The 53364-nt window shown below is 72.7% G+C and carries 57 protein-coding genes, 1 tRNA gene and 1 riboswitch (1 of these 59 cut by a window edge); of the genes, 27 read left to right on the forward strand and 31 right to left on the reverse strand.

Annotation, left to right across the window (positions count from 1 at the left end; genetic code table 11):
* Positions 1-124: 124 nt before the first annotated feature.
* From ABZY57_RS05460 to ugpC, 3 genes are all read right to left on the reverse strand, one after another.
* Positions 125-886 (reverse strand): nucleotidyltransferase family protein, encoded by a 762-nt coding sequence (locus ABZY57_RS05460; protein WP_356508385.1) that lies wholly within the window; start codon positions 884-886, stop codon positions 125-127.
* A gap of 42 nt (positions 887-928) precedes the next feature.
* A complete protein-coding gene (locus ABZY57_RS05465) occupies positions 929-1342 on the reverse strand; it encodes a hypothetical protein (protein ID WP_356508387.1) in 414 nt (137 codons plus the stop codon).
* A gap of 197 nt (positions 1343-1539) precedes the next feature.
* Positions 1540-2628: a sn-glycerol-3-phosphate ABC transporter ATP-binding protein UgpC gene (gene ugpC, locus ABZY57_RS05470; RefSeq protein WP_356508389.1), complete on the reverse strand. Its 1089-nt coding sequence runs from the start codon at positions 2626-2628 to the stop codon at positions 1540-1542.
* A 196-nt stretch (positions 2629-2824) separates the two neighbouring features.
* On the opposite strand from ugpC, the gene ABZY57_RS05475 reads away from it, so the two are divergent.
* Together ABZY57_RS05475 and ABZY57_RS05480 are read left to right on the forward strand one after the other, a co-directional pair.
* Positions 2825-3493: a hypothetical protein gene (locus tag ABZY57_RS05475; protein WP_356508390.1), complete on the forward strand. Its 669-nt coding sequence runs from the start codon at positions 2825-2827 to the stop codon at positions 3491-3493.
* Between the two features lie 103 nt (positions 3494-3596).
* Positions 3597-3671 (forward strand) — tRNA-Thr (locus ABZY57_RS05480).
* Positions 3672-3949: 278 nt separating this feature from the next.
* On the opposite strand, the gene ABZY57_RS05485 is transcribed toward ABZY57_RS05480, so the two are convergent.
* Positions 3950-5341, reverse strand: coding sequence for an FAD-dependent oxidoreductase (locus ABZY57_RS05485; protein ID WP_356508392.1), 1392 nt, complete (start codon positions 5339-5341; stop codon positions 3950-3952).
* A gap of 160 nt (positions 5342-5501) precedes the next feature.
* Here ABZY57_RS05485 and ABZY57_RS05490 point away from each other — a divergent pair, with 160 nt between their 5' ends.
* The 3 genes from ABZY57_RS05490 to ABZY57_RS05500 all read left to right on the forward strand — a co-directional run bounded on the left by ABZY57_RS05490 (position 5502) and on the right by ABZY57_RS05500 (position 7409).
* Positions 5502-6227, forward strand: a complete 726-nt coding sequence (locus tag ABZY57_RS05490; protein ID WP_356508394.1) for a thioredoxin domain-containing protein — start codon at positions 5502-5504, stop codon at positions 6225-6227.
* A 463-nt stretch (positions 6228-6690) separates the two neighbouring features.
* Positions 6691-7167 carry a GNAT family N-acetyltransferase gene (locus ABZY57_RS05495; protein ID WP_356508395.1) on the forward strand — a complete coding sequence of 159 codons (477 nt, stop codon included), beginning with the start codon at positions 6691-6693 and terminating at the stop codon, positions 7165-7167.
* Entirely contained in the window at positions 7164-7409 is a 246-nt protein-coding gene (locus ABZY57_RS05500; protein WP_356508397.1) for a hypothetical protein, read from the forward strand. The genes ABZY57_RS05495 and ABZY57_RS05500 overlap by 4 nt, the downstream gene beginning before the upstream one ends.
* 9 nt (positions 7410-7418) lie before the next feature.
* Here the strand turns inward: ABZY57_RS05500 and ABZY57_RS05505 are convergent, their stop codons facing one another.
* On the reverse strand, positions 7419-8411 hold the full coding sequence (locus ABZY57_RS05505; RefSeq protein WP_356508498.1) for a zinc-binding dehydrogenase: 993 nt from the start codon (positions 8409-8411) through the stop codon (positions 7419-7421).
* 125 nt (positions 8412-8536) lie between these two features.
* Here ABZY57_RS05505 and ABZY57_RS05510 point away from each other — a divergent pair, with 125 nt between their 5' ends.
* Positions 8537-9217 carry a pentapeptide repeat-containing protein gene (locus ABZY57_RS05510; protein ID WP_356508399.1) on the forward strand — a complete coding sequence of 227 codons (681 nt, stop codon included), beginning with the start codon at positions 8537-8539 and terminating at the stop codon, positions 9215-9217.
* A 9-nt stretch (positions 9218-9226) separates the two neighbouring features.
* Here ABZY57_RS05510 and ABZY57_RS05515 read toward each other — a convergent pair whose 3' ends face one another.
* Positions 9227-10045, reverse strand: coding sequence for a hypothetical protein (locus ABZY57_RS05515; protein WP_356508401.1), 819 nt, complete (start codon positions 10043-10045; stop codon positions 9227-9229).
* Between the two features lie 95 nt (positions 10046-10140).
* On the reverse strand, positions 10141-10644 hold the full coding sequence (locus tag ABZY57_RS05520; protein WP_356508500.1) for a hypothetical protein: 504 nt from the start codon (positions 10642-10644) through the stop codon (positions 10141-10143).
* A 176-nt stretch (positions 10645-10820) separates the two neighbouring features.
* Here ABZY57_RS05520 and ABZY57_RS05525 point away from each other — a divergent pair, with 176 nt between their 5' ends.
* Both ABZY57_RS05525 and ABZY57_RS05530 read left to right on the forward strand, forming a co-directional pair.
* Positions 10821-11558: a histidine kinase gene (locus ABZY57_RS05525; RefSeq protein ID WP_356508403.1), complete on the forward strand. Its 738-nt coding sequence runs from the start codon at positions 10821-10823 to the stop codon at positions 11556-11558.
* On the forward strand, positions 11555-12187 hold the full coding sequence (locus ABZY57_RS05530) for a response regulator transcription factor (RefSeq protein WP_356508405.1): 633 nt from the start codon (positions 11555-11557) through the stop codon (positions 12185-12187). Before ABZY57_RS05525 ends, ABZY57_RS05530 begins: the two co-directional genes overlap by 4 nt.
* 29 nt (positions 12188-12216) lie before the next feature.
* Here the strand turns inward: ABZY57_RS05530 and ABZY57_RS05535 are convergent, their stop codons facing one another.
* From ABZY57_RS05535 to ABZY57_RS05545, 3 genes are all read right to left on the reverse strand, one after another.
* Positions 12217-12834: a nuclear transport factor 2 family protein gene (locus ABZY57_RS05535; protein ID WP_356508407.1), complete on the reverse strand. Its 618-nt coding sequence runs from the start codon at positions 12832-12834 to the stop codon at positions 12217-12219.
* Positions 12835-12980: 146 nt separating this feature from the next.
* The gene (locus tag ABZY57_RS05540) at positions 12981-13697 is read right to left on the reverse strand and encodes a response regulator transcription factor (protein ID WP_356508409.1); all 717 of its coding nucleotides are present in this window, start codon (positions 13695-13697) and stop codon (positions 12981-12983) included.
* Complete coding sequence (locus ABZY57_RS05545) at positions 13694-14827, reverse strand: sensor histidine kinase (RefSeq protein ID WP_356508502.1); 1134 nt, start codon at positions 14825-14827, stop codon at positions 13694-13696. The genes ABZY57_RS05540 and ABZY57_RS05545 overlap by 4 nt, the downstream gene beginning before the upstream one ends.
* Before the next feature lie 606 nt (positions 14828-15433).
* Here ABZY57_RS05545 and ABZY57_RS05550 point away from each other — a divergent pair.
* Complete coding sequence (locus ABZY57_RS05550) at positions 15434-15982, forward strand: heme-binding protein (RefSeq protein WP_356508411.1); 549 nt, start codon at positions 15434-15436, stop codon at positions 15980-15982.
* A gap of 35 nt (positions 15983-16017) precedes the next feature.
* Positions 16018-17475 (forward strand): M1 family metallopeptidase, encoded by a 1458-nt coding sequence (locus ABZY57_RS05555; protein WP_356508413.1) that lies wholly within the window; start codon positions 16018-16020, stop codon positions 17473-17475.
* Between the two features lie 15 nt (positions 17476-17490).
* Here the strand turns inward: ABZY57_RS05555 and ABZY57_RS05560 are convergent, their stop codons facing one another.
* Both ABZY57_RS05560 and ABZY57_RS05565 read right to left on the reverse strand, forming a co-directional pair.
* On the reverse strand, positions 17491-18009 hold the full coding sequence (locus tag ABZY57_RS05560) for a GNAT family N-acetyltransferase (protein WP_356508415.1): 519 nt from the start codon (positions 18007-18009) through the stop codon (positions 17491-17493).
* Positions 18010-18094: 85 nt separating this feature from the next.
* A complete protein-coding gene (locus tag ABZY57_RS05565) occupies positions 18095-18670 on the reverse strand; it encodes a TerD family protein (RefSeq protein WP_356508417.1) in 576 nt (191 codons plus the stop codon).
* A gap of 165 nt (positions 18671-18835) precedes the next feature.
* Between ABZY57_RS05565 and arfB the strand changes: the two genes are divergently transcribed.
* Entirely contained in the window at positions 18836-19261 is a 426-nt protein-coding gene (gene arfB, locus ABZY57_RS05570; RefSeq protein ID WP_243339524.1) for an alternative ribosome rescue aminoacyl-tRNA hydrolase ArfB, read from the forward strand.
* A 124-nt stretch (positions 19262-19385) separates the two neighbouring features.
* Here the strand turns inward: arfB and ABZY57_RS05575 are convergent, their stop codons facing one another.
* Positions 19386-19871, reverse strand: coding sequence for a flavin reductase family protein (locus ABZY57_RS05575; RefSeq protein ID WP_356508504.1), 486 nt, complete (start codon positions 19869-19871; stop codon positions 19386-19388).
* Positions 19872-20307: 436 nt separating this feature from the next.
* On the opposite strand from ABZY57_RS05575, the gene cdgB reads away from it, so the two are divergent.
* Complete coding sequence (gene cdgB / locus ABZY57_RS05580) at positions 20308-22026, forward strand: diguanylate cyclase CdgB (RefSeq protein ID WP_356508420.1); 1719 nt, start codon at positions 20308-20310, stop codon at positions 22024-22026.
* A gap of 68 nt (positions 22027-22094) precedes the next feature.
* Entirely contained in the window at positions 22095-23129 is a 1035-nt protein-coding gene (locus tag ABZY57_RS05585; RefSeq protein WP_356508422.1) for a carbohydrate-binding protein, read from the forward strand.
* Between the two features lie 33 nt (positions 23130-23162).
* Here ABZY57_RS05585 and ABZY57_RS05590 read toward each other — a convergent pair whose 3' ends face one another.
* The 3 genes from ABZY57_RS05590 to ABZY57_RS05600 all read right to left on the reverse strand — a co-directional run bounded on the left by ABZY57_RS05590 (position 23163) and on the right by ABZY57_RS05600 (position 26273).
* Positions 23163-24083, reverse strand: a complete 921-nt coding sequence (locus tag ABZY57_RS05590; RefSeq protein ID WP_356508424.1) for a 1-phosphofructokinase family hexose kinase — start codon at positions 24081-24083, stop codon at positions 23163-23165.
* A 91-nt stretch (positions 24084-24174) separates the two neighbouring features.
* The gene (gene nagA / locus ABZY57_RS05595; RefSeq protein ID WP_356508426.1) at positions 24175-25341 is read right to left on the reverse strand and encodes an N-acetylglucosamine-6-phosphate deacetylase; all 1167 of its coding nucleotides are present in this window, start codon (positions 25339-25341) and stop codon (positions 24175-24177) included.
* Positions 25341-26273 (reverse strand): ROK family protein, encoded by a 933-nt coding sequence (locus tag ABZY57_RS05600; protein ID WP_356508506.1) that lies wholly within the window; start codon positions 26271-26273, stop codon positions 25341-25343. The genes nagA and ABZY57_RS05600 overlap by 1 nt, the downstream gene beginning before the upstream one ends.
* 250 nt (positions 26274-26523) lie before the next feature.
* Between ABZY57_RS05600 and ABZY57_RS05605 the strand changes: the two genes are divergently transcribed.
* The 3 genes from ABZY57_RS05605 to otsB all read left to right on the forward strand — a co-directional run bounded on the left by ABZY57_RS05605 (position 26524) and on the right by otsB (position 29136).
* Entirely contained in the window at positions 26524-27840 is a 1317-nt protein-coding gene (locus ABZY57_RS05605) for an extracellular solute-binding protein (RefSeq protein ID WP_356508428.1), read from the forward strand.
* A 40-nt stretch (positions 27841-27880) separates the two neighbouring features.
* A complete protein-coding gene (locus ABZY57_RS05610) occupies positions 27881-28132 on the forward strand; it encodes a DUF3263 domain-containing protein (protein ID WP_243339532.1) in 252 nt (83 codons plus the stop codon).
* Between the two features lie 143 nt (positions 28133-28275).
* The gene (gene otsB / locus ABZY57_RS05615) at positions 28276-29136 is read left to right on the forward strand and encodes a trehalose-phosphatase (RefSeq protein ID WP_356508430.1); all 861 of its coding nucleotides are present in this window, start codon (positions 28276-28278) and stop codon (positions 29134-29136) included.
* A 73-nt stretch (positions 29137-29209) separates the two neighbouring features.
* On the opposite strand, the gene ABZY57_RS05620 is transcribed toward otsB, so the two are convergent.
* The 3 genes from ABZY57_RS05620 to ABZY57_RS05630 are packed head-to-tail and all read right to left on the reverse strand — an operon-like array spanning position 29210 to position 31892.
* Positions 29210-30673 (reverse strand): trehalose-6-phosphate synthase, encoded by a 1464-nt coding sequence (locus tag ABZY57_RS05620; RefSeq protein WP_356508432.1) that lies wholly within the window; start codon positions 30671-30673, stop codon positions 29210-29212.
* Positions 30674-30682: 9 nt separating this feature from the next.
* The gene (locus ABZY57_RS05625; protein ID WP_356508434.1) at positions 30683-30916 is read right to left on the reverse strand and encodes a hypothetical protein; all 234 of its coding nucleotides are present in this window, start codon (positions 30914-30916) and stop codon (positions 30683-30685) included.
* Positions 30906-31892 (reverse strand): glucosyl-3-phosphoglycerate synthase, encoded by a 987-nt coding sequence (locus ABZY57_RS05630; RefSeq protein WP_356508508.1) that lies wholly within the window; start codon positions 31890-31892, stop codon positions 30906-30908. The genes ABZY57_RS05625 and ABZY57_RS05630 overlap by 11 nt, the downstream gene beginning before the upstream one ends.
* A 186-nt stretch (positions 31893-32078) precedes the next feature.
* A riboswitch (SAM riboswitch) is annotated at positions 32079-32237 on the forward strand.
* On the opposite strand from ABZY57_RS05630, the gene thrC reads away from it, so the two are divergent.
* The 6 genes from thrC to ABZY57_RS05660 all read left to right on the forward strand — a co-directional run bounded on the left by thrC (position 32231) and on the right by ABZY57_RS05660 (position 38381).
* Positions 32231-33565, forward strand: a complete 1335-nt coding sequence (thrC, locus tag ABZY57_RS05635; protein WP_356508436.1) for a threonine synthase — start codon at positions 32231-32233, stop codon at positions 33563-33565. It overlaps the preceding riboswitch by 7 nt.
* Positions 33566-33638: 73 nt before the next feature.
* Complete coding sequence (locus ABZY57_RS05640) at positions 33639-33917, forward strand: MoaD/ThiS family protein (protein WP_266907411.1); 279 nt, start codon at positions 33639-33641, stop codon at positions 33915-33917.
* A gap of 405 nt (positions 33918-34322) precedes the next feature.
* The gene (locus ABZY57_RS05645; protein WP_008743607.1) at positions 34323-34529 is read left to right on the forward strand and encodes a cold-shock protein; all 207 of its coding nucleotides are present in this window, start codon (positions 34323-34325) and stop codon (positions 34527-34529) included.
* A gap of 368 nt (positions 34530-34897) precedes the next feature.
* Positions 34898-36520, forward strand: coding sequence for a chaperonin GroEL (gene groL, locus ABZY57_RS05650; RefSeq protein WP_250742428.1), 1623 nt, complete (start codon positions 34898-34900; stop codon positions 36518-36520).
* Positions 36521-36808: 288 nt separating this feature from the next.
* Positions 36809-37426: a phosphoribosylanthranilate isomerase gene (locus tag ABZY57_RS05655; protein WP_356508439.1), complete on the forward strand. Its 618-nt coding sequence runs from the start codon at positions 36809-36811 to the stop codon at positions 37424-37426.
* Positions 37427-37742: 316 nt separating this feature from the next.
* Positions 37743-38381 carry a hypothetical protein gene (locus ABZY57_RS05660; RefSeq protein WP_356508441.1) on the forward strand — a complete coding sequence of 213 codons (639 nt, stop codon included), beginning with the start codon at positions 37743-37745 and terminating at the stop codon, positions 38379-38381.
* Here ABZY57_RS05660 and ABZY57_RS05665 read toward each other — a convergent pair.
* The gene (locus tag ABZY57_RS05665) at positions 38378-38584 is read right to left on the reverse strand and encodes a hypothetical protein (protein ID WP_356508443.1); all 207 of its coding nucleotides are present in this window, start codon (positions 38582-38584) and stop codon (positions 38378-38380) included. The genes ABZY57_RS05660 and ABZY57_RS05665 overlap by 4 nt on opposite strands.
* Positions 38585-38877: 293 nt before the next feature.
* Here ABZY57_RS05665 and ABZY57_RS05670 point away from each other — a divergent pair, with 293 nt between their 5' ends.
* On the forward strand, positions 38878-40338 hold the full coding sequence (locus tag ABZY57_RS05670) for an alanine/glycine:cation symporter family protein (protein ID WP_356508445.1): 1461 nt from the start codon (positions 38878-38880) through the stop codon (positions 40336-40338).
* A gap of 165 nt (positions 40339-40503) precedes the next feature.
* Here the strand turns inward: ABZY57_RS05670 and ABZY57_RS05675 are convergent, their stop codons facing one another.
* Positions 40504-40860, reverse strand: coding sequence for a protease inhibitor I9 family protein (locus tag ABZY57_RS05675; RefSeq protein ID WP_356508447.1), 357 nt, complete (start codon positions 40858-40860; stop codon positions 40504-40506).
* A 433-nt stretch (positions 40861-41293) separates the two neighbouring features.
* Here ABZY57_RS05675 and ABZY57_RS05680 point away from each other — a divergent pair, with 433 nt between their 5' ends.
* A complete protein-coding gene (locus ABZY57_RS05680) occupies positions 41294-42502 on the forward strand; it encodes a S8 family serine peptidase (protein ID WP_356508449.1) in 1209 nt (402 codons plus the stop codon).
* A 34-nt stretch (positions 42503-42536) separates the two neighbouring features.
* Here ABZY57_RS05680 and ABZY57_RS05685 read toward each other — a convergent pair whose 3' ends face one another.
* From ABZY57_RS05685 to ABZY57_RS05710, 6 genes are read right to left on the reverse strand one after another with little or no spacing between them, the layout of a single operon-like run.
* Positions 42537-43547: a pyridoxal-phosphate dependent enzyme gene (locus tag ABZY57_RS05685; protein ID WP_356508451.1), complete on the reverse strand. Its 1011-nt coding sequence runs from the start codon at positions 43545-43547 to the stop codon at positions 42537-42539.
* The gene (locus tag ABZY57_RS05690) at positions 43468-44550 is read right to left on the reverse strand and encodes a GHMP kinase (RefSeq protein ID WP_356508453.1); all 1083 of its coding nucleotides are present in this window, start codon (positions 44548-44550) and stop codon (positions 43468-43470) included. Before ABZY57_RS05690 ends, ABZY57_RS05685 begins: the two co-directional genes overlap by 80 nt.
* Positions 44550-45434, reverse strand: coding sequence for a DUF364 domain-containing protein (locus ABZY57_RS05695; RefSeq protein WP_356508455.1), 885 nt, complete (start codon positions 45432-45434; stop codon positions 44550-44552). The genes ABZY57_RS05690 and ABZY57_RS05695 overlap by 1 nt, the downstream gene beginning before the upstream one ends.
* 11 nt (positions 45435-45445) lie before the next feature.
* The gene (locus ABZY57_RS05700; protein WP_356508457.1) at positions 45446-46234 is read right to left on the reverse strand and encodes an ABC transporter ATP-binding protein; all 789 of its coding nucleotides are present in this window, start codon (positions 46232-46234) and stop codon (positions 45446-45448) included.
* Positions 46235-46251: 17 nt separating this feature from the next.
* On the reverse strand, positions 46252-47367 hold the full coding sequence (locus tag ABZY57_RS05705; protein ID WP_356508459.1) for an iron ABC transporter permease: 1116 nt from the start codon (positions 47365-47367) through the stop codon (positions 46252-46254).
* On the reverse strand, positions 47357-48397 hold the full coding sequence (locus ABZY57_RS05710; RefSeq protein ID WP_356508461.1) for an ABC transporter substrate-binding protein: 1041 nt from the start codon (positions 48395-48397) through the stop codon (positions 47357-47359). Before ABZY57_RS05710 ends, ABZY57_RS05705 begins: the two co-directional genes overlap by 11 nt.
* A 164-nt stretch (positions 48398-48561) precedes the next feature.
* On the opposite strand from ABZY57_RS05710, the gene ABZY57_RS05715 reads away from it, so the two are divergent.
* Complete coding sequence (locus ABZY57_RS05715) at positions 48562-49842, forward strand: MFS transporter (protein WP_356508463.1); 1281 nt, start codon at positions 48562-48564, stop codon at positions 49840-49842.
* Here the strand turns inward: ABZY57_RS05715 and ABZY57_RS05720 are convergent.
* Genes ABZY57_RS05720 through ABZY57_RS05730 form a run of 3 tightly spaced genes read right to left on the reverse strand, consistent with a single transcriptional unit; the run spans position 49839 to position 52003 of the window.
* Positions 49839-50897: a phosphotransferase gene (locus tag ABZY57_RS05720; RefSeq protein ID WP_356508465.1), complete on the reverse strand. Its 1059-nt coding sequence runs from the start codon at positions 50895-50897 to the stop codon at positions 49839-49841. The genes ABZY57_RS05715 and ABZY57_RS05720 overlap by 4 nt on opposite strands.
* A gap of 25 nt (positions 50898-50922) precedes the next feature.
* Positions 50923-51180 carry a DUF397 domain-containing protein gene (locus ABZY57_RS05725; RefSeq protein WP_356508467.1) on the reverse strand — a complete coding sequence of 86 codons (258 nt, stop codon included), beginning with the start codon at positions 51178-51180 and terminating at the stop codon, positions 50923-50925.
* A complete protein-coding gene (locus ABZY57_RS05730; protein WP_356508469.1) occupies positions 51164-52003 on the reverse strand; it encodes a helix-turn-helix transcriptional regulator in 840 nt (279 codons plus the stop codon). The genes ABZY57_RS05725 and ABZY57_RS05730 overlap by 17 nt, the downstream gene beginning before the upstream one ends.
* A 115-nt stretch (positions 52004-52118) precedes the next feature.
* Here ABZY57_RS05730 and ABZY57_RS05735 point away from each other — a divergent pair, with 115 nt between their 5' ends.
* Entirely contained in the window at positions 52119-52337 is a 219-nt protein-coding gene (locus tag ABZY57_RS05735; RefSeq protein ID WP_356508471.1) for a hypothetical protein, read from the forward strand.
* Here ABZY57_RS05735 and ABZY57_RS05740 read toward each other — a convergent pair.
* The gene (locus tag ABZY57_RS05740; protein ID WP_356508473.1) at positions 52296-53024 is read right to left on the reverse strand and encodes a hypothetical protein; all 729 of its coding nucleotides are present in this window, start codon (positions 53022-53024) and stop codon (positions 52296-52298) included. The genes ABZY57_RS05735 and ABZY57_RS05740 overlap by 42 nt on opposite strands.
* A 61-nt stretch (positions 53025-53085) precedes the next feature.
* Between ABZY57_RS05740 and ABZY57_RS05745 the strand changes: the two genes are divergently transcribed.
* Positions 53086-53364 carry the beginning of a PLP-dependent aminotransferase family protein gene (locus tag ABZY57_RS05745; RefSeq protein WP_356508475.1) on the forward strand. Its footprint extends 1164 nt past the window's final position, so only the first 279 of its 1443 coding nucleotides appear in the window; the start codon lies at positions 53086-53088; its stop codon lies off the right edge, out of view.

Here is a 53364-nt window from a genome sequence, read left to right on the forward strand (position 1 = left end):
GCGCCGGGCCTTCTTCGTGTGCGGAGCCGTGCGGTGCGTCGGGCTCGTACGGGCTTCCGCGGGCTTCTGCGGGCCCCTGCCGGCCGTACGGGCGCGTGGGGGCCCGTACGGGCCCGCGGAGGCGCTACGGGGCGTTCTGCGCGGCCAACTCCCGTGCCGCCTCGGTGAGGTCCTTCGCCGTGTCGATCGCCCGCCAGTAGGCGCCCTGCGGCAGCGGGAAGCCCGCGAGGCGCCGCTCACGGGCCAGCCGCGGGAAGGTGGTCCGCTCGTGGTCGCCCAAATCCGGTAGCAGGGCGGCGAATTCGGGACCGAAGACGTACACGCCGGCATTGACCGGGTACGGGGACTGCGGCGCCTCGATGAAGTCCAGCACGTGGCCGTACTCGTTGATCTCCACCACCCCCCACGGAATGCGCGGCCGCGCGAGCGCGAGGGTGGCCGTGGCGCCGCGTTCGGCATGGAAGGCGGCCATCTCGCGCAGCGAGAAGCGGGTCCACACATCACCGTTGGTCGCGTACCAGGAACCCTCGGGGTGCGGGAGGTGCCGGGCGGCGTACTTCAGACCTCCGCCCCGGCCCAGCGGCTCGTTCTCCACGACGGTGGTCACCCGCAGCGGCAACGGGGCCTCGGCCAGCCACTTCTGGAGCACCTCGGCGAGGTGCCCGCAGGAGACCACGGCGTCCGTCACCCCCTCGGAGGCCAGCCACGCGAGCTGGTGCCCGATGATCGGCATCCCCGTTCCGGGGATCTCCACCATCGGCTTGGGACGGTCGTCCGTATACGGCCGCAGCCGCGAACCCTGGCCCCCCGCCAGGACAACCGCCTGGGTCGGGGAAGCCGGGAACGCGGCCGCGTGGGGTGGGTCGGAACGCTCGGAATCGGTCATGTTCGGTGTGTCCGGGTGCTGATGGACGTACGGCGGCGGCCGTCAGCCCATGGAGGCGACGCCGGACGCGTACGCGGTGTCGCACACGGGCCGCGCGTACGACTGGGCCTTCGTGGGCCCGTAGGCGTCCACCGCGGCCCGCCCGAGGGCGCGCGCGATGCCCACGCAGTGCTCGGCGAGGGACGGCCGCCGGTCGACCTCCTGCTGGAGGTGGGTGAGGACGTCACCCGGCTGCTCGCCCTGCTGGATCTCGGTCAACAGCTTGTCGCGCAGGACGTCCTGGGCGGCGCGCGGCTTCGCCGGGACGGAGACGTCCTCGGCGGACGCGGTCAGGATCTGGGACGGGGTGTTGTCCGCCCAGGGGACCATGGTGACCGCGAGGGTCCCGGACAGGACCAGGACGACGGGCAGGACCAGGGCGAGGGATCGGCCGATACGGCGGGCAGTGTGGGTCACGAGGGCGAGAGTAGCGCTCGGTGAAGATATGGCGACATTTAGTCACCCGGTCGGGGGATGGTTCGACGTGGCTTTTCGAATTAAGGGTTGACGCATGGGGCCGAATGGCCCGATCTGCCGGAACTCGCGCCGAAGGGGCGCCCCTTGACGGGACGCCCCTTCGGCGCGTGCGGTTCGCGCAGTCCGCGTACGACGGGTCAGCCGGAGAGGCGGGCACCCGAGGACGTCGAGAACACGTGGATCTCGTTGCCGCGCGGCACCACGTGCAGCGTGGAGCCCTTCTCGGGCACCTGGCGGCCGTTCACGCGCACCACGATGTCCTGCGAACCCTCGGAGTGCGAGGTCGAACCGTAGACGTACCCGTCGGCGCCCAGCTCCTCGACGACGTTCACGGTGATGGTCAGACCGCCCGTGTCACCGATGTCGAAGTGCTCCGGGCGCACGCCCACGGTGACCGTGCGGTCGCCCGCGTCGGCGGCGGCGGACAGGGCCTCGCGCGACACCGGGACGACGCTCTCGCCGAACTTCACGCCGCCGTCGGTGATCGGGACCTCGACGAGGTTCATGGCGGGCGAGCCGATGAAACCGGCGACGAAGAGGTTCGCCGGACGGTCGTACATGTTGCGCGGGGTGTCGACCTGCTGCAGCAGACCGTCCTTCAGCACGGCCACGCGGTCGCCCATCGTCATGGCCTCGACCTGGTCGTGGGTGACGTAGACGGTGGTGATGCCCAGGTCGCGCTGGAGGGCCGCGATCTGGGTACGGGTGGACACGCGGAGCTTGGCGTCGAGGTTCGACAGCGGCTCGTCCATGAGGAACACCTGCGGCTTGCGCACGATCGCGCGGCCCATCGCGACGCGCTGGCGCTGACCGCCGGAGAGCGCCTTCGGCTTGCGGTCGAGGTACTGGGTCAGGTCCAGCATCTTCGCCGCGTCCTCCACCTTCTTGCGGATGGTGGCCTTGTCCTCGCCAGCGATCTTGAGCGCGAAGCCCATGTTGTCGGCGACGGACATGTGCGGGTAGAGCGCGTAGTTCTGGAACACCATCGCGATGTCCCGGTCCTTGGGCGGCAGGTGCGTGACGTCGCGGTCACCGATGCGGATCGCACCGCCGTTGACGTCCTCCAGGCCGGCCAGCATGCGCAGCGAGGTGGACTTGCCGCAGCCGGAGGGGCCGACGAGGACGAGGAACTCGCCGTCCGCGATCTCCAGCTCCAGCTGGTCGACGGCGGGCTTGTCGCCGCCGGGGTACAGACGGGTCGCCTTGTCGAAAGTGACAGAAGCCATGGTGATGAATCCCTTCTACCGGCAGGAACGTGCCGGACGATCCGAGTGGAAGGTCTAGTCCAGTGACCTGGACTCGGCCCGACGCTACCCGCCCGAGCCGCTCCTGTCAGCACCTGGGCGGGGGTGACTTCGCCGACGTCCCCGACCTCCGGTGCGCCCGGGGCGACTGTCAGAGGCGGCTGCTTTGATCACGACCATGACCATCTACGACGTGACCCGCGCCCTGCCCGACATCGAGACGCTGCGCGACCGCTGCCGGGCGATGGCGGCGCTGGAACTGGTGATCAGCGGCGAGGAGGACGACGGCTACTTCGCCTACGACCCGAAGTGGGGCCCGGGCGAGGAGGCCGCGCTGATGGACAACGGCTCGGGGGACGACTACGCGATCGTCTTCACGCCGGACGGGGTCTTCGGGCACGGCTTCGACCACGAGTCGGTGATGAGCCCGTGGGCGGACACCGACCACGAGGACGGGTGGCCGGGCCTGACCGACGGCATACCGGAGGCCTTCCGGCCGTACCTGACGGAGCCGGCGTTCTGCGTGGACGGCGTGCTCAACGCGACCGCCGTCTTCTGGCGCGAGACCGGCGACACCCAGTGGCGCGCGGGCAAGGTGGAGTTCCCGGAGGGCAGGCCCGACGCGGACGGAGCGGACTACCTCTTCGAACTCCTGGTGGCAGGCACCCCGGAGGCCTACCGCGACTTCGCCGAGGACTACTACGAGACGGACCTCCCCCTGGAAGCGGTCCGCCACGTCTGGTCGCTGCTCCCCCTCACCCAGGCGGTCGTGGACGCCCTCAACCCGGGCCTGCCGCTGGAAGCGGTGACCCCGAGGCTGGCGCGGGCGGGGTATCCGGGGGTGTGAGGGGACCGCCGACGGCGGCCGCGGACACCGGAAAGTTCTTCGCTCGGGGGTCGGGGCGATGTGTAGAGTGAAGGCGATTCCGTGCCCTGCACAGGGTCACCACGCCTCCTTAGCTCAGTCCGGCCAGAGCAACGCACTTGTAATGCGTAGGTCGTCGGTTCGAATCCGACAGGGGGCCCAGTGAAGATCCCGGCCCGGACGGAACGTCCGGGCCGGGATCTTTCGTTGCGCCGGGAGTGCCCGGCGTCACCGCTGGTCGCGGATGACCGCGGAGGCCTCCCCCTTGGCGCGCCTTCGTGTCGTGAGGGATGGCTACGCCCCGCGCGCCTTTGGCCGCCTTCTTCCGTGCTCGTCGTCTCGACCACGGTGCCGGCGCGCCCCCCGCAGGATGACAGGGGGCACTGACAGCCCCGGACCGGTTGGCGGGCCGGGGCTTTCGGCGCGTGCCGCGCGGGGTCAGTGGCGGCCCGAGATGCGGTCCGCCAGGCGGGCCAAGGGGGTTGTCGTCGGGGTGTGGGTGGTGGATTCGCGGCGGTCCGCCTCGCGGTAGGCGGCGTAGAGGGCCTGGACGCCCAGCCAGCGGAAGGGTTCCGGCTCCCAGCGGCGGACGCGGTGGTTGACCCAGGGGAGGGTCGTGAGGTCCGTGCTGTCGTTCAGGACCAGGTCGCGGAGGGTGCGGGCCGCGAGGTTGGCGGTGGCCACGCCGGAGCCCACGTAGCCGCCGGCCCAGCCCAGGCCCGTCGTGGCGTCCAGGGTGACCGTGGCGCACCAGTCGCGGGGGACGCCCAGGACGCCCGACCAGGCGTGGGTGATCTCCACGCCCGTGAGGGCCGGGAAGAAGGATTCGAGGAGGTGGGTGAGGGAGGCGATCGTGGCGGGCTGGGTGCGGCCTGTGTTTGAGGCGGTGGCGGCGCGTGAGCCGTAGCGGTAGGGGACGCCGCGGCCGCCGATGGCGATGCGGTCGTCGGCCGTGCGCTGGGCGTACATGTAGGCGTGGGCCATGTCGCCGAGGGTGGAGGCGTCGGACCAGCCGAGCTGGGACCAGACCTCCGGGGGGAGCGGGGCCGTGGCGATCATCGAGGAGTTCATCGGGAGCCAGGAGCGCTTCTGGCCCTTGAGGGCGGCGGTGAAGCCCTCCGTGCAGCGCAGGACGTACGGGGCGCGGACCGTGCCGTACGGGGTGAGGGCGCGGCGCGGGGCGATCTCCGTGACGGGGGTGGATTCGTGGATCACCACGCCGAGGCGTTCGCAGGCGGCTGCCAGGCCCTTGACCAGCTTCAGGGGGTGGATGCGGGCTCCGTGCGGGGTCCATGAGGAGCCCACGGCGTCCGCGACGTCGATGCGGGCGCGGGTGTCGGTGGCGTCGTAGAGCTCGCGGTCCGTTTCGCCGAAGGCGAGTTCGGCGGTGTGGAAGGCCTTGAGGCGGGAGAGCTGGGCGGGGGTGCGGGCCACTTCGAGGACTCCGCCGCGGTGGATGTCGGCGTCGATGCCTTCCTTGGCGGCGGTGTCGATGACCTCGGTGACGGTCTCGTTCATGGCGTGCTGGAGGCGCTGGGCGGCGTCGTGGCCGTGGAGGGCGGCGTAGCGGTCGCGGCCGGCGATGCCGTTGTAGAGCCAGCCGCCGTTGCGGCCGGAGGCCCCGTAGCCGCAGAACTTCTGCTCCAGGACGGTGATGCGCAGGTCGGGGGCGGCCGTCTTGAGGTAGTACGCGGTCCACAGGCCGGTGTAGCCGCCGCCGACGATGACGACGTCGGCCGTGGTGTTGCCGGTGAGCGGGGCGCGGGGTGGGTGGGCGGGGGCGGTCTCGTCCGTCGCGTACCAGAAGGAAATTCCGCCGTTGATCGTCATGGGGGAGTTGGTACACGCCGCTCCGGGTGGGTGTCCAGGGACGTGACGTCGGGTTTTGGGGGCTGAGAGGTGGCCGGATGGCTGATGTGGACGCTCTGGACTCCTCCTTAGAGTGGGGCGGGGATTTTGTCAGGTTTTTGTGTGAGAGGTGCGGGTTCGTATGGCACGGGTTGTGGTGGCAGCGCGGCTGGTGGCGGCGGTCGCGTCCGTGGCCCTGTTGGGCGGGGCGGTCGTCGGGTGCGGTTCCGGGGCGGGGGAGGGGAGGGCCGTGGCGGCCTCCGAGGTTCCGGTGCGGACCAGCCCGATCGCCGGACGGCTCGCGGGGCTGCCCACGGCGGTGGAGGGGGCGAAGATCGTCGTGGGGAAGCCGGACGCGCCGCGTACCGCGCAGGTGCTGGTGGATCCCAAGTGCGGCCACTGCGCTCGGTTCGAGGAGGCCGGCGGTGAGTCGCTGCTGAAGCTGGCGGTGGCCGGTCGGGTGAAGATCGAGTACCTGTTGGCCTCCTTCCTGGACCGGGACGGAGCGAGCGGCTCGGTCAAGGCGGTCAACGCGCTGCGCGCGTCGGTGGACTCGGGGAAGTTCGCGGAGTTCCACGCGGCGGTCTTCGCCAGCCAGCCGAGGGGGAAGTTCACCGACGAGCTGCTCCTGAGGATCGCGGACCGGGTGCCGGGGCTGCGCGGGGCGGACTTCGACGCGGCGGTGAAGGACGAGAAGTACAGGGGGTGGGTCGCCGAGGCGGAGGAGGGCTTCGAGGCGACGGGTGCGCAGGCGACGCCGATGGTGCTGGTGGAGGGGAGGCCGGTCGGGTCGAGGGACGGGTCGCTGTTCGACGCGGGGGCGTTCGCGGAGGCGCTGAAGGGTGTCGGGATCGGGGCCTCCGCCTAGGGCTTGGGCTTGGGCTTGGTTTTCAGGGTCCGGCCATGGACGGTGTGGCAGCGGGCGGTCCGGGTGGCTCGGGCGGTCCGGGTGGTGGTGGGTTCGGCGGGGTTCCCGAGCGGTTCGCGCGGCGCGGGACGACGGCGCGCCCGGGCGGGAGTTCGTCGATGCGCCGCCCCGGCGCCGGACGAGGAGAACGCGGGGGAGGCGCTCGCGCCGCGCGCGCGGGCCGGGGAGGGCCGCGTACGGCTGCCGGCGGACGATGCGCGGACCGGCCGCCGTTGCTTGAGCGCCTGGACGAGGGGCGCACCTGTCGGCGCCGGCCGTACGGGATTCCAGGCGGGAGGGGGAGCTCGTCGGGGGGTTGCCGGCCCGGCGACAACTTCCGTGCGCGGGAGGCGCGGTGGCGATTCGAGTCGCTCGCGGAGGCGGTGGGGGCGGGAGCGGGCGCGGTGGCTCGTAGGGTGCAGGAATGATCCGTAGCGCCGTCGTCAGCGACGTACCCGTCATCCACGCCATGATCCGCGAGCTCGCGGAGTACGAGAAGGTGCCGCACGAGGCGCGCGCCACGGAGGAGCAGTTGAGGGAGGCGCTGTTCGGGGAGCGGCCGGCGGCGTTCGCGCACCTGGCGCTGACGGCGGAGGGCGAGGCGGTCGGGTTCGCGTTGTGGTTCCTCAGTTTCTCGACGTGGCGCGGGGTGCACGGGATCTACCTGGAGGACCTGTACGTCCGCCCGGGCGTGCGCGGCGGAGGTCACGGGAAGGCGCTGCTGCGGGAGTTGGCGCGGATCTGTGTGGAGCGCGGGTACGAGCGGCTGGAGTGGTCGGTCCTCGACTGGAACGTGCCGGCGATCGACTTCTACCGATCGGTCGGAGCGGTGTCGATGGACGAATGGACCGTGAACCGCCTGACGGACGACGCGCTGCGCAAGCTGGGCGGGGCCCAGTGAGCGCACCGGAGCCCTCGCGGCCGGTCGCCCCCGCGCTCAAGGCGGCTCTGCGCCACCTGCGGAGCGTGCGCGGCCGGCGTCCCGCCGCGCCCTGCGCCGATGGTGCGTACGCGGCTTGGCGGGAGGAGATCGCGGCCGCTCCGGACAACCTGGCCGATCACATGGAACAGCCTGCGGACCGTGCCATGGCACGTGCCGAGGCGGTGGCCGCCCGCGCGGAGGCGGAACGCCTGCGCGCGTGACGCCGGTGCTCAGGGTTCCAGGATGACCTTGCCGGTGGTGGCGCGGGTTTCCAGGTCGTGGTGGGCCGTGGCGGCTTCGGCGAGGGGGTAGCGCTGGAGGGCGGGGCGCAGGTGGCCGGCGGCGGCTTGGGTGAGGGCGCGGGTTTCCAGGAGGCGCATGGGGTCGTCGCCGCCGGCGCGCTGGAGCATGGCGGGGCCGAGGACGTGCTGGGTGGTGATGCCGCGCGCGTCCAGGGCGGCCTGTTCGGTGGCGGTGAGGGTGAGGGGGCCGCCGGACCAGCCGAAGACGAGGTGCTGGGCGCCGTCGCGGAGCAGGCCGAGGGCGGTGCGGGCGACGGCGCCGCCGACGGAGTCGAAGAGGACGGTGGCACCGTCGGGGTGGTGGGCGCGGAGGGTGTCGGCCCAGCCCGGGGTGGTGTAGTCGAGGGCGAGGTCGGCGCCGTTGGCGGCGGCCCGGGCGGTCTTGGCGGGGCCGCCGGCGAGGGCGACGACGGTGGCTCCGGCGTGCTTGGCGTACTGGACCAGCAGGGTGCCGATGCCGCCCGCGGCGGCGGGGACCAGGGCGACGGAGCCGGGGCCGAGTTCGGCGAACTGGAGTATGCCGAGGGTGGTGCGGCCCGTGCCGATCATGGCGACGGCGGTGGCGGGGTCGAGGCCGGGCGGGACGGTGTGCAGCCGGGAGGCGTCGGCGACGGCGTACTCGGCGTAGCCGCCGGGGGTGAATCCGAGGTGGACGACGACGGGTCGGCCGAGCCATGCGGGGTCCGTGCCGGGGCCGAGCGCGTCGACGGTGCCGGCGACCTCGCGGCCGGGCACGGTCGGCAGTTCGGGCAGGGGCGCGGGCGGGCCCTGGACGCCGCGGCGCAGGGCGGTGTCGAGGAGGTGGACGCCGGCGGCGGCCACGGCGATGCGGACCTGGCCGGGGCCCGGTACGGGGCGGGGGAGGGACTCGTAGGTGAGGTTCTCGGCGGGGCCGAAGGCGTGGAGGCGGATGGCTCGCATCTCGCCGGGGGCGGCCGGAGTGGGGGCGGGGGTCGTGGCCGTGGTGGTGGTCATGGGGACAGCGTCGGACCTCAAGCGGGGTTGAGGTCAAGGGTTTTGTCGGTGGGGTCGGCCAGGATGGGGGGATGGCGCGAAACGGGCAGCAGCAGACGGTGAAGGCGGCGCGGCGGCCGGAGGTGCGGCTGCCGGGGCTGAGCGCGTGGCAGGACGCGGGGCAGGAACTGGAGCCGGACGGGGACTACGACGGGCTGGAGCTCGTCGAGGTGGACCTGGCGGGCGGGGAGGGGCGGGGGGCCCGGTTCATGGACTGCGCGCTACGGCGCTGCGTGCTGGACGAGACCGGCCTGGCCAAGGCGCGGATCCTGGACTCGGTGCTGGACGGCGTCCGGGGGGTGGGGACGGACCTGTCGGGGGCTTCGCTGCGCGATGTGGAACTGCTGGACGCCCGGCTGGGCGGGGTGCAGCTGCACGGGGCGGTGCTGGAGCGGGTGCTCGTACGCGGGGGCAAGATCGACTACTTGAACCTGCGCACGGCGCGGCTCAAGGACGTGGTCTTCGAGGGGTGCGTGCTGGTGGAGCCGGACTTCGGGGGCGGTGTGCTGGAGCGGGTGGAGTTCCGGGACTGCGAACTGCGGGGGGTGGACTTCACGGGGGTGCGGATGGCGGACGTGGACCTGAGGGGGGCCGCGGAGCTGGGGATCGCGCGGGGGGTTGAGGCGTTGGCGGGGGCGGTGATCAGCCCGGCGCAGCTGTTCGACCTGGCGCCGGCGCTGGCCGCGCAGCTGGGGCTGCGGGTGGTCCCGTAGCGGGCGCGGTCAGGGCGCCGTCAGGCGGGTCCCGTCAGGTGCGTACGGCCAGTGCGGGTCGTTCCAGCGGTCCGCACCGTCGAGGCCGAGCAGCCGCACGGTGTGGAGGACCTCTTCGGGGGCGCCGTGGGCGCGGAGGCGCGCGGGCGCCCGGCTCGCGAGCCAGTCGGTGAGTTCCGTCCGTACGGCTTCCGTCTCCTCGTCCGACTCCGAGGTGAAGACCCACGTCGTCCAGGGGAGTGCGTGACACAGGAGGTCCCGTTCCCACGTGTCGACCGTGTCGGCGAGGTGCTGGTCGGCGACCGGGTCGCGGAGCGACTCCCAGTCCGCGAGCCAGGGGCCGATGGCGCCGGAGGCTTCGGTGCACATCTGGAGGACTTGGGGCGCGGGGACGGCGGGGTCCGGGGTGAGGAGGGTGTGGGCCCACCAGGCGTGCAGGAACTCCCGTACGGCCGCGCTCTGTGGCGCGGGCCACTGCTGCCACGCGCCGCTGTGGAACGAGTTGCCGACGCGGTCGACGTCCCACGCGTAGGCGCCGAGACCGCCGGCCAGCTCGCGGGCGAACTGCGGCAGGACGCGGCGCAGTACGGCGCCGTGGTCCCTCCAGTCGGTGGTGCTCCAGGTGCGGTGCAGGAGGTCGGGGTCGAGGTCCGTGCCGGGGAGCTTCAGCAGGGCGAGCTCCTGCGGGCTGCCCCAGTGGCAGTCGCACTGGCCCTCGTCGGCGCGGGCGGTCATCCCGCGGAAGGTGACGGCCAGCCGGGCCAGGGCCCGGTCGAGTCGTACGCGGGCCGCGGGCGCAGGGCCGGGGGCCCGGGCGTGGTCGGTCATGGTCGGCGGTGCCTCACGGGGACTCCGGGCCGTGCGGCCCGAAGGGGGCCGACCCTACCGGCCGGTCGTCCCCCGCAGTCCGGCGGCCCGGCGGGTCAGGCCGGGACTCGGGGGAAGCGGGCCTGGAGGGTCCAGATGACCGGGTTGTCGGCCAGGCCGTCGTGCATGTCGACGAGGTCCGCGATCACGTCGTGGAGGAAGTCCCGTGCTTCGCGGCGCAGCAGGCGGTGGCTGAAGGTGAGGGGGGCTTCCTCCGACGGCATCCAGTCGGCCTCGACGTCGACCCATCCGAAGCGGCGCTCGAAGAGCATGCGGCCCGAGGACTCGGTGAAGTCGATCTCGGCGTACTGCCGGTTGGCGGCGCGGCTGCCGCGCGGGTCCTGGTCGAGCTGCTCGACGATGTCGCACAGCGCCCAGGCGAAGTCCAGTACGGGCACCCATCCCCAGGCTGTGGACACTTCCCGGTCCGCGTTGGTGTCGGCGAGGTAGACGTCCCCGCAGAACAGGTCGTGGCGCAGCGAGTGGACGTCCGCCGAGCGGTAGTCGGTCTGCGGGGGGTCGGGGAAGCGCCGGGAGAGGGAGTAGCCGATGTCGAGCACGTACCCGATGGTGTCACGTGCGGGGCGGGGGGCGTCCCGCACGTCCTGACGGAGGTTCCGCACGGCCCGGTGGGCGGTGCGGGACCGCGGATCAGTGTTCCTGATGCCCCCCGGGGGTGTCTGGTGCGCCGGATTAAGCTCGGCGCGTCCGGGGGGCGCGGCGAGAGGGGACGGGCGTGGGGGGAGCCGGGGGGCAGGGGGAGGCCGTGGTGGCCGGGGTGCGGCGGGAGCGCGACCGGCTCGCGGCCGAGTTGCACGACACCGTGGCCCAGGGGCTGGCCAGCATGCACCTGCTGCTCGACGCGGCCGACCGCGAGTGGACCCGGGAGCCGGGGCAGGCCCGGCTGCTGGTCCGGCAGGCGGCCGCCGCCGCGCGCGAGAACCTTGCCGAGGCCCGGCGGATCATCCGTGACCTGGCTCCGGTGGAGCTGGAGCGGAAGGCCCTGGCCGATGTGCTGCGCGAGCTGTGCGCCGGGGTGGACGGGGCCCGGTTCCGGCTGGAGGGGGAACCCCGGCCGGTGCCCGGCAGGGTCGAGGGCGCGGTGCTGCGGGCGGCCCAGGGCGCCCTGGCCAACGTGCGCCGGCACGCGCGGGCCTCGGCCGTGGTGGTGACCCTGACCTACCAGCCGTACGTACTGGCCCTGGACGTGTGGGACGACGGTGTCGGGTTCGACCCGGCCGCCGCTGCCGGGCCCGGGGAGCACCGCGGGGACCGGCAGCACGCCGGGGAGGACGGGCATCGGGGCGGGGACGGGCTGCGGCTGCTGCGCCGCCGCATCGCGTACCTGGGGGGTACGGCCACGGTGGAGAGCAGCCCGGGCGGGGGAGGGACCGTGGTGTCGGTCTGGGTGCCGGTGCCGGTGGCGGCACCGGAGTCGGGGCCGGGGTCGAGACCGGTGCGGGGGTCGGGATGACGCCGGTCCGGATCCTGTTGGTGGACGATCATCCCGTCGTGCGCGCGGGACTGCGGGCGTTGTTGGGCGGGTGTCCCGAGTTCGAGGTGTGCGGGGAGGCCGCGGACGGGGGCGCCGCGCTGCGGATGGTGCGCGAGCTCGGGCCCGAGCTGGTGTTGATGGACATCCGGATGGGGCCGGGGATGTGCGGGGTGGAGACCACGCGGCGGATCGGGCGGCTGCCCGCGCCGCCCCGGGTGGTCGTGCTCAGCAGCTACGAGTCCGACGCGTACGTCGTACGGGCCGTCGAGGCGGGAGTGGCGGGGTACCTGCTGAAGGGGTCCCCGCCCGACCTGCTGATCCAGGCGCTGCGGACGGTCGCTGCGGGGGAGTCGGCGCTGTCGCCCTCGGTGGTCTCGCGGCTGATGAACCGGTACCGGGCGCCGGGTACGGCGCTGACGGCCCGGGAGACCGAGATCCTGGAGCTGATCGCGACGGGCCGGTCCAACCGGGAGATCGGCTCGGCGCTCTTCATCAGCGGGACCACGGTCAAGACCCACCTCGTGCACGTCTACGAGAAGCTCGGGGTGGAGAACCGCACGGCGGCCGTGCGCGCGGCCGTGGACCGGGGGCTCATCGGGCTGGGGTAGCCCCCGTGGGGTGGGGCGGCCCCCGCGGCCTAGTTCGGGTACGTGATCGGGATCGCGGTGCCGTTGTACTGCCAGAGCGGGGAGAAGACGCGCTTGCGGATCTTCCACGTGCCCGCGGACTTCACGTACTCGTCGCGGTAGCGGATGCCGCGTACGACGACGGTCTCCGGGGCGGTGGCCGTGGCCGGGTACACGAGCTGGGCGGTGGCGTGGCTGTCGCCGGTGGCGGTGTAGCGGCCGGTGACGCGGACGTAGGCGTTGGCCGTGACGTGGGTGGAGTATCCCCAGGCCGCCGCGCCGTCGAGGTTGGCGACGACCGCCTCGATGCCGGACTTGACGATGCCGGCGGTGCCGTCGGGGTGGGCCATCACGGTGAGGACGGCGTCATCGGTGAAGAGGGTGCGGAAGACCGTCTTGTCCTTGGTGTCCACGGCGAAGAGGTAGGTCTCCAGCAGGCGGTTGATCGCCAGCTCGTCCTCCGCCGAACCCGCCGGGCCGGGGCCGTAGGAGGCCGTCGAGAGCTCCTCGGACGCGGTGGCCGCGGCGGGCGTCGCGGAAGCGAGCGCGCCGAGCCCGGCTACGGCGGCGCCGGTGCCCAGCATGGTGAGCATGCGGCGGCGTTCCGGGGCGAAATCGGTGGTCGGCATGGCGGGTTCCTCTCGACACGGCTGGTGGCGCCCGGGCCGGCTCGGGTGGTCCGGGCACTGACGAGCCTGTCGCGTCGCCGTCCGCGGGGGATCGGCGCAGCGTACGAGCGCGATCTCGTACGGATGGACGATGCCGGGGCCCCGCCTCAGGGAAGGAGGCGCTGCTCCTTGGCCACCGAGACCGCGCCCGCGCGGGTGTCGACGCCGAGCTTGTCGTAGATGCGGCCCAGGTGGGTCTTGACCGTGGCCTCGCTGATGAACAGGGCGCGGGCGATGTCGCGGTTGCCGAGGCCGTGGGCGAGCTGGCCGAGGATGTCGAGCTCACGGTCGGTCAGCGTGGGCTGGGTGCCCCGCATATGGGCCATGACGCGGCTGGCCACGGGGGCGGAGAGCGTGGTGCGGCCCTGGGCGGCGGAGTGGATCGCGGCGAACAGCTCCTCCGGGCGCTCCGCCTTCAGGAGGTAGCCCGTGGCGCCCGCGCCGATGGCCCGGGTGATGTCCGCGTCGGTGTCGTACGTGGTCAGGACCAGGACGTGCGGGGGGTTCGGGGCGGCGGTGATGCGGCGGGTGGCTTCCACGCCGTCGATGCCCTCACCGAGCTGGAGGTCCATGAGGACCACGTCGGGCCGGAGCTTGGCCGCGAGCGCGACCGCCTCCTCGCCGCTGCCCGCCTCGCCGAGCACCTCGATGTCCGGCTCGCTGCCGAGCAGGGCCAGCAGGCCGGCGCGGACCACGACGTGGTCGTCGCAGAGGAGGATCGTGGTCGCCTTCTTGGTGTCCGAGGGCGCGTCCGAGGGCGCGTGCGTGGGCACGTCCGTGGGCGCGGGGGCGGGGTTGGCGGCCGGGTTCTCGTTCGTGGTCATGGGGTGGGCTCCAGGGGGATCGACGCCGACAGGACCGTGCCCTCGCCCGCGGTGGATTCTATGGTCAGGGTGCCACCGAGCTGGCGGACGCGGGCGCGCATCGCCGGGAGGCCGTGGCCGCGTTCCGCGGCGGGGGCGGGCCGGATCCGGACGAAGCCGTGGCCGTCGTCGGCGACGTCCAGGACGACCTGGTCGCCCAGGAAGCTCAGGGTGAGGGCCGCGGTACGGGCCCCCGAGTGCTCCCGTACGTTCGCCAGCGCGCCCTGCGCGATGCGCAGCAGCGCCTGCTCCGCCCGGTCGGGGAGGGGGACCGGCGCGCCCTCCAGGTGGAAGCGGACCTCGATGTCCGGGCCGGCGTCCAGCGCGCGCAGGGCGTCCGGGAGGCCGGCGCCCTCGGCGAGTTCGGGCGGCGCGAGGTCGTGCACCAGGCGGCGGGCCTCGGCGAGGCCGCGGGCGGTGATCTCGGTGGCGGTACGGACGTGGGCGCGGGCGGTGCCCGGGTCGGTGTCCCAGGTGCGTTCGGCGGCCTGGAGGAGCATCTGCTGGCTGGACAGGTGCTGGGCCAGGGTGTCGTGGATCTCCATCGAGAGGCGTTGGCGTTCGGCGAGGGTGCCGGCGCGGCGTTCGGTGGCGGCCAGTTCCCGGCGGGTGCGGATCAGGTCGTCGATCAGGGTGCGCTGGGCCGCCGCCTGACGCTCCATGTGGACGAAGACGGCGGTGGCGAGCGCGGCGACGGCGGGCGGGGCGAGGAGCAGGTTGGGGTCGAAGGGCTCGGAGCCGGAGGCCTGGGCGAGGCGGAGCTGCGCCGCTACGACGAACACGGTCAGCAGGGCCACGAGGACGACGGCCGCGCGGGGCGGGAGGGTGCGCAGGGCCGTGTAGAAGAGCGGTACGGCGCACCAGGCGAAGCTCGGCGCGAGGACGACGAGCACCACCCAGACGGCGACGACCAGACCGAGCCACAGGAGGCGGCGCAGGGTGGGGGCGGCGCCCAGGGCGGGGCCGAGTACGTAGAGCAGGGCCAGGGCGATGCCGAGGGCGATGATCCACGGGGTGCGGGGTTCGTCGGGGTGGCGGAGGAGGAAGCGGGCCACGGAGGCGCCCAGGAGGAGGAAGAAGGCGGTGTGCATGACCGTGGCGAGGGCGCGGGTGTCCTGACGGGGTGGGGTGGTTCCCGGGCTCGGCGGGCCCGGGGGCCGCGCCGGGCCGGGCGGGCTCGGCGGGGGTGCCGGGCTCGGGTGGGTCGCGCTGGTCACGGGGTGCTCCTGGGTGGGGTGGTGCGGGTGTCCATGGTGCCGGGGGAGTGGGGCGGGGGTGGGGGCGCTGCGCGGGGCCGTCCCCTCCCCACCCTTCCACCGTTCCCAGGGCTCCGCCCCGACCCGTCGGTGCCCGGGCTGCGCCCGGGGCTTGCGGGGCTGCGTCCCGGACCCCGGTCCTCGAACGCCGGACGGCTGGACGGGGTGAGCCCGGTCCTCAACGCCGGTCGGCCGGGTGGGGTGAGCCCGGTCCGCAACGCCCGACGGCCGGGTGGGGTGAGCCCCGTCTTGGAGGGGGCCGGGGGTACAGGTAAGCCCCCGGTGGGGGCAGGGCGCATCAGCCGATCGGTTGATGGCGGCATCAACCGGTGGGCGGCGGGTTGGGAGCCGGTACGGGGACGGGGTGGCGGGGGTGGGCGGGAGAGGCTGGGAGCAACGGCAGGACAGCCCGCCGTGCCGACGTTCACAGGAGCAGCAGACATGAAGACCCGCACCCGCGTTCTCACCGGTACCGCCGTCGCCGTCGCCCTCGGCGCCGGAGCCTTCGGCGCGGTCAGCGCCAACGCCGCTCCGGCCTCCGCCCCTGCCGCCGCGGTTGCGAAGAAGGACGGCGACAAGAAGAACTTCACCACCTCCACGCACCTGACCATCGACGCCGCCACCCGCGCCGCCCAGGCCGCGCTGGACGCCGCCGAGCAGGAGAACCAGAGGGTGACCGTCGCGGTCGTCGACCGCAACGGCAACACCATCGTCACCCTCCGCGGCGACGGCGCCGGCCCGCAGTCCTACGAGTCGGCGCAGCGCAAGGCCTTCACCGCCGTGTCCTGGAACGCCCCGACCTCGGTGCTCGCCGGCCGTCTCGCGCAGACCCCGAACCTGAAGGACATCCCCGGCACCCTCTTCCTCGGTGGCGGCGCCCCCGTCCAGGCCGAGGGCGCCCCGGTCGCGGGCATCGGTGTGGCCGGCGCCCCGAGCGGTGACCTGGACGAGAAGTTCGCCAAGGCGGGCGTGGACGCCCTCGCCAAGTAGCGAGGACACGCGTCGGGGGACGTAGTCTCGAACGCGTGGACCACCGCCTGCTCTCCCGCCTCGCCGCTCCTGCCGTCGCCATCCTGCTCGCCCTCACGGGCTGCACGGGGGAGACGGTGCAGGGGCGGCCGGGTGCGTCGGGGGTCCGTGACCCGTTCTTCCCCAAGGCCGGCAACGGCGGTTACCAGGTCGAGCACTACTCCCTGGACCTCGACTACGACCCGGCCGACGGGCGGCTGGACGCCACCGCCGTGATCACCGCCCGTGCGGAGCAGGGGCTCAGCTCCTTCAATCTCGATCTCAGCGGACTCGAGGTGGAGTCGGTGAGCGTGCAGGGCGAGGGGGCCCGCTTCAACCGCACCGGCAACGAGCTGACGGTGCGCCCCGCCGAGGACCTGGAGCGGGGAGAGGTCTTCCGTACGGAGGTCGACTACTCCGGCCGGCCCAGGACGCTCACCGACCCCGACGGGTCCGAGGAGGGGTGGATCGTCACCCCGGACGGCAAGGGCGCGGTCGGTGTCGGCGAACCCGTCGGGTCGATGGCCTGGTTCCCGGGGAACCACCACCCGAGCGACAAGGCCACGTACGACGTCACGGTGACCGTCCCCGGGGGGTACGAGGCCGTGTCCAACGGCGAGCTGCGTTCCCGTACGGAGGAGGACGACGGGCGGACGGCGTTCGCCTGGCACTCCGCGGAGCCGATGGCGAGCTACCTGGCGACCGTGGCCGTCGGGAAGTTCGAGGTGACGACCGGGCGGACCGCCTCCGGGATCCCCGTCTACACGGTGGTGGCGCCCGGCGAGGAGGCGGCGAGCGGGGCCGCGCTCGCGCGGCTGCCCGAGATGGTGGAGTGGGGCGTCAAGCGGTTCGGCCCGTACCCGTTCTCCACGACCGGGGCGATCGTGCTGCCCGCGCGCAGCCTCGGCTACGCGCTGGAGACGCAGACCCGGCCGGTGTTCTCCGGGGCGCCCGGCAGCCAGGAGCTGGTGCTGCACGAACTGGCGCACCAGTGGTTCGGGAACTCGGTGTCGCCGAAGTCCTGGAAGGACATGTGGCTCAACGAGGGTTTCGCGACCTACGCCGAGTGGCTGTGGTCGGAGGACCACGGCGGGCCGAGCGCGCAGCAGCGCTTCGACGCCTACGTCGCCGGGGACACCGACGTCGACGGCGAGGCGGGCTCGGACTGGGACGCCTTCCCGCCGGCCGCCCCGCGGAGCCCGGAGGAGATCTCCGGGTCCCCGGTGTACGGGCGCGGGGCGATGGTCCTGCACCGGGTCCGGCAGGAGGTCGGCGACGAGAAGTTCTTCGCCCTCGTGCGCGGCTGGGCCGCCGACCACCGGCACGGGAACGTGAGCACGGCCGATTTCACCGCCTACGCGGAGAAGAGGACGGGCCGTGACCTGACGGAGGTCTGGGACGTGTGGCTGTACGGGAAGGACCGCCCGGAGGCACCGGAGGCACCGGAGGCACCGAAGGCGTCGGATACGCCGTAGGAGCCGTCGTCCGGTCTACAGCGCCTTGCGCAGGATCGTGCAGGGGCGGCCCGCCTCGCGGTCGGCACCCCGGCGCAGGATGGCGTAGCCCTGGGACTGCCAGAAGGCGAGGCCCTTCTCGTTGCCGTCGAGCACGGCGAGCCGTACACCGGTGCGTCCGGCGGCGCGGAAGCGGTCCTCGACCAGGGCGACCACGGCGCGGCCGTATCCCTCGCGGTGCGCGGTGGCGTCGATGAGCAGGAGGCCGATCCACGGGTCGGGGTCCTCGGACGCCGGATCGGGGTGGTGGGCGAGGGTGGCGGCCAGGCCTACGAGGCGTCCGGCGGAGCGGGCGAGGAGCACCTCGGCGCCCTCGTGGGCGAGCTCGTCGGCGAGGGCGGCGGCGACCTGCTCGACCGTGATGCGGCCGGGGTCGGGGAAATCGCCGCTGAGCTCGAAGAACGCGTGGTTGGTCGCGTAGAGCGTGGCGATTTCGGTGAGGACCGGGCCCGGGAGGGCGCCGTCCTCGACGGGAGCGAGCGGCAGGAGGATCACGTACCGAACGGTAGCGAAGCCCCCTCCCCGGACGGCCGGGAGGGGGCTCCAGCAAAGACGCGCCCGTGGACGCGGGCACTCAGGATCAGACGTTGACGCCGAAGTCCTGGGCGATGCCGGTCAGGCCGGAGGCGTAACCCTGGCCGACGGCGCGGAACTTCCACTCGGCACCGTTGCGGTAGAGCTCGCCGAAGACCATGGCGGTCTCGGTCGCCGCGTCCTCGGAGAGGTCGTAGCGGGCGATCTCGGTGCCGCCGGCCTGGTTCACGACGCGGATGTAGGCGTTGCGGACCTGGCCGAAGTTCTGGCTGCGGGTCTCGGCGTCGTAGATGGAGACCGGGAAGACGATCTTGTCGACGTCGGCGGGCAGGCCCGCGAGGTTGACGTTGATGGCCTCGTCGTCGCCCGCGCCCTCGCCGGTGCGGTTGTCACCGGTGTGGACGATGGTCTGGTCCGGGGTGGACTTGTTGTTGAAGAAGACGAAGTGGCCGTCGGAGACGACCTTGCCCTGCGCGTTGACCGCGATGGCGGAGGCGTCCAGGTCGAAGTCGACACCGGTGGTCGTCCGGGTGTCCCAGCCGAGGCCGACGGTGACCGCCGCGAGGCCCGGGGCCTCCTTGCTGAGCGAGACGTTTCCGCCCTTGGAGAGGCTTACTGCCATGGTGACTGGTGTCCCTTCCTAGTCTCACTTGGTCTCACTTGTCGTATCGACCGTGAGGATGCCCAAGTTACCGCTGACCTCCATAACGCGGGGAGAGGGGCGCAAGGTTCCGCGATCGGGGAAATGCGGGTGACGGAGCCCCGGCGGGCACGGATCATAGGGGGCATGCCTGGTCCCTATGTCATCCGCGGTTCGGTCGTGCTCCCCGAGGGCGAGCTCGCCTGGCGCTTTTCGCGGTCCTCCGGGCCGGGCGGCCAGCACGTGAACACCTCGGACTCGCGCGTGGAGCTCCTCTTCGACGTCGCGGCGACGAAGTCGCTGCCCGACGTGTGGAAGGAGCGGGCGCTGGAGCGCCTCGCGTCCCGGCTGGTCGACGGGGTGGTGACCGTACGGGCCTCCGAGCACCGCTCGCAGTTCCGCAACCGGGAGATGGCGCTGGTCCGGCTGACCGCGCTGCTGGCGGAGGCCACGGCGCCGCCGCCGAAGGCGCGCCGGGCGACGAAGATCCCCCGCGGCATCAACGAGCGGCGGCTGCGCGAGAAGAAGGCCCGCGGCGAGACCAAGCGGGGCCGCAACGCCCGGGACTGGTGAGGCCGTGGGACCGGTGACGCCGCGGGAGGTGTGACCGCGGGACGTGCGACGCCGCGGGAGGTGTGACCGCGGGACGTGTGACGCCGCGGGACCTGTGACAGGGGCTGCCCCCGCCCTCTCGGGATCAGGGCGCCAGGTGCCGGTAGCGGCCCCGGAAGTACGTCAGCGGCGGGGAGTCCGGCGCCGGCTGGGTGGCGGTGAGGACGTGGCCGATGACCAGGGTGTGGTCGCCCGCCTCGACGCGGTTCTCCGTACGGCACTCCAGGGTGGCCAGGGCCCCCGAGAGCAGCGGGGCGCCGGAGATGCCGCCGCGCGTGTAGGCGAGGTCCGCGAAGAGCAGCCGGTCGCTGATGCGGTTCTTCATCGAGAACCGGCTCGCGATCTGGAGCTGGTGGTCGGCGAGCACCGACACCGACCACAGGGGCTGCTCGGCCAGCAGATCGTCCATCCGGGAGCCTTCGCGCACGCTGACGAGGACCAGGGGCGGATCCAGGGACACGGACAAGAAGGCGGTCGCCGTCATGCCGACGTCCTCGCCACGCGCTCCGCCGGCCGACAGCGGGGGTTCCTGTGCGGTGATCAGGCACACGCCCGCCGCCAGACGGGACATCGCGGCCCGGAACTCGTCGTTGCTCACCCCCTCAGCATGGGGTGCGACGGTGGAAAGTGGTGTCACGGGGGTCGTTGGGGGCACGGTCCGGACGCTACTGTCACCCCGCGCGCGGCGCATCGGGCGGAGGTCCCGGGTGGGCCCCCGCCTGTCGACCTACGCCGCCCTGGACCGCCCCGAGCTGCCGGGGCCGCCCCGGGTCCGGGCGTGGCGTTTGCTTCCGGGAACGTTTCGGGCGAACCGGCCGGAATGAACCCGCGCGGGGAGGCGGAGCGGGCACCGTTATTCATCTCATGTGACTTGAGTCACAGAGAGCAAGATTTGTTGACCCTGTGTACCTGCCGCACAGCTCACTGTGATTCAGTGGACGGGACACCGCAACGAAGCGCCGATGACAAACCTGGAGTTGCTGTCGAGGTCTCGGGGAGAGCGAGCAATGGAGACCGAGTCGGAGCCGTACGTCCGTCTTGCGACCCTGCGGCAGCTGCACCGGGTGGTGGCCGAGCTCAATACGGCCCGGAGCCTGGCGGACACCCTGCAGACCGTCGTGGACGGCATCGTCGTCGGCCTCGGCTACGAACTCGCCTGCGTCAACCTCGTTCGCCCCGACGGTGATCTGGTCGTCGCCGCCTTCGCGGGAGACCCCGCCGCCGAAGCCCTGATCACCGGCCGCGTCGGCTCGCGCGCCTCCTGGGAACGCCGCCTGACCATGGGCGAGAACTGGGACGGACTGCGCTTCATCCCGCACACCGAGGGCTGGGTCCTCGTCGAGGACGACGTCCCGCAGTGGCACACCGAGGGCCCCGACCCGCGGTTCGAGGACGAGTGGCACCCCGAGGACCGTCTCTACGCCCCCATGTACGCCTCCGGCGGCGAACTGCTCGGCGTGGTCTCCGTGGACCGCCCGCGCAACGGCCGCCGGCCCGGCGCCTGGGGACGCGAAGCGCTCCAGATGTACGCCTTCCAGGCCGCGATTGCCATCAGCAACGCCCGGCTCCGCGCGAACATGCAGCGGGCCCTGGTCCGCCTCGAACGCGAGCAGCAGGCCCTGCGCGCCAGTGAGGAGTCGTTCCGCCAGGCATTCGAGTACGCGCCGAGCGGCATGGCCATCGCCGAGATGGGCGGCGACCAGCACGGCCGCCTGCTGCGCACCAACGACGCGCTGTGCCGGCTGCTGGGGCGGCCCGCCTCCGTGCTGCGCCGCTACTCCTTCTCCGACCTCGTGCACCCCGAGGACATCGGCACCCTGCTGCGCACCTCCGCCGAGGGCGGCCGCGCCGAGCTCAGACTCGGCCGGCGCGACGGCACGTACGTCTGGGTGTCGCTGCGCAACTCCGTCGTCGCCGACGCCGCCGACGGGCCGCGCTTCCTGCTCACGCACGTCGAGGACATCGAGGAACGCAAGCGGCACGAGCTGCAGCTCGCCCACCGGGCCAGCCACGACTCGCTGACCGGCCTGCCCAACAGCGCCGAGCTGCGCTCACGGCTGGGGGCCCGGCTCTGCCGCCGCCCGCAGTCCGTGCGCGCCACCGCCGTGGAGGCGCTGGACGCCGCCTTCGAGACCCGGCCCTCCGTGGAGGGAACCGCCGGACACGGTGCACACGGTGAGCACGGCGAGCACGGGTTCCGGCCCGAGGGATTTCCCGAGCCCTTCGAGTTCCCCGGGGGGACGGGCGGCCCCGGCGGCTCGGCCGCGGGGGGTCCGTACGACCACCACGTGCACACCGTCGCGCCCGCGACCGACATCGACGACGGTACGAAGGGGCTCGCGGTGCTCTTCTGCGACCTCGACGGGTTCAAGTCGATCAACGACCGGTTCGGGCACCACACCGGCGACGCGGTCCTGATCGAGGTGGCCCGGCGGCTGACGACCGGCGTCCGGGACGGGGACACGGTCGCCCGGCTGGGCGGTGACGAGTTCGTCGTCCTCGCCGACGGGCTGGGCGCCGCCGACGCCGCCGACCTCGCCGTGCGGCTGCGCAACGCCATCATCCCGCCGATCCGGGTGGACGGCCGCGCGGTGCGCGTAGGAGCGAGTTTCGGGATCGGCTGGGCGAGCTGCGGCATGTCGGCCGACGAGGTGCTGCGCTCGGCCGACCAGCGCATGTACATCGAGAAGCGCTCCCGTTCCAAGGCGCACCGCCGGGCCGGGTAAGCTCTCGGGCCGCCCGTGGGCGCACCTGTTCGGGGTAGGCTCCCCGGGGTCGAAAGGAGTGACCTGCGATGACGACGCCCGCGAACCACGGCCCGAACAACGGGGCGAGCAAGCCCGAGGATGACGACCCGTTCGGCTACCTCTACGAGGACGGCCAGGCCGCGGGGGCCACCCCGCCCGGGCAGGGCGGCGGGTACGGCTACCCGGGAACCACGGCCGGCGGTCAGCCGGGTGTGCCCCGGACCTCGTACAACCAGGTCCGCACGGTCGGTGACCGGCCCTACGGCGGCCCGCGCGGGCAGGTGCCGCAGCAGCAGCCCCCGGCCTACCAGGCGCAGTACCAGGCCCCCGAAGCGCTTCAGGCGGGCGGCTACGGCGTTCCGCCGCAGCAGCAGCCCCCGCAGTACACCCAGTCCGTTCCGCTGCCGGGCTCCGGCGGCGGGCGCGGTGGCGGCCACGGAGGCGGGCACGGCGGCGGCGGGTCCAGCCGCAAGGGCATGCTCATCGCGGCCGTCGCGGTGGTCGCCGCGGTGGCGATCGGCATCGGCGCGGCCGTGATCTTCGGCAAGGACGACGACAAGGACAAGGGCAAGAACACCGCGAACACGGGCCAGAGCCCGTCCGCGCCCGCCCAGAACACCCCCTCGGGCCAGCCGAGCGGCTCCGCGCCGGCGGACGCCCCGCTGCCCAAGGGCGACGCGGGCGGCTCGGGCATGGTGATCAGCGGTGGCGCTGCGCTGGAGAGCACGGTGCCCGGGGCCAAGAGCTCGGGCGGTCAGTACGTGGGCCAGTTCAACAAGCCGGGTGCCGCCGTGACCTGGACGCTGGACGTCCCCAAGACCGCCGAGTACACCTTCCGGATGTTCTACGGCGTGCCCGGCAAGGACGCCAACATGACGCTGACGATCAACGGCGAAGTGCAGACCCGGCCGATCAACATGAAGAACTTCGCGAAGGCCGGCGAGGGCGCCTGGGACAAGGGCTGGACCAACACCTACTCCTACGTGAACCTCAAGCAGGGCACGAACACCATCAAGATCTCCTGCGAGCCGGGCAACTCCTGCGAGGCGGTCATCGACCAGTTCGTCCTTGAGAAGCGCTGACCGGCCCGGCGGCTGCCCGCTTCGGCATCCGGCCTAGCCCGCCGTGACCTTCACCGACCCCCGTACCTCCTCGTAGGTGCGGGGGTCGAAGTCTCCCGCCGTGGGGGACGCGACCGTGGCCGCGGAGAGGGCCACCGCCCGGGTCAGGCGGTCCGGCCAGTCCAGGCCTTCGGTGAGGGCCGAGAGCAGGCCCGCGACCGCGGAGTCGCCGGCGCCGGTGGGGTTGCCCGCGAGGGGGCGGGGCGGGGCCGCCCGCCAGGTGCCCAGGGCGGTGGCGGCGAGCAGTCCCTCCGGGCCGAGCGAGGTGACCACGGCGTGGGCCCCGCGCCGGCGGGCGTCGCGGGTGGCGGGCAGCGGGTCGCGGGACCCGGTCAGCTCGGCGAGTTCGGCGGCGTTCGGTTTGATCACGTCGGGGCGGGCCGCGACCCCGCGGCGCAGGGCCTCGCCGCTGGTGTCGAGGAGGACGGGCACGCCGGCCGCGCGGGCCGTCCGTACGAGGGCCGCGTAAGCCCCTACGGGGACGCCCGGGGGCAGGCTGCCGCACAGGGCCACCGCGCGGGCGCCGCCCGCCAGCAGGGCCCCGTAGCGGGTGAGGAACGCGGACCACTCGGCGGCGGTGATCAGCGGGCCGGGTTCGTTGAACTGCGTGGTGTCCCCGGAGGCTTCGTCGACGACGGCCAGGGTGCGCCGGGTGGTGGCCGCGCAGGGGACCAGTTCGTCGCGGACGCCGGGGGAGCCGGCGAGCAGCTCGCGTACGAGGGCTCCCGTCGGGCCGCCGGCGAAGCCGGTCGCGGTGACCTCGTGGCCGATCGCGGCGAGCACGCGGGCCACGTTGAGGCCTTTGCCGCCGGGGCGTTCGGTGACCTCGGTGACGCGGTGGGAGGCGTGCGCGAGCAGGCGCGGTACGCGGTAGGTGACGTCGAGCGCGGTGTTGAGCGTCACGGTAAGGATCATGGCTTGCCCCGGTGTCGGTGTGTGCCGGGATCATGCCAAATGCAGGAGCGGTCGGCCCAGTACCCCGGGCCGACCGCTCCCGCGGCTCGTCTCAGTTGCCCGCGAGCGGGTCCACGATCCATGCGCCGCGCCGCATGACGCCGCGGACGTCGAAGGCGGAGTCGAGGACGACGAGGTCCGCGTACTTGCCGGGCTCCAGTGAGCCGACCTGGTCGTAGACGCCGATCAGCTTGGCCGGGTTGGCGGAGATCGCCTGGACCACGGACTCGACGGGGAGCTTGTCGAGGGTGACCGACCGCTTGAAGGCGGTGTCCTGGGTGAGGGTGGAGCCCGCGATGGAGCCGCCCTCGACGAGGCGCGCGACGCCCTCCTTGACCTCGACCTCCAGCGGGCCGAGGTGGTAGGTCCCGTCGCCGAAGCCGGCCGCGTCCATCGCGTCGGTGATCAGCGCCACCCGGTGCGCGCCCGCGTGGTGGAAGGCCAGCTCCAGCATGGCGGGGTGCAGGTGGACGCCGTCGTTGATCAGCTCGACGGTGACCCGCTCGTCCTCCAGCAGGGCCGCGATGGGGCCGGGGGCGCGGTGCTCCATGCCCGGCATCGCGTTGTAGAGGTGGGTGGCCACGGTCGCGCCGGCGTCGATGGCCTCGAGCGTCTGGTCGTACGTGGAGTCCGTGTGGCCGATCGCCGCGACGACCCCGTGCTCGGCGAGCAGCCGTACGGAGTCCAGGCCGCCGGGGAGTTCGGTGGCGAGGGTGAACATGCGGGCGGCGCCGTGCGAGGCGTCGATCAGCTTGCGGACCTCGGCCGGGTCGGGGTCGCGCAGGAGGTCTTCCTTGTGCGCGCCCTTGCGGCAGGGGTTGATGAAGGGCCCCTCGAAGTGGATGCCCGCGATGTCGCCCTGCTGGGTCAGCTCGGCGAGCAGTCCGGCGCGGCGGGCCAGCTCGTCCAGGTCCCCGGTGACCGTGGAGGCGACCAGGGTGGTGGTGCCGTGCTCGCGGTGGGTCCGTACGCCCTTGAGCACCTCCTCGGCGGTGCCGGAGGTGAAGGAGGCCCCGCCGCCGCCGTGGTTGTGCATGTCGACGAAGCCGGGGACGATCAGGCACCCGGAGAGGTCGACGACGGCCGCGTTCTCCTCCGCGCTGCCGGCGATGCGCTCACCGTCGACGATGAGACGTCCGCCCTTGACGATGCCCGTGGGCAGCACCACGTCGGCGCCGGAGAGAACGGTGCTGCGGCCCACATGTGCGCTTCCGGACATCAGTCAGGTACCTCCGTGGCGAGTAGATCCCAGGCGAGCAGCCCTGCACCCAGGCATCCGGCGGTGTCCCCGAGGGCCGCCGGAACGATGTGGGGCAGCCGCTGGAACGTCACGCGTTCCTCCACGGCCGCCCGTAGTGGTGTGAACAAGGTTTCCCCGGCCTCGGCCAGCCCGCCACCGATGATCAGCGTGCGCGGGTCCAGCAGGGTGATCGCGGTGACCAGCCCGTCTGCGAGGGCGCCGATGGCGGCGAGCCAGACCGCGAGGGCGCGCTCGTCACCCGATTCGACGGCCTTGGCGCAGTCGGCGGCGTCCGCGTCGGGGTCGCCGGAGGCGGCCGCCCAGGCACGGCTGACGGCGGAGGCGGAGGCGAGGGTCTCCAGGCAGCCGCGCTGGCCGCAGCCGCAGGCGGGGCCGCCGGGACGGACCACGATGTGGCCGATCTCGCCGGCGTAGCCGTGCGCGCCGGCCTCGATGCGGCCGGCGATGCCGATGGCTCCGGCGATGCCGGTGCCGAGGGGGACGAACAGGAAGCGGTCGGCTCCGCGGCCCGCGCCGATGCGGCCTTCGGCGAGTCCGCCCGTGCGGACGTCGTGGCCGAGGGCGACCGGGATCCCGCCGAGGCGTCTGCCGAGCAGTTCGCGCATGGGGACGTCGCGCCAGCCCAGGTTCGCCGCGTAGACGGCGATCCCGTTCTCGGCGTCGACGATGCCGGGGACGGCCACGCCGGCCGCGGAGGCGGTGGTGGCGAAGCGTTCCCGGCCGAGGTCGAGGAGCTCGGCGGCGAAGTCCTGGATCGTCTCGACGACGGCTTCGGCGCCCCGCTCGCGGCCGGTGGCGCGGCGCGCCTCGTGGAGCAGGGTGCCGTCGGCGGCGACGAGGGCGGCCTTCATCCCAGTGCCGCCCACATCGAGGGCGATGACGTGTTTCACGGGTTTCACGGGTGACAGTCTCGCGTGATCGGAGGGCAAAGGTCTAGTCCACTGGGAGGGATTGTTGAGTGGCCATACAAATTCGGGACCTTCGTCGGGGAGCGGGCCGGTACGCGGGTCCGCACGCGCGTCCGTACGCATGTGCGCGTGCAGGCTGTGTGCACGTTTGGGTCCGGATGTTGACCAGGCTCAAAAGTGGTGTAGACCTTTACGCGAATCGTACGGAACAACCTGGGGTGGAACGAGAACTTTGAAGGCGCGAACTGTCCAGGCCAGAAAGCTGAACCTCGCCGCGTCCGGCCTCGCACTGTGCCTGACCACCGTGACGCTGACCGGCTGCGGCGCCGTGCCGGGCCTCACCGGGGACAACGAGGTGACCCTGAAGGTCGTGGCGGCCGACTACGGGGACAAACCGGAAAACTCCTCCAAGCCCTACTGGAAGGACCTCGCCGCGTCCTTCGAGAAGCGCAACCCCGGCATCAAGGTCCAGGTCGACGTCTACTCCTGGTCCGACGTCGACGCCAAGGTCGCCGAGATGGTCAAGGCCGGCGAGGCCCCCGACATCGCCCAGATCGGCGCCTACGCGGACTATGCCGCCGACGGCAAGCTGTACTCCGCCGACGAGCTGCTCTCCGTGAACACCGAGGCCGACTTCCTCGCGCCGCTCGCCGACGCGGGCAAGGTCCGGCGCAACCAGTACGGCCTGCCCTTCGTGGCCAGCACCCGGCTGATGTTCTACAACGAGAAGCTCTTCGCCGACGCCGGCATCATCCCCAAGGACGGCAAGACCCGCTGGCAGCCCAAGAGCTGGGCCGAGCTGGAGGCCGCCGCCAAGAAGCTCAAGGCGGCCGGAGTCCCGACGCCCCTCGCGCTGCCCCTGGGCCGCGAGGAGGCACAGGCCGAGACGATGCAGTGGCTGCTCGCGGGCGGCGGCGGCTACGCCGACAACGAAGAGAACTACTCGATCGACTCCGCGGACAACGTCAACACCCTGGAGTTCCTGCGCGACAAGCTCGTCGGCGCGGGCCTGACCGGCCCCGTCGAACCGGCCAAGCTGAACCGCCAGGCCGCCTTCGACTCCTTCTCGCGCGGCGAGGTCGGCATGCTCAACGGGCACCCGACGCTGCTCAAGCAGGCCGCCGCGAAGGGCGTGAAGTACGGCATGACCCCCATGCCGACCTTCGACGGGGTGTCCCACCCGACGATGGGAGTCGCCGACTGGGTGATGGCCTTCAAGACCGGCCACCAGACGCAGTCGGGGAAGTTCCTGGACTTCCTGTACGAGGAGAACAACGTCACGGCCTTCACCGAGAAGTACGACCTGCTCCCGGTCACCACCAGCGGCTCCCGGGCGATGGAGGCCTCCACGGGCGCCTCCTCGGCGGAGCTGAAGACCTTCCTGCGCGCGCTGCCCAACGCGCGCCTGTACCCGGTGGGCAAGAAGTCCTGGGCGGCCGTGAGCGAGGACGTCAAGAAGAACATCGGCAAGGCCGTGCAGCCGGGCGGCCAGCCCGAGAAGGTCCTCGGGGACATCGCGGAGGGCGGGCGCAAGGCGGAGCCCCGCTGATCGGAGCGGGGCTGTCGGAGGGCGGAGCTAGTCTGGCCGTATGACGGACGCGGACGAGAGGCCGCCGGCCGGGCTGAGCGCCGACGAGGCGGCCGTACTGGCCTACGAAGGCCGCACCTGGCCCGGCCCGGGCGCCAAGGAGCGGGCCATAAGGGAGGGACTGGGGATGCCCCCGGTCCGGTACTACCAGCTGCTCAACGCGCTGATGGACGACCCCAGGGCACTTCAGCACGCCCCGGGCACCGTGAACCGCCTGCGGCGCATCCGCGAGGCCCAGCGCGCGAGGCGGTAGCGGCGGGCCGCGGCGGCGGTGGCAGCGGGGACCGGCGCCGTGGTCGGTGCCGTGTCCTGCACAGCCGTCGGTTCCGGGGCCCGGTGCCATGCGCGGGGCACGCGCCGTAGCCGTGGCCCGGCGGGCCCGTTAGGGTCGAGCGTATGGGGAGCCATCCGCACGATCTGCCGATGCCCGTCACCACCGCCGGACGGGAGGGACTCGAAGCCCTCCTGCGCGCACCGCGCCGCTCCGTCGTCGCCCTGGACTTCGACGGCACCCTCGCCGACATCGTTCCCGACCCGGACCAGGCACGGGCCCACTCCGGAGCCGTCCCCGCGCTCGCCGCCCTCGCCCCCGAGGTCGGCTCCGTCGCGGTCGTCACCGGCAGGCCGGCCGGGGTCGCCGTCCGCTACGGGGGCTTCGCCGGGGTCCCGGGACTCGAACACCTCGTGGTGCTCGGGCACTACGGGGCCGAGCGCTGGGACGCAGTGAGCGGCATCGTGCACGCTCCGGCCGAGCATGCGGGAGTCGCGGCGGTCCGGGCGGAGCTGCCCGGGTTCCTGGACGCGATCGGCGCGTGGCGCGGAACCTGGATCGAGGAGAAGGGCCAGGCGCTGGCCGTCCACACCCGCCGCGCGGCAGACCCGGAAGCGGCCTTCGAGGCCCTGCGGGAGCCCTTGGCGGGGCTGGCGGCCCGGCACGGCCTGATGGTCGAACCGGGCCGGGCCGTACTGGAGCTGCGGCCGCCGGGAATGGACAAGGGCGTCGCCCTCACGGAGTACCTCGCGGAGGTGGGGGCACAGGCCGTGCTCTACGCCGGGGACGACCTCGGGGACCTCGCGGCGTACTCGGCGGTGGAGAAGCTGCGGGCCGGGGGCATGCCGGGGCTGCTGGTGTGCAGTGGCTCCGCGGAGGTTCCGGAACTCGCCGCCCGTGCGGACCTGACGCTGTCCGGTCCGTCGGAGGTCGTCGCCTTCCTGGCGGCGCTGGCCGCGGCGCTGGGCGCAGCCGCTCCTTCGTGACGCGCCGCCCGCACCGCTGCCCCGGGGAACGGGCGAAGGGCGGGCGGGGACTTCGCCCCGCGCCGCGGTGCGGTCAGGTGCGCAGGGCGTCCAGCTGGGACGTGAGCCACTGGGTCGGGGGGAGTGCCGTGGCGGCCACCGCCAGCCGCTTCGTGCGGTCCGCGCGCTCCGCCGCCGGCATGGAGAGGGCCGCGTGCAGGGCCTCCGCCGTGGCCGTCACGTCGTACGGGCTCACCGTCAGCGCATCCGCCCGGAGCTCCTCGTACGCCCCCGCCCCGGTGGACAGCACCAGCGCGCACCCCGCCTCCGACACCACAGGGATCTCCTTCGCGACGAGGTTCATGCCGTCCCGTACGGGATTGACCAGTGCCACGTCCGCCAGCCGGTACGCCGCCAGCGACCGCGCGAAGTCGTCCTCGACGGAGACCAGTACCGGCTGCCAGTCGGCCGTGCCGAACTCCGTGTTGACCGCCGCCGCCAGCTCCCCCACCGACTCGGTGTACTCCCGGTACACCGCAAGGTCCTGCCGGGACGGGTACGCGGAGGCCAGGTGGACCACCCGCTCCCGCCACTCGGGGTGGGTGACCAGCAGTTCCCGGTACGCCAGCAGCCCCCGCAGGATGTTCTTCGACAACTCCGTGCGGTCCACGCGGACGATCGTCTTCAGCCCGCCGACCTCCGCCCGCAGCGCCGCCAGCTTGTCGTCCACCTCCGGCCGGTGGGCGAGCGCGCGCAGCTCGTCCCCGTCCACGCCGAGGGGGTAGGCGTTCACTTCGGTGAACCGGCGCTCCACGGGCCCGGTACCGGTGCCGGCCGCCTTGCGGTGCCACACCCCGCGCTCCGGGCTTCCGGCAGGGTAGTGCGCCTGCGCGATACCGCTCACGTCGTCGAAGTTCGCCGCGTTGGTGAAGTTGTACGCCCACTCCCACGTGTGGAAGCCGAGGCGGTCGGCCCCGAGCATCCCCCACACCAGCTGGGTCCGGACGTCGTCCGGGAGCATGCGCAGGAAGTCCGTGGACGCCCACGGCGTGTGCGTGAAGTGGCCGATCCGCAGGTCGGGGCGCAGCTCCCGGAGCATTCCCGGGGCCAGGGCCAGGTGGTAGTCCTGGATCAGGACCGTCGCGCCCTCGGCCGCCTCCTCCGCCAGGGCCGCCGCGAAGGCCTCGTTGTACGCGACGTAGCAGTCCCAGCGGCGACGGAACTCCGCGTCGAAGACCGGCTCGCGCGGGATCTCGTACAGGTGGTGGTGGAGGAACCACAGCACCGAGTTCGCGATGCCGTTGTACGCGCCGTCGTACACCTCGGGGTCGATCGCCAGCATGCGTACGCCGGGCTCGGAGACCCCGCGCCGCACCGCCTCCCGGTCCGCGTCGGACAGGGCCGCGCAGATCCACAGCGCCCCCGGCTGTTCGGCGAGCGCGGTGGAGAGGCCGGAGACGAGCCCGCCCCCGCCGCGGCGGGCACTGAGCGTGCCGTCCGCGGCGAGGGCGTACGAGAGGGGGCCGCGATTCGCGGCGACGAGCACCTGGGAAGCCATGCGGCGAACCTAGCCCGCCTCGGCGCCGGTCAAACGTCGGCGCCTGCGCGTCCGCCGGACCGAGAGGAAGACCACACCGCCGAGTGCCGTGGGCGTGGCGCCTGCCGTACCCGTCAGCCCAAGGGCCCGGCCGTCGGAGCCGGTGTCGGCCGGGTTCCCGCCCGGGGAGTCCTTGAAGCCGTCCCCCGCGTCCACGGGCAGCGGTCGCGGCTGGGCCGGGACGATCGGGGTGCTACGCCACACGACGGCGTGCGTACTCCTCGATGTCCAGCATCGGCGGCCGCTCCTCGGTGTCCACGGCGTAGGTGTGCGGCACGAACCCCTGCGGGCCGCGCTCGAACTGCGTCAGCTCGGGGCGCACGAGGTGCCCGCGCGAGAGCCGTACCTGCGCCGTGCGGTAGATCGCGGCGGCCATCCGCCCCAGCGCCTGGCCGTCCTGGTGCCGGTGCAGCCGGACGCCCACGTCCACCTGGGCCAGGGCGTCCAGCCCGGCCGTGTGCAGCGCGTCCACCAGCAGGCCCAGCTCGACCCCGTAGCCCACGGGGAACGGCAGCCGCTCCAGCAGTTCGCGGCGTACGGCGTACTCGCCGCCCAGCGGCTGGACGAAGCCGGCCAGCTGCGGCCAGTGGAGGTTGAGCAGCGGGCGGGCCACCAGCTCGGTCACCCGGCCGCCCTGGCCGTGGGCCTTGGCGGAGGCCGGGGCGGCCGGGTCGCTGAACTCCGGGCCGAGGGGGCGGTCGTACATGGCCTTGACGAACCGCACCTCCGGATCGGTCAGCAGCGGGCCGACGATCCCGGAGACGAAGGAGGCCGAGAAATCGCGCAGGTCGGCGTCCACGAAGCAGACGATGTCCCCGGTGGTGACCAGCAGCGAACGCCACAGCACCTCGCCCTTGCCGGGCAGCGCCGGGATCCGCGGCAGGACCTCGTCACGGTGCACCACCCGGGCCCCCGCCTTGGCCGCGACCTCCGCGGTGCGGTCCGTGGAACCCGAGTCGATCACGACGAGCTCGTCCACCAGGGGCACCGGCAGGCCCTCGATCAGATCGCGCCGGATCACCTCGACGATCTCGCCGACCGTCGCCTCCTCGTTCAGCGCCGGCAGCACCACGCTCACCGTGGTGCCCGCTGCCCGCTTGGCGGAAAGCAGCTGGCCGAGCGGTCGGTCGGCGGCTGACCAGGAGCGGTCTGCCAGCCAGCGCTCCACCTCTTCCAGCACCTTCAGCACTCCTTGGTTCTTCACTGGTTTGGACCGAAATATGATCCATCTCGCGGTTCGGACGGCTGTCTCAACCACCCGGGCCTTCGGTTACAGTCTTGAACAACGCGAAGGTCCACCGCATGCCGGGGGTCCCCGCGTACAAACGCACCGGCGCGCCATAGAGCGCGTGTGCCGGTGCCATACCGCTCATCCAGAGGGGCAGAGGGACACGGCCCGTTGAAGCCCCGGCAACCCTCCAGTCGGTTCTCGCGATCGCGCACACCAGCGCCGCCAGCGAGGTCCCCGGCTAGGGAAGGTGCCAATTCCGTCTCATGGCGAAGTGCGCCATGGGGAAGATGAGGAGAAAGGGCCTCGCCATCATGGCTGCACAGTCTGTCGCAACCTCTGCCGAAACCGTCGAGAACAACGCGTCCGGCACCTCTGTCGATCTCGGTCCCGCCACCGGCCTTTCCTGTCGTGAGTGCGGTACCCGCTTCGAGCTCGGCCCGATCTTCGCCTGCGCCGAGTGCTTCGGACCGCTCGAAGTCGCCTACGAGCTGCCCCTGGGCGACCCGGAGGCCCTGCGCGCCGCCATCGAGGCCGGCCCGAACAACATCTGGCGCTACGCGCCGCTGCTGCCCGTCCCCGCGGACGTGGCCTCCAAGCCGAGCCTGAACCCCGGCTTCACCAAGCTCGTGGACGCGGCCAACCTGGCCAAGGAGCTCGGCGTCACCGGCAAGCTGTACGTCAAGGACGACTCCGGCAACCCGACGCACTCCTTCAAGGACCGCGTCGTGGCCATCGCCGTCGAGGCCGCCCGCGCCTTCGGCTTCACCACCCTCTCCTGCTCCTCCACCGGCAACCTGGCCGGCGCCGTCGGCGCCGCGGCCGCCCGCGCCGGCTTCCGCTCCTGCGTGTTCATCCCGCACGACCTGGAGCAGGGCAAGGTCGTCATGGCCGGTGTCTACGGTGGCGACCTGGTCGGCATCGAGGGCAACTACGACGACGTCAACCGCTTCTGCTCGGAGCTCATCGGCGACCCGCTGGGCGAGGGCTGGGGCTTCGTCAACGTCAACCTGCGCCCGTACTACGGCGAGGGCTCCAAGACCCTGGCGTACGAGATCTGCGAGCAGCTCGGCTGGCAGCTGCCCGACCAGATCGTCATCCCGATCGCGTCCGGCTCGCAGCTCACGAAGATCGACAAGGGTCTGCAGGAGCTCGTCAAGCTCGGCCTCGTCGAGGACAAGCCGTACAAGATCTTCGGCGCCCAGGCCGAGGGCTGCTCGCCCGTCTCGACGGCCTTCAAGGCCGGCCACGAGGTGGTCCGCCCGCAGAAGCCGAACACCATCGCCAAGTCGCTGGCCATCGGCAACCCGGCGGACGGTCCGTACGTCCTGGACATCGCGCGCCGCACCGGCGGCTACGTCGAGGACGTCAACGACACCCAGGTCGTCGAGGCCATCAAGCTCCTCGCCCAGACCGAGGGCATCTTCGCCGAGACCGCGGGCGGCGTGACCGTCGGCGTGACGAAGAAGCTCATCGAGAACGGGCAGCTCGACCCGACGCTGACCACCGTGGTCCTGAACACCGGTGACGGTCTCAAGACCCTGGAGGCGGTGGCCGAAGGTGGTGGCCAGACCGCCACCATCCGCCCGAGCCTGGACGCGTTCCGCGCCGCAAACCTGGCCTAGGGGGCATCCGGCGCATCAGGGCCGGATCAGCCTCCTTCTCTCTCTCCCTGCACACCGGAAAGGCAGTAGCGCCATGAGCGTCAACGTCCGCATCCCCACCATCCTGCGCACCTACACCGGCGGCCAGGCCGAGGTCCCCGCCGAGGGCGCGACCCTCGAAGAGGTCATCCAGTCACTGGAGGCCAGCCACCCCGGCATCGCCGCGCGCGTCCTCGACGACCAGGGCAAGCTGCGCCGCTTCGTCAACGTCTACGTCAACGACGACGACGTGCGCTTCGAGGGCGGGCTGCAGACGTCCACGCCGGACGGCGCGGGCATCTCGATCATCCCCGCCGTCGCGGGCGGCTGCTGAGGCGCGCGCGGCCTTCGCAAGACCACGCAGTAACTGAATTGCCCCCTCCGTTACCAAACGGAGGGGGCAATTCTGCTTGGTTGGGCGCGGTAGAGTTGGGGAAGTCCCCTCCGCTGTTCTTGCCCGCCGCATATGAACGGGCCGCGAGAGGGTTGACATTGAGTCAACATGCAAGTGCGCTATGGGTCCTTGGTGGGTTTTGTCCGGCCCGAGTTGCCCTGGAATATTCCGGGTTTTCACCCTATTTCAATCTTTTGGCATGTCCAGAATTCTCATCGGAATGACCTGTTGCAGACAGCAGCGGTGCGGATACATTCAGCCCCGGTCGAGGCGTTCCGGCGCAAGTTCTGACCCGGGACCGCGAAGTGCGGTCCTGCGCAAGGGCCAGTAATAGGGGAGTTAGGCATGGCTCAGGGCACCGTCAAGTGGTTCAACGCGGAGAAGGGCTACGGCTTCATCGCGGTCGACGGTGGTGCGGATGTGTTCGTCCACTACAGCGCCATCCAGATGGACGGGTACCGCACCCTTGAAGAGGGTCAGCGGGTCGAGTTCGAGATCTCGCAGGGCCAGAAGGGTCCGCAGGCGGACATGGTCAAGCTCGCCGCCGGCTAGTCCGACCGCGATCGACCACCGACACGTACGGGGCCACGCACAGCGGCCGCGTACGACGGCACAACGGCATGTGTACGAGGGGCCCACATCCTGGACACGGGATGCGGGCCCCTCGTGCGTGGCGGCGCCGGCGGCCTTGCGGCGCCTGGGTGTTCCTCGCGGGTTGCCCGAAGCAGCTTGCACTCGGGGGGGTCGAGTGCTAATCATTGGCGTTAGCACTCTCCTGGTGAGAGTGCTACTAAACGAGGACCGGGTCGGTGAGGCCCGCAGGGTCCGGTGGGAAGGAACCGCCGGGCACGCAGGCCGTCCGTCGCGGGCGCGGGCGCGGTCCGGGAGCAATCCACCGCTGTCCGGGAGGACCACTTCAGATGGCCAAGATCATTGCGTTCGACGAGGAGGCCCGCCGCGGCCTCGAGCGTGGGATGAACCAGCTCGCCGACGCCGTCAAGGTCACCCTTGGCCCCAAGGGTCGCAACGTCGTCCTTGAGAAGAAGTGGGGCGCCCCCACGATCACCAACGATGGTGTCTCCATCGCCAAGGAGATCGAGCTCGAGGACCCGTACGAGAAGATCGGCGCCGAGCTGGTCAAGGAAGTCGCCAAGAAGACGGACGACGTCGCCGGCGACGGTACGACCACCGCCACCGTTCTCGCCCAGGCGCTCGTCCGCGAGGGCCTGCGCAACGTGGCCGCCGGTGCGAACCCGATGGCCCTCAAGCGCGGTATCGAGAAGGCCGTCGAGGCCGTCTCCGCCGCCCTGCTGGCGCAGGCCAAGGATGTCGAGACCAAGGAGCAGATCGCTTCGACGGCCTCCATCTCCGCCGCCGACACCCAGATCGGCGAGCTCATCGCCGAGGCCATGGACAAGGTCGGCAAGGAAGGCGTCATCACGGTCGAGGAGTCGCAGACCTTCGGCCTGGAGCTCGAGCTCACCGAGGGCATGCGCTTCGACAAGGGCTACATCTCGGCGTACTTCGCCACCGACATGGAGCGCATGGAGTCGTCCCTCGACGACCCGTACATCCTGATCGTCAACTCCAAGATCGGCTCGGTCAAGGACCTGCTGCCGCTCCTGGAGAAGGTCATGCAGTCCGGCAAGCCGCTGCTGATCATCGCCGAGGACGTCGAGGGCGAGGCGCTCTCCACCCTCGTCGTCAACAAGATCCGCGGCACCTTCAAGTCCGTCGCCGTCAAGGCCCCGGGCTTCGGCGACCGCCGCAAGGCCATGCTCGGCGACATCGCCATCCTCACGGGCGGCACGGTCATCTCCGAGGAGGTCGGCCTCAAGCTCGAGAACGCCGGTCTCGACCTGCTCGGCCGCGCCCGCAAGGTCGTCATCACCAAGGACGAGACCACCATCGTCGACGGTGCCGGTGACAGCGACCAGGTCCAGGGTCGCGTCAACCAGATCCGCGCCGAGATCGAGAACTCCGACTCGGACTACGACCGCGAGAAGCTGCAGGAGCGCCTGGCGAAGCTCGCCGGCGGTGTTGCGGTCATCAAGGCCGGAGCCGCGACCGAGGTCGAGCTCAAGGAGCGCAAGCACCGCATCGAGGACGCCGTTCGCAACGCGAAGGCGGCCGTCGAAGAGGGCATCGTCGCCGGTGGCGGCGTGGCCCTGCTGCAGGCCTCCTCGGTCTTCGACAAGCTGGAGCTCACCGGCGACGAGGCGACCGGCGCCAACGCCGTCAAGCTCGCGCTGGAGGCCCCGCTCAAGCAGATCGCCGTCAACGGTGGTCTCGAGGGTGGCGTCGTCGTGGAGAAGGTCCGCAACCTGCAGATCGGTTGGGGCCTGAACGCCGCGACCGGCGAGTACGTCGACATGATCGCGTCGGGCATCATCGACCCGGCGAAGGTCACCCGCTCTGCCCTGCAGAACGCGGCGTCGATCGCGGCTCTCTTCCTCACCACCGAGGCCGTCATCGCCGACAAGCCCGAGAAGGCCGGCGCCGCTGCCGGCGGCGGCATGCCGGGCGGCGACATGGACTTCTGATCCACCCCCGGGCTCCGGCCCGAAGGTAGATCGGCTGTTCTTCACGTACCGAGGGCGGCACCCCTTCCTGACGGAGGGGGTGCCGCCCTCGGGCGTTTCCGGCAGTCCTGGAAGGCGGTGGTGTCGATGGCGAAGCCGCCGTACACGTCCAGCCCGTCTTCGTCGCCGCAGCCCTCGACGCAGTGCCCCTGAATCCGCGCCTCGCCCCGGGCCGGCGGCGGGCAGACCGCCGTGCCCGGCCTGTGGGACGGGCCGCCGTGGCCCTGCGAGCTTTGGTTGACTGCTGGCATGACTGATGTGTTCGTCAAGATCTGCGGGCTCAAGACCGCGCACGACGTCGAGGTGGCCGTGGCCGCCGGAGCCGATGCCGTCGGCTTCGTCTTCGCGCCCGGGAGCCCGCGTACGGTCGATGCCGCCACCGCGCGGGCGCTGGCCGCGGGGGTGCCGGACGGGGTGCTCACCGTAGGGGTGTTCCGGGGGCAGTCCGTCGCCGAGGTGCGGCGGTTCGCGGAGGAGAGCGGCGTACGGGGCGTGCAGCTGCACGGCGAGGAGGGCCCGGAGGACTTCGCGGCGCTGCGCGCCGAGGGCCGCACCCTGCTGCGGGCGACGGCGCAGCACGTGGAGCGCTGCGGGGAGTACGGCGAGGACATGCTGCTCCTCGACGCCCCGGACCCCGGCTCCGGCAAGCCGTGGAACTGGGGTTCGCCGGAGTTCGACGCCCCCGCGGGCCGCTGGCTCCTGGCGGGCGGGCTGACACCGGCCAACGTGGGCGAGGCCGTCACGGTCACCGGCGCGTGGGGCGTGGACGTGTCCAGCGGCGTGGAGAGCGAGCGCGGGGTCAAGTCCCCGGACCTCATCCGCGCCTTCATCGCGGCCGCCCGGGGCGCGAGGCCCCGCCGGGGCTGAGGGGCGGAGCCGGTCTCTTCAGCCACCGGGCATGGGTGACGCGGTCCGGGTGCTTTCAGCCGTCCGGCGTTCGAGGACGGACCGGGGTCCGGGGCTGAGCCCCAGGGTGGTCCGGGCGCAGCCCGGTACTTCTCCCAGCCCGTCCGGGAATGGAGGACCGGGTCCGGGCAGCGCCCGGGTCCGGGCAGCGCCGGGGCCGGGCGTGTGGATCCGCTGCGCCGTCCGGCCGCTCACCGCAGGTGTCGCCGCGGATCGGGGCCCGCGGAGTGGTCGGCTGTGCGACGGCCCATCGCCCCGCATCGAAAGGTGGTATCCGGTGAACCGAGTACGGTTCCTCGCCGCGGTCGTCCCGTCCCTGCTGGTGGCCGCGCTCGCCGGAGCCGTCGCGGCCGCGCCGGCCGCGGCCGATCCGCTGCCGAAGCCCCCGCAGCCCGTCCCGCACTGCTTCGGATCCGACGGGACGGACCTCAACGAGCTCTACGACGTCACGCTGCGCATCGTGGGTCCGCCCGCCTGCCGTGAGATCTACGCCAAGGAGAAGTGGGTCCGGACCGCGCCCGGCTGGACCACGGCGGCCGGCGCCGGGGTGGCGGTCTATCCGGAGGGCTACGTGCCGTCCCGTCCCGATCCGATCGACGACTTCGACTCCAAGTTCGTCAGCGCCACCTTCGTCCTCGACATCGGCACACCGCAGGAGAAGCGCCGGACGTTCAAGAAGAAGGAGATTCTGCGGACCGGGTTCTTCGACGCGGACGGGCATCCGTTCTCGGCCGTCGTCTCGCCGCCCTTCAAGGCGCCGGACCTCGGCCCGCACACCCAAACCGTCTTCTTCACCCTGAAGGCCGAGCACTGTGACGGCCTCGGGACGGTCACGGAGGACAACTGCCTGCCGGGCGGCACCTTCGACTACACGGGCGACGTCCCCGTCACCGTGATCCCGAGGCCCGACCGCTAGGCCGTCAGGCGAGCGAGTCGATCCACGATCCAGCGCTCCAGGCGGCGCCCCTCCGAGGCCATCAGCTCCGGATCGCGGAAGGTGTTCGTGAGCAGCGAGACGCCCTGGTACGAGGCGATCAGGGCGACCGCGAGCTCGCGCGCGTCGGAGGTCCGGCCCAGCGTGAGGAACTGCTGCTCGGCCCAGTCGAGCAGCACCCGCATGACCTGGGCGAGGGACCGGTCGAGCTCGTCGTCGCGCTTATCCAGCTCGGAGGCGAGCGAGCCGGTGGGGGCAGCCGTAGCGGGCGGTGAGCTCGCGCTGCTCGACCCAGCCGGAGAGGAGGGCCTTGAGGCGGTCCGGCCGTCGAGCGGATCCTCGGCCGGGCCGGTTGCCGGGCCGGTTGCCCGGAGGGGTGAGGACGGGGCGAAGGGCGGGCAGTGCGGGCCTTCCGGCCCTCCGGCGGCGGACGTAGGTCCCTGTCCGTGGGCCTTCCGCCCCGGGGAGACTGCGCAGCATGGACACTCTGGATTCGGTGATCGTCAACGTCAACGATCACCTCTGGACCTACCTGCTGATTCCGCTGGTGGTCGGTGCGGGCCTGTACTTCACGGTCCGGTCCCGGGGTGTGCAGCTGCGCCTGCTTCCCGAGATGTTCCGGGTGGTGAAGGAGAAGACCCCGCCGCGCGCCGACGGCCGCAAGCAGGTCTCGTCCTTCGGCGCCTTCACGATCTCCGCCGCCGCGCGCGTCGGTACCGGCAACATCGCCGGTGTCGCCGCCGCCATCACCCTGGGCGGCGCGGGCGCCGTCTTCTGGATGTGGATGATGGCGCTGATCGGCGCCGCCTCCGCCTTCGTGGAATCGGCCCTCGCCCAGCTCTACAAGGTGCGCAATGCCACCGGCGCCTACCGGGGCGGCCCGGCGTACTACATGCAGCGGGCGCTCGGTAGACGCTGGCTCGGGGTGCTCTTCGCGGTGACGATCACCGTCACCTTCGGCTTCGTCTTCAACGCCGTGCAGTCCCACACCATCACCGCCGTCGCCTCCGGCTCACTGGCCGACGCGGACGGGTCGAACTGGTTCGGCCCCTCGCTCGGAGTGCTGCTGGCGGCCCTGCTGGGCCTGACCGTCTTCGGCGGGGTCAAGCGGATCTCGTCCGTCACCACCGTCCTGGTGCCGGTGATGGCGATCGTCTACCTGCTGCTCGGCGCGGCGGTGGTCCTCCTCAACGTCACCGAGTTCCCCCGGGTCGTCGCGGACATCGTCGGCGGCGCCTTCGGCTTCCGCGAGCTGGCGGCCGGCGGTATCGGCGCGGCCATCCAGCAGGGCATCCGGCGCGGCATGTTCTCCAACGAGGCGGGCCTGGGCTCCGCCCCGAACGCGGGCGCCGCCGCCGAGGTCTCGCACCCGGTCAAGCAGGGCCTCGTACAGTCCCTGGGCGTCTTCTTCGACACCCTCCTCGTGTGCACGATGACGGCCTTCATCGTCCTCGTCACCGACCCGGAGCTGTCGGGCCGCCAGGGCGCGGACCTGACGCAGACGGCGCTGAGCGACACGCTGGGCGCGTGGGCCGGGCACCTCCTGACCGTGGTGGTCTTCATGCTCGCCTTCAGCAGCATGATCGGGAACTACTACTACGGCGAGACCAACATCCAGTTCATCACCCGCAAGCGGTGGGTCCTGCCGGGATACCGGGCGCTGGTCCTGTCGGCGGTCGTCCTGGGCTCGCTGGGCTCGGTGTCGATCGTCTGGAACCTGGCGGACGTGTTCATGGGCTTCATGGCCCTGATCAACCTCGCCGCGATCATCCCGCTGTCGGCCATCGCCTTCCGCCTCCTGGACGACTACCTCGCCCAGCGCCGGGCGGGCCTGGAGCCGCTCTTCACCCGGGACCGCATGCCGGACCTGAAGGGCGTCCAGTGCTGGGACCCGGTCCGCACGACGGTCCCGTCGTCGGCGGCTCCGGAACGGGTGTAACGGGGCCCATCGGCGCGGAGGTTACTGCGTGCGCCACTCGATCGTGCTCGTCGTGGAGATCACCTCCAGGAGCAACGCCGAGGACGACCGGACTCCCGGAGCCCTTCGCGCTGACGCTGGACACGGGCGGCTTCCCTCATTGACCCGGGGCAGGTCGGGGCCGGGCTAGAAGGCCGGGCCGGAGACGGCGACCGGTCCGTCCTCCTCGACCGATGTGACGACCGCCGTCGCCCGCAGGGACTCGACCTGGTCGGGGGAGAGGCGGGCGCTGAAGCCGTTCAGGGCGTGGCGGTAGACGTGGAGCGGGGTGATCCCGTAGGCGTCCGCGACGGCGGCGGGGTCGAGGCCGCGGTGCACGGTGACGATGTACGTCGGCCAGTCGGCCGGGGCCGTACGGGACGCGGGAGCCGCGGGGCCGGTGGCGGGGGCGAGCGGGGCGGCGTGCGCGGGCAGGGCGGCCGCGGCGGCCAGGGCGAGGGCGGCGAGGGTCGTCGGCAGGGTCCAGCTCGTACGAGTGCGCATGGGGGCGAGGCCACCACGTAGGGCCCGCCCGGTCAACGACGCGCGGCGGCGCGGCGGCCGCGGGCGGTGGTGAACGGGGAGAACCGTGCGTGCGCCCCTCGCCGGATGCCCGCGCGGCGGCTTCCGTACGGGTGAACCTGCCGCTGCGCGCCGCCCCGGAGCGAGATCGTCCGCGCAGGTCGGGGGAGTGCGGGGGGAGCACGGGGGAGTAGGGGACGGAACTTTCTTCAGTCGGCACGGGGACCAGTTCGCAGCGGGCTGCCGCGCGGCCGGACGGCGGGACGATCCGGTCAAGGCCCCGGGCCGGCCCGCCGATGAAGGGGAGAGCCGCGCTCCGGGACGGGCTGCGCGTCAGCGTCCCCGCCGACCGGGGGCGGCTGCCGCATGCCGCCCTCCACCCTTCGGAGTCCCCTCGATGCCTTCCATGTCCTCCATGTCCTCGACGTGCTCGAAGTCCCTGCGCCCGCTCGCCCGCGCCGCCACCGCCGCCCTGCTCGCCCTCATCCCGGTCGCCGCCGGCACCGCGTCCGCCGCCGCGCCGGAGCCCACCCCGGTCCCGCTGACCGTCTCGGCCCACGCCATCCCCGGCCAGTACATCGTGACGCTGGAGCCGGGCTACGACCCGGCCAAGGTGGCGGAGCGGCTGGGCCTCAAGCCGAAGTTCCTCTACACCCGGGCCATGAACGGCTTCGCCGTCCCCATGACCGCGCTCCAGCTGGAGATCGCCCGCGTCAGTCCGGGCGTGAAGTCGGTCGAGGCGGACGCGAAGGTCTCGGCCCCGTCGAGGGTGCCGACGACGGCCGCCGCCCTGCGCGGGCCGTCCGCCTCCTGGGGGCTGGACCGGATCGACCAGAAGGAACTGCCGCTCGACAACACCTTCACCACCCAGGGCAACGGCGCCGGGGTGACCGCGTACGTCCTCGACACGGGCATCGACTACAAGCACGACGAGTTCGGCGGCCGGGCCACTTTCGGCTTCGACGCGATCAAGGACGGCCGCGACGGCCAGGACTGCAGCGGCCACGGCACGCACGTGGCGGGCACGATCGCCGGCACGACGTACGGGGTGGCGCGCAAGGCCTCCTTGGTCAGCGTCCGCGTCCTCAACTGCGAGGGCACGGGCGACTTCTCCGGGATCATCGCGGGCCTGGACTGGGTGGCCAGGAACGCCAAGCAGCCCGCGGTCCTCAACGGCTCCCTCGGCGGCGACAAGTCCACGGTCCTCAACGACGCGGCGGACGCCGTCACGGACGCGGGCGTCCTGCCGGTCTTCGCGGCGGGCAACTCCGCGAAGGACGCCTGCGGCGTCTCGCCCGCGTCGGCGGGGAAGGTGGTCACGGTCGCGGCGAGCAACCAGTGGGACGAGGAGACCAGCTTCTCCAACTGGGGCGGGTGCGTGAGCCTGTACGCCCCCGGAGAGGCGATCGTCTCCGCGAAGCTGGGCGGCGGCAGCCTGGCCGAGAACGGCACGTCCATGGCCGCACCGCACGTCGCGGGCGTGGCCGTCCTCTACAAGCAGGCGAACCCGGCCGCGACGCCGCAGGACATCGCCGCATACCTGGACGACGAGTCCACGAAGGACGTCCTGAAGAGCGTCAGCACGTCCTCTCCGAACCGTCTGCTGTTCACCAACGGCCTCTGACCCCACAGCCGGACGGCGCGAGGGGCCGCGGCGCTCACGCGGCGGCGCGGTTCCAGCGCATCCGCGACCACGGCAGGGCCAGGTCGCTCCGGTCGGTCACCTCGCGCGGGGCGAGGTCGGCGATCGGCGCGGCCTCGCGGTGCCTCGCGTAGACGGTGTCGACGTAGCGGTGGCCCGTGTCGGGGGCGATGAAGAGGACCGTGCGGTGGGGTGAGCGCTCGCGCTCGTGGCGGGCCGCGAGGTAGCCCGCGCCGGTCGAGAGCCCGGCGAAGACCGCGTGCCGCCGCAGCAGGTCGACGCTGCCGGCGAGGGCGGCCTCGAAGGAGACCCAGTGCAGGGTGTCGTACAGCGCGTGGGAGACGTTCCCGAAGGGGATGGAGCTGCCGATCCCCGCGATGATCATCTCGGTGTCGGAGACGTGCTCGGAGCCGAAGGTGACGCTGCCGTACGGCTGGACGCCGACGAGCTCGACATCGGCCGTGCCGGCGCAGTCGCCGGTCCCCTCGCGGAGGTAGCGGGTCAGGGCGCCGGTGGACGCGCCCGAGCCGACCCCGCCGACGACGGTGAGCCCGTCCGTGCCGGTGGCCTCGCGGATCCGGTCGGCGATCGCGCGGTAGCCGAGGTAGTGGACGTCGTCGTGGTACTGGCGCATCCAGTGGTACTCGGGGTGTGCGGCGAGGATCTCGTGGATCCGTTCGACCCGCCGCTTCTGGTCGAGCTTCAGGTCGCTGCACGGCTCCATCTGCTCCAGCGTCGCCCCGAGGACCGCCAGCTGGGTCCGCAGCGTGTGGTCCACCGTGGCCGAGCCGACGATGTGGCAGCGCAGGCCGTACCGGTGACAGGTCAGGGCCAGGGCGTACGCGTAGATGCCGCTGGAGCTGTCCAGCAGGGTGTCCCCGCGGCGCACGACGCCGGTGTCGAGCAGGTGGCGTACGGCCGCGAGGGCGGAGACCACCTTCATCGTTTCAAAGCGCAGGCAGACGAGCCGGTCGTCGAGGCGTATCAGGTCCGGCCGGCCGATCGACTCCGCGATGTGCTGGTCCATGGTTCGGGATCTCCTTGGGCAGGGGGTCTGTGGTTCCGGCGAAGGTCGTGAAGGTGCGGGTGGCGGGGATGCCGTGGGCCTCCAGGGCGCGCAGGCAGCCGCGGACGCGGCGGCGCAGCCCCGGTACGGCCGGATCGAAGAGCACGCCCGCCACCGCGCCGCTGTGCGCGATCTGCACGCCGACCGCCCCGACCCGGCGGGCGAGGGCGGCCAGCGCGTCGAACTCCGGGTGGCCGAGCACCCGCTGGCCGCGCCGCGCGCTGGCGGTGGCGACCGCGCCGAGCAGCTCCGTGTCGCCGGTTGCCACGGCCCGGCGCAGCAGGGCGCGCAGCCGCTCGTAGGCCCGTACGTCGCCGTCCCCGACGTCGGCCGCCGGCAGGGACAGGGTGTCGACGGGGGCGCCCCCGCCGAGGGCGCAGCCCACCACGACCAGCGGCGGCAGGGCCGGGCCGAGGACCTCCAGGACGCGGCCCTCCCGCTGGGCGAACAGCACCGGGCGGCCGCCCAGCATCAGCGGGTCGGAGGCGAGTTCGGCCCGTACGGCCAGCCCGGCGACCGTCGAGGGGTCCAGCCGCAGCCCGTACGAGTCCGCGACCGCGCGCACGGCTGCGATCACGTCGCTGCTGGAGCTGCCCATGCCCAGGCCCACCGGTATCTCGCCGGTGAGCCGCAAGTCCCCGCCGCAGGGCGGCTGGCCGGTCCGCCGCGCGCACTCGGCGACCGCGAGGGCCGCGGCCCGCGCCGCCTTCGTACGGTCGGCGGGTGCGACGGTGAGGGCCCCGGGCACCGCGCCGGGACGGCGGACGAAGGCGGCGCTGCTGCCGGGGCCCGCCATGGGGAGGGTGACCAGTCCGGCGCACCGGTGCCCCGCGCCGTCGAGGAAGACGCCCTGGAGGATCTCGCCGTGGTGGCAGGGGGCCTGCCCGGTGCCGGCGGGGAGGTCCCCGGCACCGGGCACGGCCGGTCGGGCGGCGGCGCGGGCGGCGCGGGGAGCGCCGGGCATCACGCGCCGCCCGCCGTCCGGTAGCGGTACAGGACCGTCTCCTCGGCGCTGAACTGGGAGAAGGGGAAGGGCTCCGCGGACAGGGCGGTCACCCCGGAGCCGAGGAAGGCGCGGGCCACGGCGCTGCCGGTCTGCGCGTAGACGACCAGCGGGATGCCCCGGGACCGGCAGCGCTCCAGGATGGTGTCGAAGGAGCCGTTGCTCAGGGTCATTCCGGTGGCGACGACGGCCTGCGCGCGCTCCAGTACCTCGTGCATGTCATCGGTGACCGGGTCGCCCCACTGGGTGGCCTTGAGATTGAGGTCGCACGGCAGGGGCCGGCCGCCGCGCTCGCGGATCGCCGCCACCAGCGGGTTGACGACGCCGATGAGTCCGACCTCGGCGCCCTCCTCGATGTCCAGCAGTCCGGCGATGGCCGCGTCGCGGGCCCTGGCGCGGGTCTCCGGGGTGCCGGTGGGGAGGGTGACGGGTTCGGCGTCGCCCTCCTCGGCCGCCACGCGGTGCGGGCGGGTCTCGGAGAGGTAGGCGTCGAGGGCGGCGATCCGCAGCGGGCGCGGGGCCTCGCGCAGGAGGACGTCGAGCGGGGTGCCGGAGGAGTCGCGGCAGATCGACGGGTCGATCTCGCCGGCCTCGAAGGCACAGCCGCCGAAGGAGCCGCCGAGGCGGACCAGGACGTACTGGTTGAGGTAGGTGGTGTCGCCGCCGGCCAGGCGGGTGCCGTGGTGGATCCAGAACACGCTGGTCGCGACGAGTCCGGAGGGCAGCGGGCCGTGCTCGCCGGCCAGTACGGCCTCGATGAGCGCGTCGACGGAGGGGGTGACGGAGGGGGTGAGGGACGGGGTGAGGGACGGGGTGACGGACGGTGCGGGGGTGTTCGGTGTCATGGGTTTCCTCTTCACAGGGCGGGTCGGGGTGCCGGCGTCGGTGTCTGCGTCCGCGCGCCGAGCGGTCCGCGGTAGCTGACCTGGAGGTGTCCGAGGCCGTCGGCGGTGAGTTCGGCGTCCACCTCGAAGACCTCGGCGAGCCGCTGGGCCGTCAGGACGGCGGCGGGCGGGCCGGACGCGATCAGGCGGCCGTGGTGCAGGAGCAGCAGCCGGTCGCAGTACCGGGCGGCGAGGGACAGGTCGTGCAGCGCGACCAGGACCGTCTGGCCGGTGCCGGCCAGCAGTTCCATCAGTTCGAGCTGGTGCTTCACGTCGAGGTGGTTCGTGGGCTCGTCGAGCAGGAGCCCGGACGGCTGCTGGGCCAGGGCGCGGGCGAGGTGGGTGCGCTGGCGTTCGCCGCCCGACAGCGCCTTCCAGGGGCGGCCGGCGAGCGCGGTGAGTCCTACGCGTTCCAGCGCGGCGGCGACCACGGCCCGGTCGGTCGCGTCGGGCCCGCGCCAGCGGTCGCGGAACGGGGTCCGTCCCAGGCCCACGATGTCGGCGACGGGCAGATCGCTGTCCGCGCCCGCGTCCTGCGCGACGAAGGCGACGTGCCGGGCGATCCTGCGCGCGCTCCAGTCGCGTACGGACTCCCCGTCGTACCGGACCGCGCCCGCGTCGGGAGCCCGCAGGCCGGCCAGGCAGCGCAGCAGCGAGGACTTGCCCGAGCCGTTGGGGCCGAGCAGCCCGACGGTCTCGCCGGTGGCGATGTCGGCGCTGACCTCGCGCACGACCGGGGTGCCCGCCACGGACCAGCTCACGGCTTCGGCGGTGATCCTCACAGCTCACCCCGCTTGCGCAGGACCAGGAGGAAGATCGGTACGCCGAGCAGCGCGGTGATCACGCCGACGGGAACCTCGCGCGCGCCGAAGGCGATCCGCGCCAGGGCGTCCGTCCACACCAGGAACACCGCGCCCGCCAGCGCCGTGTACGGGAGCAGCACCCGGTGCAGCGGTCCGACGAGGAACCGCGCCCCGTGGGGGACGATCAGCCCGACGAAGCCGATGGCGCCTACGGTGGCCACCGCCACCGCGGTCAGCACGGCGGTGACCACGAGCAGCAGCATCCGCGTGTGCCGTACCTCGATTCCGAGGGAGGCGGCGGTGTCGGTGCCGAAGGCGAGTCCGTCGAGGGCGTTGGAGCAGAGCCAGGCCGCCGCCAGGCCCAGCGGAGTGACGAGCGCGCAGACGGCGACGGTGTCCCAGCGGGCCGGTGCCATGGAGCCCAGGAGCCAGTGGGTGACGGCCCGCGTGGTGTCCGCGTCCGCCGAGGCCATCAGGACGAGCGAGGTCAGCGCGGTGAAGAGCTGCCCGATGACCACGCCGGTGAGGACGATGCGGACCGAGTCCAGACCGGTGCGCCGCAGGAGCAGCAGGAGCAGCCCGAAGGAGAGCAGCGCGCCCGCGAGCGCTCCGCCGGTGACGCCGAGGGTGTTGGCGCCGATCCCGAGGACGACCACGGTGACGGCTCCCGCGGACGCGCCCGAGGAGACGCCGAGCAGGTAGGGGTCGGCGAGGGTGTTGCGGGTGACGGCCTGGAGCACCGCTCCGCACACGGCGAGCGAGGCTCCGACGAGGGCGGCCATCAGCACGCGGGGCAGCCTCAGGTCCCAGACGAGCGAGTCCAGCAGCGGGGGCAACGGCTGCACGTCCAGGCCGAGTCGGGCACCGAAGACGCGGGCGAGGCCGGTCCAGCCCACGTCGGCGGCGCCGATGCGCACGGCTGCCGCCACCGAGGCGGCGAGGACGGCCGCGGCGAGGAGGAAGAGGCCCGCCCCGGCCGCCGGGGACCGGCGGGCGGCCGGGCCCGCCGGGGCCACCGGATCGGCGGCCGCCTTACCGGTGGCCGGCGGATCGGCGGCCGCCCGCCCGGTGGCCGGCGGATCAGCGGACATATCCGAGGTCCTTCATGCCGGCCGCCAGCAGTCCCAGGGCGTGCACGGAGCGCACCGAGGGGTCCAGTTCGATGCCGGGCACTTCGAGGATCTTGTTGTCGCGGACGGCGGCGAGCTTGGAGACGACCGGGTGCCCGGTCATGGTGGCGCGCTTCTCGGCGGCGCTGTCGCCGGGCCGCCCGCGCTCGGACAGGTCGCCGATCACGATGAAGTCGGGGTCGCGCTCGGCGACTTCCTCCCAGGAGACCTCCGGCCAGTCCTCGTCGACGTCGTCGAAGGCGTTCTTCGCGCCGACGATCCGGCTCATCTCGCTGGGCAGGCCGGTCCTGCCCGCCACGTACGGCATGCCGTTGAAGACGGAGTAGAGGTAGACGACGGTGGGCCGGTCGGCGCCCCCGGTGCCCCCGGTGAGTTTCGAGGCGGTCTCCCCTGCCTTGGCGACGGCGGTGCGCTGGTCGGCGACGAGCTTGCCGGCCCGCTCCTCGGCGCCGAAGACCTTGCCGAGGTTCTCGTAGTCGGAGAAGAGGAGCTCGAAGGGGGTCCGGCCGGCCGGGTTCTGTGCGGGGCAGTCCACGGCGCTGACGAAGGTCGGGACCTTGAGGGCGTCCAGTTCCTCGCGGGTGCCGGCCCGGTCCTTGGTGAAGAGGTCCGCGGAGCCGCCGACGACGAAGTCGGGTGTGGCGGAGCGCAGTTGCTCACCGGTCGCGATCTTCGGGGCGATGACCGGGATCTTGGCGTACGCGGCTTCGTAGGGGGCGGGGATCTTCGTCTTGAGGTTGGCGGTTCCCGCCATCGAGTCCTGGAGTCCGAGTTCGAGCAGGGTCTCGGTCGAGGTCTGGTCCAGGGCGACGGCCCGCTTCGGCGGCGCGGCGAAGGTCGCCTTGCGGCCGCAGCTCGTCAGGGAGGACGACGGGGCGGCCGCGGTGCCGGGTTCGGCGTCCGGGGAGGAGTCGTTGCCGGCGGGTGCGGCGCAGGCCGCGGTGGCGAGGGCGATGGTCAGGGCGATGCCGAGGCGAGCGGGGTGGCGCATGGGTTCTCCGGTCTGGGCAGGGCGGGTGTGGGCGCGTGTGGGCGTTGTCGTGCACCGGGCAAGAGCGCCGCGTTCGAAGGGTACTGTAATGGTATTCATTTTCATTAAGAAACCCCGGGGCGGTTCGTCGAGCCCCCACCCCACCCCCAAGGAGCAATCCCACCGTGGCGACCACACCTATGCCCCCGGCAGCCAAGTCCGTTGACCCGCCAGCGCGTTCGATCCTTCTCGACGTCCCGTTCCTGCGCCTGTGGGCGGGCACCACCGCCTCCGGTCTCGCGACCTGGGCCCTGCCCTTCGTCCTCGGGCTCGCCGTCCTCCACCGCGACCTGAGCGCCGCCGGCCTCGGCCTCGTCCTCGCCGCGCGCACGGTCGGCTTCCTCGCCGCCGTCACCGTCGGCGGCGTCCTGGCCGACCGGCACTCCCGCCGCGCGGTCGTCCTCTGGTCGGCCCTGGCGGCCGCGGTCGCAGCCCCCCTCCTCGCGGCCGGGCTGGGCCGCTCGCTCCTGCTGATGACGGCCGCAGCCGCCCTCGCCGGAGCCGGACAGGGCGCCTGCCGACCGGCGTTCCAGGCCCTGACCGCCGAGACCGTCGACCCCGGGCGCCGCCAGCAGGCCAACGCCGCCATGACCATGGCCGTACGCGGTTCCACGCTCGCGGGACCGGCCCTGACCGCGCTGCTCGCGGCCTTCCTCGACGTCTGGACCCTGCTCCTCGGCATCGGCCTGCTCTGGCTGGTCGCCGCGCTGGTCCCGGGCACGGGCCAGGGGGCCGCCCCCGCGGTGGATGCCGCCGCCGGGCCGGCGCCGCGCGCGCGTTTCCGTACCGAGTTCCTGGAGGGCGTACGGGAAGCACGCCGCCATCCCTGGTTCCTCGCCGGACTGGCCGCGCTCGTCGCGGTCATCGCCCTCGGCTACTCCGCCACCAGCGTCGCCCTGCCCCTGATCAGCCGGGACCGCTACGACAGCGAATGGGTGCTCGCCGCGGCCATGACGGCGTACATAGTGGGCGCCCTCGGCGGAGCCCTGCTCATCGCCCGCTGGCGGCCGCGCTCACAGGGGTGGGCCGCCTTCGCGGGGCTCGCGGCGTACGGGTTCGCCCCGCTGAGCCTGATGCTGCCCGTGCCCCCGGGGGTGGTCGTCGCCGCCTACGCCGTCGCCGGGATCGGGATCGAGCTCTTCAACGTGCCCTGGTTCACCGCCACCCAGCGCGAGGTCGCCCCGGACCGGCTGGCCCGCGTCTCCTCGCTGGACTTCCTCGTCTCCTACGGCCTGGCCCCCGTCGGCCTCGCCCTGATCGCCCCTGCCATCGACGCCTTCGGCGTCACGCCCGTCCTCGGCGTCTGCGCGGCCGCGTGCTTCCTCGTACCGGCGGCGGCGGCCCTGGTGCCGACCGCGCGGCACTTCGCGCGGACGGCGCCGGAGGCGCGGGCGGACACGCCCTAGAACCAGGGGCGGGCGTCGGGTGTGGGCAGCGGGCGGAGCGTCGGCCAGCGTGCGAGGAGGCGGTCGGCCAGGTCGGAGCTGAGACGGCCGAGAGCGTGCAGGTGGTCGTGGTCGCGGGTCATGCCGGCGACCACGCCCAGGCGGTGGACGAGTCGCTCGCGGGCGGTGACGTAACCCCACTCGAAGTCCTCGACGGGCACCCGGGCGAGCTGGTCGGCCGTCCCGCGGTGGGCCCGCTCGACGAGCGCGTCGCCCTGGATCAGCCAGCCCGCGCACGCGTCGGCGAGGTCACCCGGCACGTCCCTCCCGGTGAGACCGCGCCAGGTGGACCGGTAGACGTCCTCGACCTCGGTGAGGGGGGCCGCGGTGACCGACAGGGCACACCAGCAGGTGGGGAAGCCGATGCGGAAGTAGGCCAGTTCGACCAGGCCGTTGCCGAGCGAGGCCCGCTCGAAGTCGACGAAGCGGATGCCGTCGGCGTTGCGCAGGTCATTGCCGGGGCAGGGGTCGCCGTGCAGCAGTGAATGGTGCGGGGTCGGGTCCAACCGCTTCAGTAGCCCGCCGAGTTCATCGGGGACCGTGGACGGTACGGGCACGTCGAGCGCCCTGGCCAGGGCGAGGAAGGACTCCGCGTCGCCGGCCGTGGGCCCCGACGAGGCCGGCAGGGCGCCCGCGTCGGCGGGCCCGGTCAGGGAGTGCAGCCGCGCGAGCGACTCGGCGTACGCGGGCATCCAGTCGCCCGTCTCGCCGAGGTCGGCCAGGTACTCCAGGACGATCACGCGGGAGGGCGGATCCGTGGCGAGCACCGCGGGAGCCACGGCGGGTCCGGAGCCCCGCCCCGCCAGGCGCAGCCCGGCGAGCTCCCGCGCGAAGCGGGCGTCCGCGTCGGCGGCGGTGTCCCCGGCGTCGGTGATCTGCTTGACGATCACCGGCTGCCCGTGGGCGGGCTGCACCCACCACACCCGTGACCGCGGACTGCTGTCGAGGAGCTTGCTCTCCTTGGGGGTGCCCACGGTGGAGAGCAGCGCCTCGCTGAACGGAAGCCTGTTCGACATGCCGACGAGCGTAGCCCCAGGGGCCTCAGTTGAGGGCGGAGATAAAGGCGGACCAGGCGGGGGCGCCGAAGGTGAGGTGGGGGCCGTCGGGGACCTTGGAATCGCGGACGGGGACGATGCCGGGGTGGCCGTCGGAGACTTCGAGGCAGTCGCCGCCGTCGCCTGCGCTGTGGGTGGACTTGCGCCAGGTGGCCATCTCCAGGCAGTCGCCGCCGTCACCGCCGCTGTAGCTGGATTTGTGCCATGTGGCAGTCGAGATGTCGTACTCAGGCCTGCTCGTCATGTGCGTAATCCTCCGCCACCGATTCGATCAAGGCCAGTGATTCACGTGGTGCCAGCGCACTGGCGGTGAGGAGATCGTAGGTCAGGAAATGGCGCGCCACCGTGGCTGGATCGTCTAGGAGAAGCCCTGTTGTGTGGCCTGCGAGATAGGCGAGCGGGGGTGCGTCTTCGAACGACATCAGCTTGAGCGGGCCGTCCATGGTCGCGTGAGCGCCCGCACTGAACGGGAGTACCTGGACGATGATCCGATGCGACCGGATCAGGTCCGCAAGGTGCCGCAACGCCTCGGCCATCACCGACCGGCTCCCGATGACCCGGCGCAGCACCGCCTCGTCGAGCACGCACCACAACAACGGGGTTGTTGGGTCTGCGAGGAGGGCCGCGCGGGCCAGCCGGGCTTCGACCAGGGCGTCGATGGCTGCCTCCGTCGCCGTCGGCTGGTAGGCGCGGAAGACGGCTCGGGCGTAGGCCTCCTTCTGGAGGAGGCCCGGGATCAGCAGGGGCGCGTACTCCCGGATGGCCTTCGCCAGGCCCTCGGCCTCGGCGGCCTCCGTGAAGTGGTCGGGGTACTTGAACTTCGTCACGGCTTGGCAGTTGCGGGTGAAGAAGTCGTCCGTACCGAGGATGGTGTCTATCTGGCGGCCCAGTTCCACCGTCATCCGGCGCGTACCCGCTTCGAGTTGGCCGATGAAGGAGCCGCTGACGAAGAGGGGCTCGCCGAGTTTGTCCTGACTGAGGCCGGCCCTTTTGCGGGCCACGCGCAGTTCGGCGCCGAGCATGGTGCGGGGTGAGGAGAACGGGTCGACGTCTCCGGAATCGGGCACGGCAACTCCCCTGACAACAGGTGCGGGTGTTGGAGTCTGGCCCTTGAAGGCTAGCCAGCCCGTCGCCACTCTGAGTACTGAACTCAACTACTCAGAGCGAAAGGTGACATTGCAAATGGTGCTCACGCCGAAGGAACGGATGCTGGCGGCCGAGGAGGCCGTGGGGCAGTTGAAGGCGGCGCTGACGGACGTCGGGGTGGTGTTCCCCTCGCTCGGGGTGGACGGGGTGTCCGCGGCGGGATCGTACGGGCTGCCGCTGGTCGACCTGGGGCGCTGCAACCTGGACACCGCGCTACGGCTGGCCGCCGTACTGCACGAGCGGGCCCACCCCTGAGGGATCGTCGAGGCGGACGGTCAGGCGCGGGAGGAACCAGCCGATGAGCGGGCCCGTGCACAGGGCGACCAGCACGGTGCCGAGGCCGAGGGTGCCGCCGAGCAGCCAGCCGAGCCCGGCCACGGACACCTCGATGCCGGTGCGCACCACCGCGACGGGCAGGCGGGTGAGCCGGACGAGTCCGGTCATGATGCCGTCGCGCGGGCCCGAGCCGAACTGCGCGCCGAGGTAGAGCGCGTCGAAGAAGCCGAGGGCGACCAGGCCGAGGGCGAGGTACGCGAGTGAGGCGACCGTTCCCTCGGGGGCGGGGAGCACGGCGGCGGTGGCGTCGGCGGCGAAGCCCACGATCGCGACGTTGAGGACGGTGCCGAGCCCGGGGAGCTCGCGCAGCGGGATCCAGGCGAGGAGCACCAGGAGCGAGATCAGGTTGGTGGCCCAGCCGAAGGAGATGCCGAGGGACTTGGCCGTGCCGTCGGTGAGCACGCTCCAGCTCGCCGTGCCGAGGCCGGACTCGACGAGCACCATGACGGCGGCGCCGTAGCCCGCGAGGCCGAGCAGGAGTTGGGGGACGCGGCGCGCGGTGCGACCCGCCCGGAGCTGGGCGAAGGCGTTCATGCGGGGCGGGTGGGCGGCGGGAGCGGGAGCGGGGGCAGGTGCGGGTGCGGGAGCGGGAGCGGGGTGGGGCATGGGTTCAGCCTCAGGCGGATCTGGACCTGGATTCCATAGCCAGATTGCTTAGCCTGGTCCGATGAAGATCAGCGCGCACGCGGTCGGACGCATGGTGGGGACCTGGCAGGAGGGGTCCGGGCCGGCGCACCAGCGGCTCTCCGACCGGCTGCGGCTGCTGATCCTGGACGGGCGGCTCTGCCTCGGGGCGGCGCTGCCGGGCGAACGCGATCTGGCCACGGCGCTCGGTACGAGCAGGACCACGGTCGGAGCCGCGTACCGCACGCTGGTGGACCACGGGTACCTGGCCACCAGGGAGCGCGCGAGGGCCACCGTACGGCTCCCGCACGAGGACCCGGCG

It is taken from the genome of Streptomyces sp. NPDC006450, assembly GCF_040612195.1.
GTDB lineage: Bacteria > Actinomycetota > Actinomycetes > Streptomycetales > Streptomycetaceae > Streptomyces.

Excerpts from the sequence above, each read along its gene's own strand:
- ABZY57_RS05460 (WP_356508385.1), bottom strand. The coding sequence starts at position 886 with ATGACCGATTCCGAGCGTTCCGACCCACCCCACGCGGCCGCGTTCCCG.
- ugpC (WP_356508389.1), bottom strand. The coding sequence starts at position 2,628 with ATGGCTTCTGTCACTTTCGACAAGGCGACCCGTCTGTACCCCGGCGGC.
- ABZY57_RS05475 (WP_356508390.1), top strand. The coding sequence starts at position 2,825 with ATGACCATCTACGACGTGACCCGCGCCCTGCCCGACATCGAGACGCTG.
- ABZY57_RS05485 (WP_356508392.1), bottom strand. The coding sequence starts at position 5,341 with ATGACGATCAACGGCGGAATTTCCTTCTGGTACGCGACGGACGAGACC.
- ABZY57_RS05490 (WP_356508394.1), top strand. The coding sequence starts at position 5,502 with ATGGCACGGGTTGTGGTGGCAGCGCGGCTGGTGGCGGCGGTCGCGTCC.
- ABZY57_RS05495 (WP_356508395.1), top strand. The coding sequence starts at position 6,691 with ATGATCCGTAGCGCCGTCGTCAGCGACGTACCCGTCATCCACGCCATG.
- ABZY57_RS05505 (WP_356508498.1), bottom strand. The coding sequence starts at position 8,411 with ATGCGAGCCATCCGCCTCCACGCCTTCGGCCCCGCCGAGAACCTCACC.
- ABZY57_RS05510 (WP_356508399.1), top strand. The coding sequence starts at position 8,537 with ATGGCGCGAAACGGGCAGCAGCAGACGGTGAAGGCGGCGCGGCGGCCG.
- ABZY57_RS05515 (WP_356508401.1), bottom strand. The coding sequence starts at position 10,045 with ATGACCGACCACGCCCGGGCCCCCGGCCCTGCGCCCGCGGCCCGCGTA.
- ABZY57_RS05530 (WP_356508405.1), top strand. The coding sequence starts at position 11,555 with ATGACGCCGGTCCGGATCCTGTTGGTGGACGATCATCCCGTCGTGCGC.
- ABZY57_RS05535 (WP_356508407.1), bottom strand. The coding sequence starts at position 12,834 with ATGCCGACCACCGATTTCGCCCCGGAACGCCGCCGCATGCTCACCATG.
- ABZY57_RS05540 (WP_356508409.1), bottom strand. The coding sequence starts at position 13,697 with ATGACCACGAACGAGAACCCGGCCGCCAACCCCGCCCCCGCGCCCACG.
- ABZY57_RS05545 (WP_356508502.1), bottom strand. The coding sequence starts at position 14,827 with ATGCACACCGCCTTCTTCCTCCTCCTGGGCGCCTCCGTGGCCCGCTTC.
- ABZY57_RS05550 (WP_356508411.1), top strand. The coding sequence starts at position 15,434 with ATGAAGACCCGCACCCGCGTTCTCACCGGTACCGCCGTCGCCGTCGCC.
- ABZY57_RS05565 (WP_356508417.1), bottom strand. The coding sequence starts at position 18,670 with ATGGCAGTAAGCCTCTCCAAGGGCGGAAACGTCTCGCTCAGCAAGGAG.
- arfB (WP_243339524.1), top strand. The coding sequence starts at position 18,836 with ATGCCTGGTCCCTATGTCATCCGCGGTTCGGTCGTGCTCCCCGAGGGC.
- ABZY57_RS05575 (WP_356508504.1), bottom strand. The coding sequence starts at position 19,871 with ATGTCCCGTCTGGCGGCGGGCGTGTGCCTGATCACCGCACAGGAACCC.
- cdgB (WP_356508420.1), top strand. The coding sequence starts at position 20,308 with ATGGAGACCGAGTCGGAGCCGTACGTCCGTCTTGCGACCCTGCGGCAG.
- ABZY57_RS05585 (WP_356508422.1), top strand. The coding sequence starts at position 22,095 with ATGACGACGCCCGCGAACCACGGCCCGAACAACGGGGCGAGCAAGCCC.
- ABZY57_RS05590 (WP_356508424.1), bottom strand. The coding sequence starts at position 24,083 with ATGATCCTTACCGTGACGCTCAACACCGCGCTCGACGTCACCTACCGC.
- nagA (WP_356508426.1), bottom strand. The coding sequence starts at position 25,341 with ATGTCCGGAAGCGCACATGTGGGCCGCAGCACCGTTCTCTCCGGCGCC.
- ABZY57_RS05610 (WP_243339532.1), top strand. The coding sequence starts at position 27,881 with ATGACGGACGCGGACGAGAGGCCGCCGGCCGGGCTGAGCGCCGACGAG.
- otsB (WP_356508430.1), top strand. The coding sequence starts at position 28,276 with ATGGGGAGCCATCCGCACGATCTGCCGATGCCCGTCACCACCGCCGGA.
- ABZY57_RS05620 (WP_356508432.1), bottom strand. The coding sequence starts at position 30,673 with ATGGCTTCCCAGGTGCTCGTCGCCGCGAATCGCGGCCCCCTCTCGTAC.
- thrC (WP_356508436.1), top strand. The coding sequence starts at position 32,231 with ATGAGGAGAAAGGGCCTCGCCATCATGGCTGCACAGTCTGTCGCAACC.
- ABZY57_RS05640 (WP_266907411.1), top strand. The coding sequence starts at position 33,639 with ATGAGCGTCAACGTCCGCATCCCCACCATCCTGCGCACCTACACCGGC.
- ABZY57_RS05645 (WP_008743607.1), top strand. The coding sequence starts at position 34,323 with ATGGCTCAGGGCACCGTCAAGTGGTTCAACGCGGAGAAGGGCTACGGC.
- groL (WP_250742428.1), top strand. The coding sequence starts at position 34,898 with ATGGCCAAGATCATTGCGTTCGACGAGGAGGCCCGCCGCGGCCTCGAG.
- ABZY57_RS05655 (WP_356508439.1), top strand. The coding sequence starts at position 36,809 with ATGACTGATGTGTTCGTCAAGATCTGCGGGCTCAAGACCGCGCACGAC.
- ABZY57_RS05665 (WP_356508443.1), bottom strand. The coding sequence starts at position 38,584 with ATGCGGGTGCTGCTCGACTGGGCCGAGCAGCAGTTCCTCACGCTGGGC.
- ABZY57_RS05670 (WP_356508445.1), top strand. The coding sequence starts at position 38,878 with ATGGACACTCTGGATTCGGTGATCGTCAACGTCAACGATCACCTCTGG.
- ABZY57_RS05675 (WP_356508447.1), bottom strand. The coding sequence starts at position 40,860 with ATGCGCACTCGTACGAGCTGGACCCTGCCGACGACCCTCGCCGCCCTC.
- ABZY57_RS05680 (WP_356508449.1), top strand. The coding sequence starts at position 41,294 with ATGTCCTCGACGTGCTCGAAGTCCCTGCGCCCGCTCGCCCGCGCCGCC.
- ABZY57_RS05685 (WP_356508451.1), bottom strand. The coding sequence starts at position 43,547 with ATGGACCAGCACATCGCGGAGTCGATCGGCCGGCCGGACCTGATACGC.
- ABZY57_RS05690 (WP_356508453.1), bottom strand. The coding sequence starts at position 44,550 with ATGCCCGGCGCTCCCCGCGCCGCCCGCGCCGCCGCCCGACCGGCCGTG.
- ABZY57_RS05695 (WP_356508455.1), bottom strand. The coding sequence starts at position 45,434 with ATGACACCGAACACCCCCGCACCGTCCGTCACCCCGTCCCTCACCCCG.
- ABZY57_RS05705 (WP_356508459.1), bottom strand. The coding sequence starts at position 47,367 with ATGTCCGCTGATCCGCCGGCCACCGGGCGGGCGGCCGCCGATCCGCCG.
- ABZY57_RS05710 (WP_356508461.1), bottom strand. The coding sequence starts at position 48,397 with ATGCGCCACCCCGCTCGCCTCGGCATCGCCCTGACCATCGCCCTCGCC.
- ABZY57_RS05720 (WP_356508465.1), bottom strand. The coding sequence starts at position 50,897 with ATGTCGAACAGGCTTCCGTTCAGCGAGGCGCTGCTCTCCACCGTGGGC.
- ABZY57_RS05725 (WP_356508467.1), bottom strand. The coding sequence starts at position 51,180 with ATGACGAGCAGGCCTGAGTACGACATCTCGACTGCCACATGGCACAAA.
- ABZY57_RS05735 (WP_356508471.1), top strand. The coding sequence starts at position 52,119 with ATGGTGCTCACGCCGAAGGAACGGATGCTGGCGGCCGAGGAGGCCGTG.
- ABZY57_RS05740 (WP_356508473.1), bottom strand. The coding sequence starts at position 53,024 with ATGCCCCACCCCGCTCCCGCTCCCGCACCCGCACCTGCCCCCGCTCCC.